Here is a 57671-nt window from a genome sequence, read left to right as displayed (position 1 = left end):
TATTCGCAATTGGTGCATGTGCCACGCTACTTAAAAGCAATTGCGATGCGGATTGATAAATTGCGATCAAACCCTAGTCGTGATGCCCAATGCCAAAAGGATTGGGAATCGGTTGCTCGTCCGTGGCAAAAACTGATGCAAGGTAACAAGGGATCCGCCTCTTATGCGATGGCTGAGGATCAAGCTTTAACGGATTTTCGTTGGCAGTTGGAAGAGTTGAGGGTGGCTTTGTATGCTCAAGAGCTCAAAACCCCAACCCCCATGTCCTTAAAGCGGCTCGAAAAGGTTTTAACAAGCTTGCGCTAGGTCAAATCCAAAGCATATCCACTGGATTTGGAGGCCTATTCAGTCTCCCCAATTGCTTACAATGGAGGGATGTACAAATTTATCAAGATTAGAGGTTTTCGCACAATCGCGGCCTCTGCATTATTGGCACTTCTGCTTGCCAATCAAACCGCTTTTGGACAAACCGCTAGCCCCGTAGCCTCAGCAACCCCTGCAAATCAACCTAAGTTGGCGGTGATTCTGAATTCTGGTTCTGCATCTGTCAGTTTGATCGATATGAACACACGTGAGGTTATTAAAACAATCCCGGTTGGCAAGGAACCTCATCACCTCATGATGACCCCTGATCAAAAATCGCTATTGATTGCCAATGCTGCTGGTAATGATGTTGTATTGATGAATCCAACCACGGGTGAGTTGACTGGCAAGATCCCAAACATTATTGATCCATACCAAATCGGTTACTCCCCAAACCATAAATGGTTTGTAGCCAACGGCAATCGCTTGGACCGAGTGGATATTTATGCTGCCGATAGTGCAAATCTTAAATTAGCTAAGACCGTAAAGCTAGGTAAGACACCTAGTCATATTGCTTTTACATCGGATAGCAAAATTGCATTTATTACTTTGCAAGACTCTAGTGAACTTGCCGCAATTGATCTTGAAACACAAAATGTATTGTGGGTCATGCCCACAGGTAAAGTGCCTGCTGGTTTGTGGATGACGCCTGGCGATCAATACCTCTTAGTGGGCATTACTGGTGAAGACTATGTTCAAGTGATTGACTGGAAAAATCGCAAAGAAGTAAAGCGTATCCCTACAGGTAAGGGTGCTCATAACTTCCGTCCTTTAGGGGACAAGAAGCATGTATTTGTAAGCAACCGTATTGCTTCTACGATCAGCTTGATCAACATGCAAACCTTGGAGAAGGTAGGCGATATTACTGGACTACCAGCTGGCCCAGACGATATGGAAATTACTCCAGATGGTAAAACAATGTGGGTTACTTTCCGCTTTTCCAAAAAAGTTGGGGTAATAGATATCCCAACAATGAAGTTGGTAACAGTGATTCCGGTTGGTAAGTCACCACATGGTGTATTTTTCACTCCAAGGGCTGGATGGGAATAATTAATATCATGAAGTGCCTAAGTCCTAACGCATTCATCCGTATCGCAGCCGTGCTTATGCTCGGCTGTTTTTCATTGGTCGCCAATGCTCAAGTCGCAGAATGTAGCAAGAAGGTCTACCTCACCTTCGATACTGGCAACATGTCTGTAGCTGAAAAAGTAGCTGAGATTCTTAAGCGGCAAAACGTAAAGGCTACTTTTTTCTTGGCCAATGAAAAAACTTACCGCGGCGACTTTGCTTTAGATGATTCTTGGAAACCCTTTTGGCAGCAATTGGTAAAGGAAGGCAATCATTTTGGCAGTCATACATACGACCATGATTACTTTGTGAAGGATGGCCCTAAGGGGCAGGTTTTTGAGAAGCCGCAATTTGGTCCAAAGGCAGGAGAAATTATTCTATATAACGAGGCGGCAATGTGTAAACAGATTCGCCGGGTTGATCAGCGCTTTCAAGAAATGACAAACCAGCCATTACAGAAAATCTGGCGTGCTCCAGGCGGTAAAACTTCCCCAACATTAATACGAATAGGGGATATGTGTGGGTATCAACACATTGGCTGGGCTCCTGCTGGTTTCTTGGGGGATGAGTTAAATTCCGAGAAGCATCCCAATCACCTTCTGTTGGATAAAGCGAGTAGAGATCTAAAGGATGGCGATATCACCATGGCTCACTTGGGCATTTGGTCTAGAAAAGATCCATGGGCACCTGCAGTATTGGAGCAGTTAATTATTAACCTAAAGGGTCGTGGCTTCTGTTTTGGGCTGCTACCCAAAGATTCTATAAATCAGTCAAAATAAAGCATGGACCTCACTATCGTAACCTCCATGATTGCGAATGCTTATGCCAGCGTTCAGGAGTTTCTGTTTGCTAATGTAGTGGGTCCGACTCTGTACCAATTTGATTTAATGTCTTGGGCTGAGGATGTATTTGATGGAATCGATTGGTTCTTATTTGGCTGTGTTCAGCTATTCTTAATCATTGTTTTATTAAGAACATGGGAGCGCCTAGCCCCAGCAGAAAAGCAAGAGCGTTTTTCAAAGTCGAGTAGGGCAGATGTCCTATACACCCTGTTTCATCGCCTGGGAATATTTCATGGCTTGATTTTTATATGCCTGTCTGGATTCTTTTTTGAGATGGATTCCATCCTGCATGATTTCCGTTTTGATCGCCTGAATGTAGAGTCCTGGTGGCCTGGCGTGACATCCATTCCCGTGGTTAGCTTCTTGATCTACCTCATCCTTCTGGACTTCGTAGATTACCTATACCATCGCGCATCACATGCGTTTAATTGGTGGTGGCAATTACATGCCTTGCACCATAGTCAAACAGTGATGACTGCCTGGTCCGATAATCGCAATAACATTCTCGACGACATCATGCGTGCAACCTTCATGGCTTTCTTTGCGCTATTGTTTGGTGCCTCCCCAGGGCAATTCATTATGTTGATTGCGCTGAGCCAATTTATTCAAAGTTGGCAGCACGCCAATATTAAGGTTCACTTAGGGCCTGCTAAATACTTATTGGTATCCCCAATGTTTCACCGTATGCATCATGCCGTGGGCTATGGGCATGAAGCTATAGGTAAACCCGGCGTGTTGGGCGGTTGTAATTTTGGTATTTTGTTTCCGTGGTGGGATATGTTATTCGGAACCGCCATCTTCACCAAAGAGGTCTATCCTACGGGAGTCAGAAATTTAACTGTTTCAGAAAATATCCTCACCCAACAATGGCAAAGCTTGGTGCGTGCCATTAAAGAATTCAAGCCTAAGTAGACTGCAAGTCTGCAGGCAATAGGAGTTGTATGGTCGGATTACCGCAAGTATTTAAATCGTTTGGCATGGCATTAGTTGGAACCATGCATCCGCGAATGTTATGGCTGAGCTTCAGGCCATTTTTGATCGTCTCAGTTTTATGGGGCTGCCTTATTTGGCTCACATGGACTCCAGCATTAGAAACATTAAGCATCTTTCTAACAACTTCTGTCTTTACCAGCTGGATACAAGAGGGTTTGGTTTGGGCGGGTTTTGAAAATGCTAGAGCGTGGATTGCGCCATTATTTTTTGTCATGCTAATCATCCCCCTGATTACGATTAGCTTGTTAGTCTTCATCGCGTTTTCAACGGTACCCTCGATTGTGAAGATCGCCTCTAAGCAATCACAATTTCAGGATCTAGAGTGCAAGAAGGGTGGCGGTTTCTTTGGCAGTTTGATCTATAGCCTATGTTCAGCCCTCATTTGTCTTGCGTTGGTGATGCTCACCCTACCTGTGTGGTGGGTTCCTCCACTGGTGGCTGTCTTGCCTCCATTGTTATGGGGATGGTTAACGATGCGCCTGATGTCATATGACGTTCTAGCAAAGCATGCCAGTTCAGAAGAGCGCGACCTTCTGCTTCAAAAATATCGCTGGCCTTTATTCTGTATGGGTATAGCCTCAGGCATGTTGGGCGCAGTGCCAACTTTCTTCTGGGCTACCTCTGCATTGGCTTTAGTGTTATTTCCAATAGTGAGCTTTATAGCCCTTTGGATTTATTCTCTGATTTTTGTGTTTGCTGCTTTATGGTTTAGCTACTTCTTATTAGATGCGCTCAAGCAATTGAGAGAAGAAGAGTTGGATCAAGCGCTCACAGTGCAATCTCGCGTTGTTGATATGGAACTGCCTTACCATGGTTGATGCAATTAAAAAAGTTGAAATAGAAGTGCCGAGCAAAGCCCAACGTCGCTTTGGGTTAATCGTGATTGGTGATGAGATCTTATCTGGTCGTCGTCAAGATAAGCATATGAGTAAGCTTATCGAGTTGCTCAATGAGCGCGGCCTCAGTCTTGCATGGGCTAAATACGTTGCTGATGATCCCGAGCAAATTACTGCAACACTCAAAGACAGTTTTGCAAGTGGTGATGTTGTGTTTAGTACTGGCGGCATTGGCGCGACACCGGATGATCACACCCGTCAATGCGCGGCACTTGCTCTGGGTACAAAAACTGAGTTACATCCAACTGCGCAAGAATTAATTGCCGGTCGCATTCAGTCGATGGCAGAAGGCGATCCAATCAAGTCGGACTTAAGCACTCCAGAAAATCAGCATCGCTTCAAGATGGGGGAGTTCCCCATAGGTAGTGAAATTATTCCAAACCCATACAACCAAATTCCAGGATTTAGGATTCAGGAGCATCACTTTGTTCCGGGCTTTCCGGTGATGGCCGCACCCATGATGGCTTGGTGTTTAGATACTTATTACAAGGATCTATTCCATCAAGAAAATTGGGCAGAGCAGAGCTTCATTGTTCCTAAGGGAGTTGAATCTACCTTAACCCCCTTAATGGAGCGCATAGAGGCTAATTTTCCGGGGGTGAAGGTCTTTAGTCTCCCTTCTGTCGGTGACGCCTCTAAAGGGGGCGTTTATGCCCAGCGTCATATTGAGCTGGGGATAAAGGGCAATGCCAACCTTCTAGAAAGCGCTTGGATTGCCTTGAGAGCAGGTACCCAAGAGCTGGGTTACGAAATCCACGACATCAGCCAAGCTTAATTGCACTAAAAAGGTGTAAATAGGGGTATTTAAGCTTCTATGAAGGGTATTTCAGCACTTAAATAGTGCAATAATGACTATTCCCGTTTGTTTGCTTCAGTAAATTAGATACATCCAGTAGGCGTGTTTGGTGCCTGGAATGAATAAGGGTGTATGCCTTAAGTTTTGATTCCGAATTTAGTTAATAGAGGAGATTTGCATGACGAAGACCGTCGCTGATGTGATGAAGTTGGTTAAAGAGAAGGAATGTACTTTCGTTGATTTCCGCTTTGTGGATACAAAGGGTAAAGAACAACACACGACAGTGCCTATCTCTGCTTTTGACGAAGATAAATTTGAGAGCGGTCATGCATTTGACGGCTCCTCTATCGCTGGTTGGAAAGGTATTGAAGCTTCAGATATGTTGCTCAAACCAGATCCAACAGCTGCTTACATCGATCCATTCTATGAAGAGCCAACTTTGGTTCTCACATGTGACGTTATCGAGCCAGCTGATGGCAAAGGTTACGATCGCGATCCACGTTCTATCGCTAAGCGCGCTGAAGCGTATTTGAAGAGCACCGGCTTAGGTGACGCTGCTTACTTTGGTCCAGAGCCTGAGTTCTTTATTTTTGACGGCGTTCGTTGGGGTGCCGATATGCAGGGTTGCTTCGTGAAGATTGATTCCGAAGAGGCTCCTTGGTCATCTGGTGCAGAAATCGAAGGTGGAAACACTGGTCACCGTCCAGGTAAAAAAGGCGGTTACTTCCCAGTTGCTCCTGTAGATACATTCCAAGATATGCGTTCTGAAATGTGCTTGATTCTTGAGTCATTGGGCATTCCAGTTGAAGTTCATCACCATGAAGTTGCTGGCCAAGGCCAAAACGAATTGGGCACTAAGTTCAGCACATTGACTCAACGCGCTGACTGGACTATCTGGCAGAAGTACGTTGTTCAGAACGTCGCGCATGCTTATGGCAAGACAGCAACTTTCATGCCTAAGCCAGTAGTTGGCGACAACGGTTCTGGTATGCACGTTCACCAATCCGTTTGGAAAAACGGTGAGAACTTGTTTGCTGGTAACGGTTATGCAGGTTTGTCAGAGTTTGCATTGTTCTACATTGGCGGCATCATCAAGCACGCTAAAGCATTGAATGCAATTACCAATCCAGGTACAAACTCATACAAGCGTTTGGTTCCAGGCTTTGAGGCTCCAGTGAAACTGGCTTACTCAGCACGTAACCGTTCTGCTTCAATCCGTATTCCACACGTTCCAAATCCTAAGGGTCGTCGCATTGAGACACGTTTCCCAGATCCATTGGCCAACCCATACCTCTGTTTCTCAGCATTGCTGATGGCTGGTTTGGATGGCGTGCAGAATAAAATTCATCCAGGCGAAGCTGCTGACAAGAACTTGTATGACTTGCCACCAGAAGAAGATGCAAAGATTCCAACCGTTTGCGCAAGCTTGGAAGAGGCATTGGACGCATTGAAGAAAGATCACGAGTTCTTGACTCGCGGTGGAGTATTTACTGAATCTATGATTGATGCATATATCAATTTGAAAATGGAAGATGTCACACGTTTCCGTATGACTACTCATCCAATCGAATTTGATATGTACTACTCCCTGTAAGCGAAGGAGAGAACTTGAGCGCAGGTCTGTTGCGCAATTCGTTCAAGGGAGCAGCTACGGCTGCTCCTTTTTTTCCGACATTGCTTGATCAGATGCCCAATGCCATCGTGGTATTTGAGGCAGAGAACCAACAATTGGTGTACGTGAATCCGGCTGCTGAGTCAGCCTTGGACCTCTCGCGTAAATCACTTGAGGGTCAATCTGTGCACAACTTATTTGGTGACAACGTAGCATTAAGTGACATGATTTCTGAGGTGAAACAGGGTCATGTATTGGCCCAACGTCAAGAAATGGTTTTGCATTCATTGCCGGGTAGCATTCATCAAGATTCCATTCCAGCGCATGTAGTGGTTGCAGCATTAGAGGATCCTGCGCTGATTATGATGGAGTGGTTTCCAATCGATCAACAGTTGCGTAGTGAGCGCGATGAACGCGTCACACAGCAAGTGGAAGCAAATAAACAATTAATGCGTAATTTAGCGCATGAGATTAAAAACCCATTGGGCGGTATTCGTGGGGCAGCGCAACTATTAGAGTTTGAGTTACCAGACAAAGACTTACGCGAGTACACGCAAGTCATTATTAAAGAGTCAGATCGTCTACAGACCTTGGTTGATCGTCTCTTAGCGCCGCATCGCAAGGCGCATGTGATGGAATCCTTCAATGTGCACGAAGCATTAGAGCGCGTGCGTAGTCTAGTCTTGGCAGAGTTTCCAAAAGGTTTACGAATTATTCGTAACTACGATACAAGTCTGCCCGATGTCTTGGGCGACCGGGAGCAATTGATTCAGGCAACCTTAAATATTGTGCATAACGCTGCACAAGCTCTTTCTGAAGAGATTAGCAGTGGTGTTGCACAAATTGAGCTGAAGACCCGTGTGGCACGTTCAGTCACGATTGCAAAGCATCGCTACAAATTAGCCATGGATCTGCATGTGATTGACAACGGCCCAGGTATTCCTGAAGAAATTATTGAGCGCATCTTCTTCCCACTAGTTTCAGGGAGAGAGGGTGGTAGTGGACTTGGTCTTACCCTGGCGCAAACCTTTGTACAGCAGCACCAGGGGTCTATCGCTTGCAATAGCCGTCCAGGGCGCACCGATTTTCATATTCAAATTCCATACCGTAGGCAGGAGAAAGCATCATGAAACCAATTTGGATCGTTGACGATGATCAATCTATTCGTTGGGTCTTAGAAAAAGCTCTAGCGCGTGAGAATATTCCGCATAAGAGCTTTTCTAATCCAAATGATGTGCTCAATGCCCTCGAAAAGGAATCTCCTCAGGTGCTGATTTCTGATATCCGTATGCCACGTGGTAACGGCTTGGATTTATTGCAGCACGTGAAAGCAAGTCATCCGAATTTACCGGTCATTATCATGACGGCGTATTCTGATTTAGACTCTGCTGTTTCCTCATTTCAAGGTGGCGCCTTTGAATATCTCACCAAACCTTTTGATGTCGAAAAGGCGATTGAATTAATTCATCGTGCGGTAGAGCAGGGCATCCGTAATGACTCTGGTGCGAAAGAGTTAACCGCGTGGAGGCAAGACGCTACTGAGATTATTGGACAAGCACCAGCAATGCAGGAAATTTTCCGTGCCATTGGGCGCTTAGCGCAATCTAACGCCACAGTCCTGATTACTGGTGAGTCTGGTACTGGCAAAGAGTTGGTTGCTCATGCCTTGCATAAGCACAGTCCTTGCGCCAAAGGTCCATTTATCTCATTAAGTACTTCAGCCGTGCCAAAGGATTTACTGGAGTCGGAGTTATTTGGTCATGAGCGCGGCGCTTTCCCTGGTGCTCAGACCTTGCGTCGAGGTCGCTTTGAACAAGCTGACGGCGGTACTCTATTTTTGGGTGAGGTTGGGGATTTACCTTTTGATCTACAAACCCGTTTACTCCGCGTTCTGACTGATGGACATTTTTATCGCATTGGCGGACAAGACCCAATTAAGGCAAATGTTCGAATCATTGCTTCGACCCATCAAAATCTGGATGCTCGAGTAGCCGCTGGCTTCTTCCGCGAAGATTTGTTGCATCGCTTAAATGTGATTCGTTTGCGTATGCCTTCATTGCGTGAGCGTAGTGAAGATATTCCAATGTTAGCTAGACATTTTATGTTGAGCTGCGCGAAGTCTTTGGGCGTTGAACCTAAAAAATTGTCTGATGAAGTCTTAAAAGAAATGAGCGCAATGCCATTTCCGGGAAATGTACGTCAATTAGAGAACTTATGCCACTGGTTAACAGTGATGACGTCTGCAAACGTGATTGGCGTAAGCGATCTTCCGGCTGATATTGTTTCCGAAGCGAATGAACAACCCATCGTTATTCACGGCGAGTCTTCGCCAAGTAATCCCGTTGCTGCCAAAGTTGCTGTAGGTGACTGGGAGAGTGGTTTGGGGCGTCTGGCTGTCAAGATGTTGCAAGATGGTGATAAAGAAGTTTTTGATGCCTTGACCGCACGTTTTGAAAAGGCAGTATTGCAGGCAGCTCTAGAAGTTACTCGTGGCAGAAGAGTGGAGGCTGCTCAGCGTCTAGGTATCGGCCGCAATACGATTACCCGTAAGCTGCAAGAGCTCGGTATTGATGACTGATTCAGTTCGAATAGCTGCGTGGAATGTGAACTCCTTAAAGGTTCGCCTTCCACAAGTGCTTCGTTGGTTGCAAGATCAAGAAAGCAAGAAACAACCGATTGATGCGCTCTGCTTGCAAGAGCTTAAGCTCACGGATGATAAGTACCCCCATAAAGAGCTTGAAGATGCGGGTTACCTCAGTTTGGCTGCTGGTCAAAAGACTTATAACGGCGTTGCGATCATCTTGCGTAAAGCGGCTCTCGCACCTATTGCTTCAGATATAGAAACAGCCTTTCTGAAGCCCACTAGAAACATACCCAACTACGAAGATGAGCAGCAGCGCATCCTCGCGGCGACAGTCTGCTTTGCTGGTACGAAACCGATGAGACTGGTATCGGCCTATTTTCCTAATGGGCAATCGCCCGATAGCGATAAGTTTCAATACAAACTAGGTTGGTTGAAGGCATTACAAACTTGGTTAACAGAAGAGCTCCAACAGAACGAACGCTTAGCACTCTTGGGCGACTTCAATATTGCTCCGGCAGATGAAGATGTTCATGACCCTAAAGCATGGGAAGGGCAAAACCTTGTTTCACCACCAGAACGAGAAGCGTTTCAAGACCTGATTAAGCTTGGTCTCCATGATTCATTCAGAATGTTTGAGCAGGCTCCGAAAACTTTTAGTTGGTGGGATTACCGCATGATGGGTTTCAGAAGAAACGCCGGCATGCGTATTGATCACATCTTGCTGAGTGAGGCGCTCAAGGGAAGATGCAGTGCTAGCACGGTAGATAAAGTACCTAGAGCCTGGGAGCAGCCTTCAGATCACGCTCCGGTGATTGCGCAGATCCAAAAGTCTTAATCCGTAAGCCTAGGGCTTACACTAGCCCAGCATTCTGAATCTTGCTTTATCCTTATGATTAGTATCGATAATTTCCGCCCTTAGACAAGGCAATCAGTTTAAAAATTAAGCACTTGAATGCCATTACCTAGAAACACGATTACTCATGCTCTCATTATTTCCGGCACCTTGATGCTTGCCGGTTGCATGATGGTTGGCCCAGATTTTGCAAGACCCCCTGTTAAGGCAGTGGATCAATATAAATCAACAGCTCAAACTGAATTTACCGAATCTTTGGGTGAAAACTCAAACAAGATTCTGGACCCAGTAGAGTGGTGGAAAAGCTTTAATGACCCGACGCTCAATGCCTTGCTAAAGCAAGCTACTGCGCAAAACCTTACTTTGCAACAAACTGCGCTGCGGATATATCAACTGCAGGCGCAACTGGGTGTGAGTGATGCCGCATTATTGCCATCCGCCAATTTAAGTGCTTCATATTCCAATAGCCGCAATAGCGCAATTCAAGAAGCGATTAATGATTCCAATAATTTGGTCTCTAAAAATGCTTTGGTGCAGGTGAGTTGGGAGCTAGATTTTTGGGGAAAGAATCGCCGTGGAATTCAGAACTCATTAAGTTCCTATTTGTCTGGGGTTGCAGCCTTTTACTCGGCAGATGTGTCTTTAACTGCGGATGTTGCTAATACTTACATCAATATTCGCAACTATGAAGAGCTGATCATGGTTGCTAAAACCAATCTCGCCTTGCAAAAAGAAAGTTTGCGTATTGCAGGTGCGCGCTTTAAATACGGTGCCACCTCGATGTTGGACCTTAGTCAAGCGCAAGCCCAGTATGAGCAAACTAAGGCGCAGATTCCTGCTTTGATTGCGAATTTAAAGAAAAACCAGCATGCCATGAGTATTTTGCTGGGTGAGCCTCCTGAGTACTATGAAAAGACTTACGGAAACACCAAGGGAAGTCTGAAGCCTCCAACTGAGCTTGGAGTTGGTATGCCAAGGGATTTATTACGTCGTCGCCCAGATGTTCTGCAGACCGAATTTGATGCTGCTTCTAAGTCCGCCTTAATTGGCGTAAGCAAGGCGCAATTATTCCCCACTTTTACCTTGGGCGGCCTCTTTGGTTATGCTACCTCAAATTACGGAACCTTATCCTCCGCTAATTTATTTAGTTGGGGCAACAACTCTTCTGGTGTAAATGCCGGACTTTATTTACCACTGTTTTATAGAGGCGCAATTGTGGATCAAGTCCGCGTGCAGGATGCTATTTTCCAGCAGAGTCTCTTGGCCTATCAAAATCAAGTCTTGAATGCTCAGAAGGAAGTTGAAGATTCGCTCATTACTATCTCGACTACTAAAAGTTCAAAAGAAGATTTAACTCGCGGTGTCATTGCAGCGCAAAGCGCTGCAGATTTAGCGCTTGAGCGCTATAAAGCGGGGCAGAATGATTACACCACGGTGATCACTGCACAGCAGAATCTATTAAATATCCAAAACTCCCTAGTTCAAACTTCATCAAACGAACTCATCGGATATGTAGGCGCATTTAAAGCACTTGGTGGCGGTTGGACTGCGGACATGACTCCTCCTAAGCTGCCTGATCAGATGGTTGCTGATATGACCGACCGAACAGATTGGGGTTCTGTTCTCACAAAGACGGGCGATCCCTTAACGGTTAAAGTCGGAAAATTTTTGGTAGACGCTCCAGATCCATCAAAGCCTACTCAAGCTATGCCGCCAACTAAATTAGATACACCCAATACAACGACTCCGCCGACCCAGGGAAGTGCTGCGCCATGAAAGATCTATTAATAAAAGCCAAACTTTTGCTGATGCCCTTGTGGGGCAAGCTTGTGACTCTATGGGGCTCGCTCTTAGGCAAATGGAACGCATTCCTAGTAAAGCTAAGCACGGTTGAGATTCCTATTCTTAAGAAGAAACTTTCACCACGCACAATTGGGGTTTCTTTATTCGTTCTCGTTGCTTTGGTTACGTTGATTTGCTTGAAATCCTGTGGCAAAGAAATTAAGCAGACCCCAATTCCAGTGACAACCGCTCAACCACTGTCTCAAGAGATCCGCAGTTTTGCGACCTTTGATGGTCTGGTGGATCCATACCTCACAGTGAACTTGGATGCGCGCGTTAAGGGCTACCTTACTAAGATTGGTTTTGCTGACGGAGCGATGGTGAAGAAGGGCGATCTTCTATTTGTCATTGAGCAAGACCAATATATACAAGAGGTGAAATTAAAGCAGGCAATTTATACCGAAGCGAAGCTTGAATATGGCCGTCAAAAATCTTTGCTCAAAGAGAATGCAACCTCGCAAGCAGCTGTTGATAAGGCTTTATCGCAATACCAGCAATCGGAGGCTAATTTAACGCTCGCAAAGATTAATTTGGGCTATACCGAAATCAGGGCACCATTTGATGGACTCATGGGAAGACACTTATTGGATGTCGGTACCTATTTAGATTCCACTACAAAGGGTGTGCAACTCTCTACGATTCAGCAGATCTCACCCATTTATGTGTACTTCTCTATTAATGAGAGGGATTACTTAAAGTTTCAAAAGGGTCAAGATGCAAACGCAGAACGCAAGTCTGAAGTAAATGCCTTGCCTATCTATGCCGGTCTTCAAGGTGAAGTTGGATATCCTTTTGAGGGCGTCTTGGATTACGCCGCTAATTTGATTTCCACGGAGACTGGGTCCTTGCAATTGCGGGCAATCTTCAAAAATGAGAAGTACGAGTTAATTCCTGGTTTATATGCTCGAGTTATGGCTCAGTATGGCGCGCCAAGACAGGCTTTGCTGCTGCCCAAGACTGCTGTAATGACGGATCAAGTGGGTGATTATGTTTTTGTTTTGGATAATGCCATGCGAGCACAACGTCAAGACATTAGCTTGGGTCAGCGCTTTGAGAAGTATGTAGAGATCAGCAAAGGCTTGATTCCAGATAGTAAGGTAGTCATCAATGGTTTTATTAATCTGAGTATTAATCAAATTGCTAACCCAACGCAGGTCACGCTTGAGGCAATGCCAGCTCGATAATCATGCTCTCTAAATTTTTTATCGAACGGCCGGTACTGGCCAATGTGATTGCTCTGGTCATGCTATTGATTGGGGCAGTGTCCATTAATAGCTTGCCGATCGCTCAGTACCCAAATATCGTTCCACCCACGATTCAGGTAACAGCACGATATCCAGGTGCAAGCGCCACGCTTGTACAGCAATTAGTAGCGAGTAATATTGAAACTCAGGTGAATGGTGTCGATGGCATGCTCTATATGGAGTCTGCATCCACCAATGACGGAAACTATACTCTTACCGTTACTTTTAAGGTGGGTACGAATCCTGATTTAGCTCAGGTCAATGTGCAAAACCGAGTGGCTATTGCGCTTCCTTCCTTGCCGCAGTCAGTTCAAAAGCAGGGCGTCACAACCAAAACACAATCGACTGCCATTCTGCAGTTCGTTACCCTGACTTCATCCAATCCGGAGCATGACGGCTTATTTTTAAGTAACTTGGCAAACCTCAAGTTACAGCAACGCTTGGCGCGATTACCCGGCGTAGCTGCCGCCAACGTCTTTGGTGTGGGCAATTACAGTATGCGAGTTTGGCTTGACCCAGCCCAGCTCAAGATGCGCAATTTGACGCCTAGTGATGTGATAGCCGTCATTAATCGGCAAAACGTATTGCTCACAGCAGGTCAAATTGGCGCGCCACCCACACCACTGGGGCAAGATTTTCAGCTGACACTTAATGTCACCAGCGCTATGACAACGCCTGAGCAGTTTGGCAGAATTGTTGTCAAGGCTGGCAACAAGGCTGAAATCACGTACTTGCGTGATATCGCCAGAATAGAAATGGGTAGTCAGAACTACGGTCAATTCTTCAAGATTGATGACAAGCCAGCAGGTGGTATAGCTATTTACCAAATGCCGGGTGCCAATGCGATTGCTACTGCACAAGCAGTTCAGGATGAGATGAAGAGTATTGCCAAGACTCTTCCAAAAGAAGTTACTTGGGCTATTCCGTTTGATACCACGATGTTTGTGAAGGCCTCTATTCATGAGGTTTATAAAACGCTTTACGAGGCGGGCATCTTAGTACTGCTCGTGATTATGATTTTCTTGCAGAACTGGCGTGCCACGCTGGTACCTGCTACAACAGTGCCTGTCACGATTATTGGCGCATTTGCTTGTATGGCTGCCTTGGGCTTCTCAATCAACTTACTCACCTTGTTTGCAATCGTTCTGTGTATCGGTATTGTGGTGGATGATGCGATTGTGGTGGTTGAAGCGGTCTCCAAGAAAGTGGAAGAGGGTGAAGATCCTAAGCGGGGTGCAATTGATGCCATGACTGCTTTGATGGGTCCGATTATTGGTATTACCTTAGTCTTGATGGCCGTGTTTATCCCCGCTTCCTTTATTGCTGGCATTACCGGACAAATGTATCGACAGTTTGCTTTAGTGATTGCAGCAACTGCTTTGATTAGCGGTATCAATGCGATTACTCTAAAGCCAACCCAGTCAGCGCAGTATCTCAAGCCGATTGACCCTAACAAGGTTAAAAATAAGCTCTATCAAAAATTTGATTTGTATTTCAATCGCTTGGCCACTTGGTATGGACACAAGATTGAAGGCTTGATGAAAAATCGAGCTAAAGCATCGATGGTGGGGATTGCGATTATTGCTGCTTCTCTCATCGGCTTGATGTTTGTGCCATCTGGTTTTATTCCAAACGAAGACCAAGGCTATTTGGTGGTTTCAACTACCTTGCCTGATGCGGCCTCTTTGCAGCGTACCGAGAGTGGCATGAAAAAAGCAGTTGATGTCATTAAGAAGGTTCCTGGTGTTGATACCGTAGTGGTGATCGGTGGCATTAATTTGCTGAACAACAGTAGCTCCCAATCTAATGCGGGTGGCTTATACGTCATCATGAAGAAATGGGAAGAGCGGGGCAAAGGAGAGGGCCTGCGTGATATTTATAACAATATGAATCAAGGCCTGAAGCAAGTTCAAGAGCTTAAGTCTTTTGTACTCTTGCCGCCAGCCATTCCGGGCTTGGGTCTATCGGGTGGTTTTGAGATGAGGCTGATGCTGACGGATGGCAGTAATAATTTTGCTAAGTTAGATGCTGCCGCTAAGACCTTTATTGCTGAGGCGCAAAAGCATCCAGAGATCATGATGATCTTTACGCCATTCCAAAACAATGTTCCCCAACTCCAACTCACCTTCAATGTAGGTAGGGCTGAAACTTTTGGCGTCGATATAGGGGATGCTTACGATGTATTGCAATCCTATCTTGGATCCTCTTACGTCAATCAATTCTTCAAATACGGTCAAACCTACCAAGTGTATGTTCAGGCTGATGGTAAGTACCGCAACGCTATAGAGCAAGTAAATCGCCTGTATGTAAAAAACAAGAGCGGCAATATGGTTCCGCTTGGATCCTTCATTGATGTCAAAGACACTACTGGACCTGCGTTTGCTTCACAGTTCCAGCTTTATCCTTCTGCTGCTGTTCTAGGTGCTGCCAATGATGGCTATAGCTCTGGACAGGCGATGAAGGTGCTAGCGCAGGTAGCCGCCAAGACTTTGCCAGATGGGGTCGCGTACCAGTGGGCTGGCATGTCTTATCAAGAAGATTTGGTAGGAAACACCGTAATCTTAATCTTTGCGCTATCGATCTTGTTGGTGTACTTAGTGCTCGCAGCGCAATATGAAACTTGGATAGCGCCGCTAGCTGTTTTGACTGCAGTGCCACTTTCTTTATCGGGTACGGTATTGGCCTTATTGCTTACGGGCCTATCAAATAACATTTATGTGCAGATTGGCCTGGTGTTAATGATTGCGCTCTCATGTAAAAACTCTATTTTGATTGTTGAGGTGGCTATTGAGTGCAGACATAAGGGCATGAGTTTTGTTGATGCTGCTTTAGAGGCTTCAAGAGAACGTTTTAGGCCAATTGTGATGACATCGATTGCCTTTATTTTGGGGGTCATGCCCTTGCTTCTATCTACCGGTGCGGGTGCAGCAGCACGTATCTCCTTAGGCATTACCGTATTTAGCGGCATGATTGCCTCTACCTGCCTTGCAGTGGCATTAGTGCCAGTCTTCTACGTTGAAATCGAAACCTTCTTTGAGCGCCGCGCGAACAAGAAAGCGACCAAGGGTCAGTAATATAAACGAAGCAAATAGGATGTATTGCTGCCCACTCGATCTTACTTAATGATATTTTTGGATCCTAACTTACCCATTTAAGCTATGAAAAAAATGACTCCTATTTCCATTTTGATTTTAATGCTCGGCACTGCTTTAAGTATTCTTTCTACTGCCGTATATGCTGATCCACCTGTTCCTTCTTTTTATGATGAGGTTATCAAAATGAGTCCCGATGGTAAGCTCGGACAAATTCTGAAAAAGGAAAAAATTAAGACGTCTGTTAAGGGTGCTCAAGCTTGGAAGATTGCCTACGTCACATCTGATGTTGGCGGGCGTAAGCATCTTGCTACTGGCTTGGTAGTAGCCCCGATTGGCACTCCACCGAAAGAGGGTAGGCCTATCATGGCTTGGGGGCATGGGACTACTGGCGCCGCACAAAATTGCGGCCCTTCACAAGTTCTTAATCCAACAGCACCCCTCAATGAATACTTTTTAGTTGGCGGAAATTCTTGGACGGATTACGGCATCCCTAGTATTGAAGAATTTATCAAAGACGGATATGTAGTAGTTGCAACGGATTACCAAGGCCTGGGTGGTGGAGGCGAGCATCAATATGCTTTAGCGGCAACCAATGCCATGGATATGATTGATTCGGCTAGAGCTGCTAGTGCCTTAAAGGAGGCTGGCGCCGGTAAGAAGACGATTATCTATGGCTGGTCGCAGGGTGGTGGCGCTGTAGTTGCTGCAGCAAGCATGCCAGAATACATCTCCAAAAAGGGAACAATTGCCGATGGCATTGAGCTCGTTGGCGTGGTTGCCTTGGCTCCAGATGATATTGCCATCATGATGCCCAATTCAACAGCAGATGAAGTGAACGCACAAAAATCATTAAGTGGAATCGTTAAGATGTTCACTGACAATGTTTTTGATTTTTCACATATGGCAATGAGTATGTGGGGTGTGAGGGCTGGTAATCCAAATCTAAAACTCACCGATATCTTTACAACTGACGGCGCTAAAGTGCTGGATGAGGTTATCCGAAACAAATGTATGCATGCTGTGGCAGATACACTGAATTTCAATTACAGCAGCCAATACAAAACATTATTAAAAGATCAATTCACCAATTCTCTTGACTGGACAAAAGCCATGGTCAAGGGCAGCGTGAATCCTGAAAAACCTATTGCACCGGTAGTGATCTATTGGGGTAATAAGGACACCACGAATCCCCCAATCATGGGTAAGCTCTATCAGGAGCAGATGTGTAAATTAGGCGGCAATGTTAATAGGGTTGAGCTGCCAGGAGATCAGTCTCATTTCACAACTCCTGGAGCCTCTGCGCCCCTATATCAGGCCTGGATTAAAGATCGGCTAGCAGGTAAGCCGGCACCAAATAATTGTCAGCTAGCAGCCCAGCTCCCGAGTTAATTCAGGAGCTTTCTAATAAAAAACCCATCTATAGCGATGGGTTTTTTATTTGGACCTTTAGGTTTAACTCTTATGCTAACCCGCCATGACGCAATAAGGCATCAATGCTTGGCTCTCTACCTCTAAAGGCTTTAAAAGATTCAGCCGCAGGGCGACTGCCACCAACCTCTAAAATCTCTTCACGATAACGAGCACCTGTTTTCTCATCTAAGACGCTGCCAGTGAGTTTTGCTGCCTCCTCAAAAGCTGAGTAGACATCAGCAGATAACACTTCCGCCCACTTATAGCTGTAATAGCCAGCTGCATAACCACCAGCAAAGATATGGCTAAAGGTATTGATCCAACGAGAGATGGCTGGTTGTGGAATAACGTTGAATTGATCAGCAATCGCTCTGGAAAGGTCTAATACTGCGTGACCTTGAGCATTCTTCGCATCAAAGCTCGCATGTAAGCGCCAGTCGGTGAGAGACATCACGATCTGACGCAAAGTAATATAACCCTTCTGGAAATTCTTGGCAGCGAGGATCTTGTCATATAACTCGCGTGGAAGAGGCTTGCCAGTTTCGGCATGTGCAGTCATCTTTTCTAGCACTTCCCACTCCCAGCAGAAGTTTTCCATAAACTGGCTCGGTAACTCTACCGCATCCCATTCAACACCATTGATACCTGAAACCCCTAAAGCGCTCACTTGAGTAAGAAGGTGGTGCAAACCATGGCCACTCTCATGGAAGAGGGTGATGACATCATCATGAGTAATGGTAGGTTGACGCAACACACCATCGACCTTGACTGGCGGCGCAAAGTTGCAAACCAAATAAGCAACAGGCACTTGGATTTCACCATTGGGTAAAACTCTACGACCGCGGGCATCATCCATCCAAGCCCCGCCACGCTTGCCAGGGCGAGCATAGGGATCTAGATAGAAGTAGGCCACGATATTACCCTTGGCGTTTTTCACTGAAAAGGATTGCACATCGGTATGCCAAGTTGGTAAATCTGCCGCTTCAATCTTGACGCCAAACAGAGTCTGAATGACTTGGAAGAGACCATCTAATACCTTAGGCAGGGGGAAGTATTGCTTAAGCTCATTCTCCGAAAAGGAATAGCGTTCTTGCTTCAATTTTTCGGATGCAAAAGCAACATCCCATGGCTCTAAGCCATCAGCAATAGATAGCTCGGTCTTGGCAAACTCAGATAGCTCTTGCCAATCTTTTAATGCAAATGGTTTTGCTTTTTGCGCGAAGTTAGTCAAAAAGGAGTCGACTTCATCAACACTGCTTGCCATCTTTGGAGCCAAACTCAGTGCGGCATAGTTTTTGAAGTCGAGCATATGAGCTTCCTCATCGCGCAGTCTTAACTGATCGAGCATGTTCTGAGTATTGTCCCAATCCACTTTACCTTTGGCATATTGGGGTGCCAGTTCAGAAGCGCGGGTGACATAAGCTTCATACATCAAGCGACGCAGCGCACGATTCTCTGAGTACTGCATGACGGGGTAGTAAGAGGGGAAGTGCAGCGTGAATGCCCAACCCTGTAAGTTCTTTTGCTGGGCAATATCTGCAGCGGCTGCAATAGCGTCCTCAGGCAAGCCCACCAAATCAGCTTTATCAGTGATCAGATGAACAAAGCCATCGGTAGCATCTAGAACATGATCTGAAAATGCTTTGCCTAAGGTTGCCTGCTCATCCTGAATTTGTGAAAAGCGCGGCTTGTCTACATCACTGAGTTCTGCCCCGCCCAGACGAAAATCTCGTAAGGAGTTTTCAATTACTTTCTTTTGAGCTGCGCTTAATTTTGAAAAATCAGGCGCTTTACTGAGTTCTTTAAACTTTTTGTAGAGCTCTAAATTTTGACCAAGGCTTGAGAAGAAAGCGGTGACCTTGGGTAGCATCTCGCCATAGGCAGCGCGTAACTCCGGGGTATCGGCAACGCTATTGAGATGGGATATCACACCCCAAGACCTGCCAAAAAATTCAGTAGCATCTTCTAGCGGCTCGGCTAAGGCATCCCAAGTGGATGGAGTACTTGAATTGACTGCCACATCCACAGCATTTTGCGCATGCTTGAGCAAATATTCAATTGCTGGTGCAATATGCTCAGGCTTTACTTCTGAGTAGGCGGCAATACCGCGCCCGAAAGTCACTAAGGGGTTATTTTGTAATTCTGCTGGGAGAGTGCTGAAGGGCGATGTAGATGTGGATGTAGTCATCCCTCTAGCTTAATGGACTGGGAGCAATTTTGCCAAAAGTCCCAGTAATTCCTTAGTGCTTAGTGGCTTTTTCAGCGGCTTCCAAGGTATTCATGAGAAGCATAGTGATGGTCATCGGGCCAACACCACCTGGAACCGGGGTAATCCAGCCGGCGATGTATTTAGCTGTATCAAAATCCACGTCTCCACAGAGCTTGCCGTCAGGCAGGCGATTAATGCCCACGTCAATGACAACGGCGCCGTTCTTTACCATATCGCCAGTAACCATTCTGGGTTTACCGGTAGCAACCACCAGAATGTCAGCATCCTTGGTGTGGTGTGCCAAGTCACGAGTCTTGCTATTGCAAATAGTGACCGTTGCACCGGCTTGCAATAGCAGCATCGCCATTGGCTTACCCACAATATTGGAGGCACCAACAATCACGGCCCGAGCACCGCGAATAGGGTAATCAATGCTTTCGAGAATCTTCATGCAACCATAAGGTGTGCAAGGTTTGAATTCTGGTTGACCAACCATCAAGGCGCCAGCATTTGCTACGTGAAAGCCATCCACATCTTTTTCTGGAGCAATCGCTTCTAAAACTCTCTCAGAGGCGATATGTTCTGGTAATGGTAATTGCACCAAGATGCCATGAATCGCCGGATCTGAATTCAGTGTGGCAATACGAGCGAGTAATTCTTCTTCGCCAAGCTCTACAGAATAGCGCTCTAAAAAAGAATGAAAGCCAACTTCTTCACAGGCCTTCACCTTATTGCGAACATATACTGCACTGGCAGGGTTGTCGCCAACCACGATGACTGCTAAACCAGGTCTGGTGCCTTTGGCGGTGACGATTGCACCACGTGCAGCAATTTCCGTACGTAGTTTTTTAGAAAGGATGTTTCCGTCTAATAATTGAGCTGGCATAGAAAACCCCGGTAATTAATTAGGCTGGGGATCAGACAAAGCCAGGCGGAGTAGGTCGGCAACCGTGTTGACGTTGAGCTTTTCCATGATGTTGGCGCGGTGTGCTTCAACAGTTTTAATAGAAATACCCAGGTCATCAGCAATTTGTTTATTCAAACGGCCTGCAACAATGCGTTCTAGAACTTGGCGCTCACGACCAGTTAACTTGCTGAGTAAGCTCTGGGTAATTTTGCGTTGACTAGCTTGTGAATAATCGATGCGCGCTTTAGCAAGCATACGATCTACTAAACCACAAAGATCATTTTCTTTAAAAGGCTTTTCAATGAAATCCACTGCGCCACGCTTCATCGTGGAGACGGCCATCGATACATCGCCATGACCAGTAATGAATGCAACTGGCATTGGTAGGTTTTCGCTTGTTAAGCGCTCTTGCAATTCAAGGCCTGACATACCAGGCATGCGCACATCCAAAATAGCACAAGAGATGGTGGACTTGTCGGTGCTTTGCAAAGACTGTAAGAAACGTTCTGCGCTTGCATGGCAACGAACAACATAACCATTGCTTTCTAAGAGCCAGGTAAGCGAATCTCTTACCGCTTCGTCATCATCCACCACATAGACAACTTCAGCTTGGTTTGGTTTTGCAGTAGCGCTTAAGTTCATATCAGTTCTCGCGAGGTAAATCTTTAAATTCGAAGTTAAACAGTAGCCTTGGATCCAGAGGATTCCAGTGGTAGGAGTATTGTAAAGGTGCAGCCAGCCAGCTTGGTTTGTTCTGAGTCTTGGACATTGGTGGCCCAAAGCCTGCCATGGTGAGATTCAATAATGGAGCGACAAATATTGAGCCCCATACCCATTCCGTCGGACTTCGTGCTGAAAAACGGCTCAAATATGCGCTCCAGGACGTTTTCCGAGATTCCGCCCCCAGCATCGGTAACCTGGATTCTGAGCATGGCCGGGAAGATGCTGGTGTCTAAATCTGCACTAATCCGAACTGGTGGCGCTGACCAACGGGAGGAAAGGGGGTAAGCCTCACGGACGCTATCCAAGGCGTTTTTCAGAAGATTGACCACTACCTGCAAGATTAGGACTGGATCCAGATTAACTACGGGCAGATTTTCGGCAATTTCCGAGCTAATGACTAAGCGATGGCGGTGGGCTTCAATTTCAACCAAGCCAACCGCATCATTAATAATTTCAGTAATGTTCGCTGCTTTACGTTGAGGCTCGCTGCGCTTTACAAAGCCTCGAATGCGCTGAATGATGGTGCCAGCACGATGGGCTTGTTCAGAAGCCTTTTCTAATGCCGGCAAAATCTCTTTAGTTAGAGCAGGGTCAAGATGCCCATCCAGGCGCTTAGCAACACCCATGCAGTAGTTTGATATGGCTGAAAGAGGTTGGTTTAGTTCATGGGCCAAAGAAGATGCCATTTCACCCATTGTGGTGAGACGACTGGTGAACTGCATTCGCTCTTGTTGTTGGAGCGCCAAATCATCTGCTTCTTTACGAGCGGTAATATCCGTGGCAATCAATAACTGTGCAAGATGTCCATCTACCCAAGGGATGTAACGACGTCTAACTTCAAACCATTGATTATTGTCATCGCCTAGCTGAACTTCTTCAGACTCGGACTCTTGATACAAAAATGGCGTTGGAATTCCTGGGGGGGAATCCTCAAGATCCTCTGCGATAGCTCGCATTGTCATGTTGGTTGTATCGCTGCCCGCTAATTGGAAGTGACCTTTAGAGTTGTCTCCAAAGCGCTCCCGATAAAAACGATTAGCAAATAGCAGGGCGTTAGTCTCCAGCGAGACCACTGACACAGCGGCGTCTAGACTTTCTAGAACGGTGGTAAAGCGATCTTGAGAGGCAGCTAATTCTTCACGAATCTTCTTAGGCTCAGAAATATCAATTAATGAGGTCACCCAACCAGTCTGTTTCCCTTTTTCATTAATCAGTGGGGCAATAAAGGTACGGGTCTGTATCAAGGAGCCATCTTTCTTTAAAATCACCCCTTCGATGCCGACCCTCATTACAACGCTGATGTTGGACTTCATCGCCCGATTCATTTTCTCAACAAGCTCATCTCTTCTACTATCTGGCCAGAACGGAAAGGGCGGAGTGAGACCTATTAACTCTTCCGATGTCCAGCCTGTCATTTCGCAAAATGCTCGATTCACATAAGTAATGCGCTTTTGCATATCATGGGCACGAATACCCACGGGAGTGGAGTCTTCCATTGCATTACGAAAACTAGTTTCTTTGCGCAGACTGGCTTCGGCCTCTTGGCGGACTTGCATTTGCTTTAGTACGGACCACAAACTCCAAACCACGAATGCGCTTAATCCAATCACGACACCAATTAACATCCTGAAGGTGAGGTTGGTTGGCGGAGGATAGGTATCGATGCGTAAATTAATGTTGGGGCTTAAGACCCCAATGTCTAAACTTGTCTGATTGCTAAATGCTCTTTTTGGGGTACCTCTATCGGAAGAGATGCCTAAAACTCTTTCATTGTCAGTGAGCAAGGTAAAGCGGTAATGGGATTTGAGGTCACTTGGCAGGGCATCCAGTATTCCTTGAGTCGTATAGAGTGCCGCCAAGAAACCAACCACTTCTCCACCAACAATATTGGGTACCACTTGCCATAGAACAATTTTTCTATCTGTGGCGATCGGTGCGTCACCCGGTAGATTTAAGGAAACAAACTGACTGAAAGCTGCTCGACTAGTTACTCGGCTAAGCTCAATAGTTGAGGCAAGACTAGAATTAATGGGCTGATCATTTTGAGTTTTGCTAATCCAATCCGATTTGTTACTTTCAGCGGGGGCTGCCCATAGTCGCTGATTTTGATTGTTCAACCAGATGATTTTGACGATCTCATGGTTATTTAAAACGAGATCTTCTGCTTGCTCGCGCGCAATTTGTCTGAGTTTGAATTGATCCTCGCTTGCAGCCATTTCTCGATTAATCGTTGTTAATGCATCAAGGTTGCTAGCGAAACGAGATTGAATGCGCTGCTTGGCAAATGACAGCTCTCTAAATAGGGCAGCCTCTTGCTGATTCTTTTCTTGTAAATGCAGCGTTCCCAAAATAATGCCCATGACTGCTGTAAACAGAACAATGGCTAAAAGCGGGGTGTAAACAATCCTAAATCCACGTATTTTGCGGAGCCACCTAATGGGGCTAAGGACTAGGCTGGAAAATGCTGTTTTTCTCATGAATACAAAGCATTTTGCCCTATTTGACTGTGCAAAAAGTCAATTCAGACCTTTTTATAGCTTCTTATTTGCACCGCAATATAATACCACATTATGAGAAATACTATCATTATGTGGAAAATTGCTTGTTTACACCCATATACCTTCCTAGAATGTTGGCTATAGAGTTGATGACAAATTAAGCACTATTTAATGGAGACAAAAATGGCAGCAGTTCCAGATCAAGTATTAGGTAAACAGAATACTCAGGATGCAGATCCTGGCGAGACTCAGGAGTGGTTACAAGCGCTCGATGGCGTGATTCGTAACGAGGGTCCTGAAAGAGCTGCCTATCTCATCGATCAACAAATTTCTCATGCTCGTGTAAACGGAGTGGTACAGCCATTCCATGCTGAGACTCCTTATATCAATACTATCCCTGTTGAAAATCAAGCACGTTTACCTGGCGATCAAAATATAGAACATCGCATTCGTTCATACACGCGGTGGAATGCTATGGCGATGGTGCTGCGTGCGAACAAAGACACGAACGTTGGTGGACACATTTCATCATTTCAGTCAGCGGCTACTTTGTATGACGTTGGCTTCAATCATTTCTGGCACGCACCGTCCCCCGAGAATGGTGGCGACTTAATATTTGTGCAAGGCCACTCTGCTCCGGGTGTCTATGCACGTGCTTATATGTTGGGCCGTCTCGAAGAAGGTCAGCTCAACAACTTCCGCCAAGAAGTTGGCGGTAAAGGCATCTCTAGTTATCCACATCCTTGGTTGATGCCAGACTTCTGGCAGTTCCCAACCGTATCGATGGGCTTGGGCCCGATCATGGCGATTTACCAAGCGCGCTTTATGAAGTACCTAACAGACCGCGGCTTCATTCAAGAGCAAGGCCGTAAAGTTTGGGCATTCTTGGGCGATGGCGAAACCGACGAACCAGAATCCTTGGGTGCGATTGGTATGGCCGGTCGTGAAAAACTCGATAACCTGATTTTCGTAATTAACTGTAACTTGCAGCGTCTAGATGGACCAGTGCGCGGCAACGGCAGCATCATTCAAGAGCTTGAGAGCGAGTTCCGCGGTGCCGGCTGGAATGTGATTAAGGTAGTGTGGGGCGGTCAGTGGGATGCTCTCTTTGCACGAGACAAAAAAGGCATCCTGATGCAACGCTTAGGTGAGATCGTTGATGGCCAGTATCAGACTATGAAGTCTAAGAACGGCAGCTACGTTCGCGAGATCGTTTTCAATACTCCAGAATTAAAGGCGTTAGTAAGTGACTGGAGTGATGATGAAATTTGGCAACTGAATCGCGGTGGTCATGATCCACATAAGGTTTATGCAGCATTCCATGCGGCGGTAAATCACAAGAATCAACCTACAGTGATCCTAGCCCACACCATTAAAGGTTATGGCATGGGTGGCTCAGGTGAGGCGATGAACATTGCCCACCAAGCGAAGAAGATGAACGATGACGACGTGCGTCGCTTCCGTGATCGCTTTGAGATTCCCGTTAAAGATGAAGAGTTGGACGAAATGCCTTTGGTCAAGTTTGCCGAAGGCAGCCCTGAATTGGAATATATGAAGGCGCGTCGTCAAGAGTTGGGTGGTTACTTGCCGCAACGTCGTACTAAAGCGGAGAGCTTGCCAGTCCCTGCTTTAGAAGTATTTGCTCCATTGCTTGAGGCCACTACTGAAGGCCGTGAGATTTCTACTACCATGGCATTTGTACGCATACTCAATACAGTAGTGCGCGATAAGGTCTTGGGTAAGCGGGTAGTGCCGATTGTTCCGGACGAGTCCCGTACCTTTGGTATGGAAGGCATGTTCCGTCAATTAGGAATCTGGAATCAATTAGGCCAACTTTACACACCAGAAGATCATGATCAATTGATGTTCTACAAAGAGGACAAGACAGGTCAAATTCTGCAAGAAGGCATCAATGAAGCCGGCGGTATGTGCGACTGGATCGCTGCTGCGACTTCTTATTCCACCCATGGCGTACCCATGTTGCCTTTCTATATCTTCTATTCCATGTTTGGTTTCCAGCGTATCGGTGATTTAGCCTGGGCCGCAGGAGATATGCGTAGTCGTGGTTTCTTGCTGGGCGGTACGGCTGGTAGAACCACATTGAACGGCGAGGGCTTACAGCACGAAGATGGCCATAGTCATTTGTGGAGTGGTGCGGTTCCAAACTGCATCAGCTATGACCCAACCTTCTCATTTGAATTGGCCGTAGTAATTCAGGATGGTATGCGTCGTATGTTGGAAGTTCAGGAAGACGTGTATTACTACGTTACTTTGATGAATGAAAACTATTCACACCCAGCAATGCCTAAGGGTGCGGAGAAAGACATCATCAAGGGCATGTATAAGCTCAAGTCCGTTGGTGACGACAAAGCAAAGCTACGTGTACAGCTCTTAGGTTCAGGAACGATCTTCCGTGAAGTGATTGAAGCTGCAGAGATTTTGCATAAAGACTGGGGTATTGCTTCAGACTTGTGGGGTTGCCCAAGCTTTACTGAGCTAGGCCGTGATTGGACTGCGGTTCACCGTAGCAATTTATTGAACCCAAGTGCTGCGCCAGCCTTATCTCATGTAGAGAAGTGCCTGAAAGATACTGCAGGCCCAATCGTTGCAGCTACCGACTATGTTCGTCTATTTGCTGAGCAGATTCGTCCAGCAATTCAGCACATGGGTCGCCGTTATGAAGTATTGGGTACTGATGGCTTTGGACGTTCTGATACTCGTGAAAAACTCCGTGACTTCTTTGAAGTGGATCGTCGCTGGGTCGTCCTCACTGCCTTGAGATCTTTGGTTGACTCTGGTCAGCTTGATCGCTCTAAGTTAGTTGAGGCGATTAAGAAGTACAACATTGACGTTACTAAACCAAACCCAATGACGGTTTGATAAGAGATAAATACTATGAGTCAAATAATTGAAATTAAAGTCCCCGATATTGGTGACTATAAAGATGTACCCGTGATCGAGGTCTTGGTCAAGGCGGGTGACAAGATTGAGAAAGAACAATCCATTGTTGTACTGGAGTCTGATAAAGCCACCATGGATGTTCCTTCTTCACACTCTGGGATTGTGAAAGAAGTCAAAGTCAAAGTAGGCGACAACCTGTCTGAGGGATCCCTTGTAATTACCTTGGAAGAGGGCGCGGCATCAGCTCCAGCTCCAGCAGCAGCCTCTGTAGCAAGTGCACCTATGGCAGCGCCTGTAGCAGCAAGTACTAGCGGCGCACCTATTGAAATCAAAGTCCCGGATATCGGCGACTATAAAGAGGTACCAGTGATCGAAGTCTTGGTTAAAGCCGGTGACAAGATTGAGAAAGAACAATCCATTGTTGTGCTGGAATCTGATAAAGCCACCATGGATGTTCCGTCATCACACTCAGGCATCGTCAAAGAAGTTAAGGTAAAGGTGGGCGATAACTTATCGGAAGGATCGGTAGTTGTCATCTTGGAAGGTGGGGCATCTGGCGTATCGACTCCTGTATCCACTCCTGTATCCACTCCTGCAGCTGCACCAGCCGCGCCAGCAATTAAAGCGGTAGAGCCTCCGATTGCGCGCGCACCCGCACCACCTCCTATCAGCAATACTCCCCCGCCAGTCGACGACGCAGTAAGTCATGCAAGTCCATCTGTGCGTAAGTTTGCACGTGAGCTTGGCGTCACCATTACGCAAGTTAAAGGATCTGGCCCTAAAGGTCGCATTACTCAGGAAGACGTCCAAGCATTTGTGAAGGCGGCTATGAGTAGTGGTGCAGGTAGTCCTGCGGCTGCTTCAAGCGGCGGTAGTTTAGGTGGTTTGAATCTGATTCCTTGGCCTAAGGTTGATTTCACGAAGTTTGGTGAGATCGAGCGTCAACCACTCAACCGTATTAAGAAACTTACTGCAGCCAATTTGGGTCGTAACTGGGTGATGATTCCGGCTGTGACTTATCACGAAGATGCTGACATCACTGATTTAGAGGCATTCCGCGTTCTCACCAATAAAGAGAATGAGAAGAAGGGCGTCAAGATCACGATGCTCGCTTTCTTAATGAAGGCTGCAGTAGCTGCATTGAAAAAATATCCAGAGTTCAACAGTTCTTTGGATGGTGATGATCTGATTTTGAAGAAATACTTCAATATTGGATTTGCTGCAGATACTCCAACTGGATTAGTTGTGCCGGTCATTAAAGATGCTGATAAGAAAGGTATCTTTGAATTAGCTAAAGAGACTTCAGATTTAGCAGCCCTTGCCCGTGATGGCAAATTAAAGCCAGATCAAATGCAAGGCGCTAGCTTTACGATCTCATCACTAGGTGGTATCGGTGGAACGTATTTCTCCCCAATCGTGAATGCTCCTGAAGTAGCCATTATGGGCGTGAGTAAAGCGGCTATGAAGCCAGTGTGGGATGGTAAGCAGTTTGTGCCACGCCTCATTTGCCCATTGTCTCTCTCTGCAGATCACCGCGTGATTGATGGTGCTTTAGCTACCCGCTTCAATGTGTACATTGCTCAGCTCTTGGCCGACTTCCGTCGCGCCAGTCTGTAAGGGGGATCTATGGCTAAGCAAATGATCCTTGTCCCGGATATTGGCGATTACTCAGATGTACCCGTCATTGAAGTGCTAATTAAAGTTGGTGATGTTATCGAAAAAGAGCAGGCGCTACTAGTTCTCGAATCCGATAAAGCAACCATGGAAGTTCCAGCCGATGCTGCAGGTACTGTTACTAGTATTGCAGTCAAGCTTGGAGATAAAGTGAGTAAAGGTTCTGTGATTGCGGAGATTGAGGCTAGTGGTGCAGCGCCTGCGCCTCAACCGGCTCCAGCAGCAATATCTACTACATCAACTGCGCCAGCGGCGCCAGCTACACCAACAATGACAGCTGCCCCTGCTCCAGTAGCAGGGCAGTACAGCGGTAAGGTTGATCATGAGTGTGAAGTGTTGGTACTTGGTGCTGGCCCTGGTGGTTACAGCGCGGCGTTTCGTAGCGCCGACTTGGGCATGAATACCGTTTTAGTGGAGCGTTACCCCACTTTAGGCGGGGTTTGCTTAAACGTTGGGTGTATTCCATCCAAAGCATTGCTGCACACCACCTCAGTCATGGATGAAGTCAAAACGATGGCTAAGCACGGCATTACTTTTGGCGCGCCGAAGATTGAGATCGATCAACTCCGTGGTTACAAAGAGTCCGTCATTGCTAAATTGACTGGCGGTCTTGCTGGTATGGCAAAGGCTCGTAAGGTAAAGGTGGTGCGTGGTCTAGGCAAGTTCTTGGATGCAAACCATGTTGAAGTTGAGTTAACGGATGGTATTGGTCAGGATCTCACTGGTCAAAAAGAAGTGGTGCGCTTTCAGAAGGCCATCATCGCTGCGGGCAGTCAGCCAGTGAAACTACCATTCTTACCAGAAGACCCGCGTATTGTAGATAGCACTGGCGCCTTGTTACTTAAGAGTATTCCTAAACGGATGCTCGTTATTGGCGGCGGCATTATTGGCTTAGAGATGGCTACGGTTTACAGCACACTAGGTTCACGTATTGATATCGCCGAGATGATGGATGGCTTGATGGCGGGCGCCGATCGTGATTTAGAAAAGGTCTGGGAGAAGTTCAATGCCGGACGTTTTGAAAAAATTATGCTTAAGACTCGTGCCGCTAAAGCAGAAGTTAAGCCTGACGGAATTCAAGTTTCTTTTGAGGGTGAGAACGCGCCGGCTGAACCACAAACTTATGACTTGGTGTTGGTTGCAGTAGGCCGTACTCCGAACGGCAAAAAGATTGATGCCGGTAAAGCGGGTGTGCAGGTGGATGAGCGCGGCTTTATTCCTGTTGACAAACAGATGCGGACTAATGTCTCTCATATTTTTGCAATTGGCGACTTGGTTGGTCAGCCGATGCTGGCGCACAAGGCAGTACATGAAGGTCACGTTGCTGCGGAAGCTGCTGCTGGCGAAAAATCTTACTTCGATGCCAAGCAAATTCCATCGGTTGCCTACACTGATCCTGAAGTGGCATGGGCTGGCTTGACAGAGGAGCAATGTAAAGCTCAAGGCATTGCTTATGAGAAAGGTTTATTCCCATGGGCAGCTAGTGGACGCGCGATCGCTAATGGACGTGATGAAGGTTTCACAAAACTCATTTTTGATGCTACTACCCATCGCATTATTGGTGGCGGTATTGTGGGAACACACGCTGGCGATTTAATCGGTGAGGTGTGCTTAGCCATTGAAATGGGTGCTGATGCGGTGGATATCGGTAAAACGATTCATCCACACCCAACCTTAGGTGAGTCAGTGGGTCTTGCGGCTGAAGCAGCCCACGGCCATTGCACTGATTTGCCGCCAGTGAAAAAGAAATCTTAAGTAGCGCTTAAGGTGCAAAAGAAAAAGCCCTGAGCGATCGGGGCTTTTGCACTTCAGCATCTATGAAATCAGTTTGGCATTGAGCTCACGAATACGTTCATCCACATAGTAGCCCCCGCATTCGGTATATCGGAGGTATTTAGCTCCACAATGCTTGCATTCAAATACATCAGATTTATTGTATGGATGGAGGGTGGGAGAAATAGGGGCATCCTTAGACCAGATGGTCACTCCCTTAGGGAGACCTTCCTCCCAGCATTCCGGAGCATCTTCGACTCTCAGAGTTCCAACGCACTCCAGGGAATTTGTCAGGAAACCGCCAGGGACGCTTTCCCAGCCTTCGCAGCTCAGCGACAGACAGTCAGGGCATTTATCTTTGGGGTCAAAAGACTTGGCGAGGGACAGCAACTCGTTTCTATTGAGGCTTTTAGTCATTTAAAGAAATTAGTATAAAAGTGCGCTGAGTAAGGTGCGTTTTGGATAAAGAATAAATCAAGCTGTCTAAGCTATAAGAAAAAGCCCCGAGCAATCGGGGCTTTTGTATTCAAGGTGCTTGCTAAGAATTATTTCTTCTTGGTCGCCTTGCTAGCTTTCTCTGCAGTCTTCAATACGGTTTCTGTTGCACCGCTAAGATTGGTTTGTGCAACTTCAACTGCGTGCTTAACTGCTTTTTGACTAGTTTCAAATACATTGTTTGCGGAAGCAATTGCTTGCTTCATTGCTTGCATAGCTGCATCTGATCCAGCCGGTGCATTTTTTGTCCACTCCTCTACTAAAGAGTTAATTTTCTTTTGGCCAGCTTGAAATTCTTTTTCAGCAGATTGTGTAAAGCTGTTTTGTGTCTCATGTGCCAACTCATATAAATGACGGCTATAGGCCATAATTTTTTCTGCCATTGGTTGCACTGCTTCGGCTTGATGGGCTAGCAACTGTTGAATGTCTTTTACTTCCAGCGCTTTCTTAGCGCTATTCATGCTATCGCTCAAGCTTTGTTTCGCAATATGCATATTGAGCTCAACCAACTTTTCAATGCTTTGCAATGCTTGATTGGTCAATCCACTTAAAGTCTCTAAGTTTGCTTTTTGTGCTGCTGCAATTTGTTCTGGAGTTAAGTTCATCTGCATCTCTTTCCGTTTAACTGTTTTGAATATTTTGATCTTCGGCTTTTACCTAATGTACTCTCTTTGCACCATTGTATGGCATAGATGTTGCGTTGCAGCATAAATGGCTTGCTATGTAGATGAAGAGTTCAAATAAGAAAAGAGCCTAAAATTAGGGGTCTCAGTAAAAAATCTTAATAATTTCAGTAAGTTACCCATGAAGCTTTCGCTTGATAACGCCATTGCACCGATCTTTGTCCTCATTTGGAGTACCGGCTTTGTGATTGCGCGTATGGCAATGCCATATGTAGAGCCAGCCACCTTCCTGTTTTGGCGTTTTGTAGGGGTTTTAGCGGCTATGGCAGCGCTCAGCCTTGTGTGGAGAATCACCTGGCCTAGTTGGTCTCAAATCAAGCACATCGCCATTGCAGGGATCTTGCTGCAATTTGGCTATTTGCTCGGCGTTTGGTTTGCTGTGCGTCTGGGAATGACAGCAGGATTAGTGGCCATTATTGTTGGTCTGCAACCCATCGTTACGGCCTGGTTTGCTGCTTGGATTTCTGAGAAGGTCAGCTCACGTCAATGGATAGGTCTAGGCTTCGGGTTTGCGGGTGTTGCGTTGGTGGTTGCCGAGAAGATTGGCTTTAACCACATTCCATTTGTTAGTTATGTTTTGGCATTTATTGCACTTCTATCTATTACCTTTGGCACCCTATATCAGAAGAAATTCTGCCCCGTATTTGATCTGCGTGCTGGATCCTCTATTCAGTTTGGGGTATCGGCAGTGTTGTGTTTCTTTTGTATGTATTTCTTTGAGTCTGGCGTGATGGTTTGGAATCCATCTGTTATTGGCGCCTTACTGTGGGCTATCTTTCCTCTGTCAATTGGTTCGATTAGTTTGCTATTTATGATGATTCGCAAGGGTGCTGCCACTAAAGTCACCAGCTTTCTTTATTTAGTGCCACCAACTACTGCTGCAATGGCTTGGCTCTTATTTGATGAGCCATTTACATTGCTGATGGCGGTAGGTTTGTGTTTGACGATGACTGGCGTGGTGTTAGTGAATGCTCGTCAGACCAATATAGTGGCAACGATTGCCGAGTAGGGCAGTCATTTGGTGGGATAAATTACCTGGATTGGGGCGAATAAAACCGCTTTGTCTTCAGAAATTAATTATCATTCCGTATGTTGAAAGTTTTGGAAGGTATTTTGGGATGCGTTTGAATCGATTTTGGCCCCTAGTTATTGCATTGCTCTTTTCAATGGGAGTGCTGGGTAACGCACCTGTTCAGGCCGCAACAAAAGATAAGCAGAAGCAAGCAAAGTCAACAAAAGTGGTGACTAAGTCACCCAAAAGAGCCAAGACTGTCCGCGTCACTGTTACTAGATCATCTGCACCCGTAGTTGCAGGACCTCCATCATTAGCTACTGCATTAGGTTTGCGTGGTCAGCGCGATGAGCTCAATCTTAAATCTACTGTAGTGATGGTGGTCAACCAAGACACGAAGGAAGTCTATTACGAGAAGAATCCTTCTGTCAGTTTGCCCATTGCCTCCATCACCAAACTCATGACGGCCATGGTTACGCTCGATGCAAAATTGCCGATGGATGAGGTCATCGTTATTAATGCTGAAGACGCACATATTTATCGACATTCTCGTTTGGCTGAAGGCACTTCACTTACCCGAGAAGATGCACTGCATTTGGCTTTGATGTCCTCTGAGAACCGCGCCGCATATACCTTAGCCAGAAATTATCCTGGCGGCTTACCCGCATTTGTTGCTGCTATGAACCGTAAGGCAAAAGATCTCGGTATGGAACACTCTCACTTTGAGGATCCCACTGGACTGACTAGTGAGAATGTTGCTTCGGCAGAAGATCTCACACGTATGCTCAATGCTGCCTATCAGTACAAAACTATTCGTGAGTTCTCAACCTGGCCAGATTTAACTATGGTGATCGCCAATCGCCCGCAAAAGTTTTTGAACACAAACCGTTTGGTACGTTCCGGGGATATGGATATTGGATTGCAGAAGACTGGCTTCATTAACGCTGCAGGTCGATGCTTAGTCATGCAGGCAAGAGTAAACAACACGCCATTGCTATTGGTCTTTTTGGATTCGGTAGGAACGCAATCGCGTTTTGCGGATGCAGTGCGGGTACGTGATTGGTATGAGCGCATGCCATCGGGCGCACAACCCATTCGTCGCTTGATGTAACTGATGATTAAGCTGCTGAGCCTGGCTCGGCAGACTTGGGTTTAAAACCCATGCCTTTGGATATCTGTAGAGCAGTCTCTTGTAGGGCGCGGAGCCAATCTGCTTGTATACGATCCGTTGGGGCGCTTAAAGATAAGCCGGCAACCAATTTTCCAGTGTCATCCAAAATGGCTGCAGCTAAACAGCTCACGCCTAATTCTAGTTCTTCGTCATCGCGAGCATTACCCACCTTACGCACGTGATTGAGTTCGGTTTCGAGTTTGCTCAATTCGGTAATACTGTTACGAGTGTGTCCAGACAAACCGGTGCGGGTGACATAGGCACGTACTTGTCCAGGGTCGTCGCTCGCGAGAAAGAGTTTGCCAACCGAGGTGAGATGCAAAGGTGCACGACCACCAATGGCGCGTACTACCTGCATGCCTGAGCGTTCGCTATATGCGCGATCAACATAGACGATTTCATCGCCTTGACGCACTGATAGGTTAACGGTTTCACCAGTGAGCTTATGGAGTGTACGCATCGGCAGTTGCGCAGCCTCACGCACAGATAAGCGTGCCTTCACTAAATTACCCAGCTCTAAAAGTTTTAAGCCAAGGCGATAGGTTCCGCCATCGCCACGTTCAACCAATCGGCAAGCAACGAGGTCATTCAAAATTCGGTGGGCAGTAGAAGGGTGCAGACCAGTTGTTTCTGCGAGATTCTTCAGGCTGCTGGATTCTTCTTGCTCAGCAAGGGCGTCTAGCAAATTCATCATGCGATCCACTACCTGGATGGCTGTCTTGCCAGCCTCGCCGGTAGATTTAGGAGTTTTGATGGTCTTGCTGGTGGTCATAGGCCTCATTGTAGCGATTTCAGACGAAATTGCATATTATGAAATCCTATTTTACAAAGGCATCTGCTGAAAATATCCCGTTTTATAGGGAAACAGGGGATTAAGGCTCTTTTAGGCTTGCCTTAAAGCAGCGGCACACTCATTGACTAAGTCAGGGCCTCGATAAATCAGGCCGCTATAGAGTTGCACTAAGCTGGCGCCTGCCATGATCTTTTCACGGGCATCTGCGCCACTCATGATGCCGCCCACGCCGATGATGGGTAGTTCATTGCCCAATCTCGCCTTTAAAGCTTTGATGACAATATTAGAAGCATTGCGCACGGGCGCGCCAGATAAGCCGCCAGCCTCTTCACTAAATTCCATTCCCTTGACCGCATCGCGAGAGATGGTTGTATTGGTAGCGATGACAGCATCAATGCCAAACTCGAGCAGGAGATCGGCGATGAGATTAATGTCGCTATGGTCTAGATCGGGTGCAATTTTCAAGAAGAGTGGTTTGCGTACGCCATAACGATCGCTTAAGCGCTTTCTGGCCTCATCAAGACTTCCCAATAATTCGCGGAGCATTTCTTCACCTTGTAAGGCGCGTAGATTTTTGGTATTCGGAGAAGAAATGTTGACGGTGATATAGGTAGAGATTTCATAAACGGCTTCCATCGCCAGGATGTAATCTCGAGAAGCTTCTTCAATTGGGGTGCTGGCGTTCTTGCCAATATTTAAACCAAGTACACCACCACTTTGCCAAAACTGAGAGCGACGCACTCTGGCAACGCAGGCATCAACGCCATCGTTATTAAAGCCCATGCGATTAATAATGCCCTGAGCTTGCGGTAAACGAAACATGCGTGGCTTAGGGTTGCCTGGCTGTGGCCGTGGGGTGACTGTGCCGATTTCTAAAAATCCAAACCCCAATGCAGCGAGTGCATCGATATGCTTGCCATCTTTATCTAAGCCTGCGGCTAATCCAACTGGGTTAGGAAAATCAATGCCACAGAGTGTTTGCGGATCGTTAATGGGCTTGCTTACTAAACGCTCCAATAAACCCCAGCGCTGCGCACGGTCCATATTGCTTAAGGTGAGGTTGTGCGCCTTTTCTGGGTCTATAGAAAACAGCCAAGGGCGGAGGAGGGAGTAACGATCGATCATGGATAGATATTATGACTCAGGGAGCTCTTGCCAGTGATCGTCAATCAAACCTTCCATAGGTTGATATTTCACCTTATACGACATCTTGTCGCTTTCCTTGATGTAGTAGCCAAGGTAAAGGTAAGGCAAACCCAATATGCGAGCTTGTTCAATTTGCCACAGAATGCTATAGCTGCCATAACTGGCCACAGAGCTTGTAGTGTCGTAAAAGGTATAAACAGAAGAGATTCCCTGTTCCAGAATATCGATCATGCTCACCATACGTAATCGACCGGGGTGCGGGTCATGCGGACCATCCCGAAACTCCACAATACGGGAGTTCACTCGGCTTTGTAATAAGAACTGCATATATTGATCTTGATCATCGCTATCCATATCACCACCTGCGTGTCGCTCAGTTTGATAGCGTTGATAGAGTTGGTAATGTTCCTCTTGGTAACCTAGATTGAGGACGGAGGCCTGAAGATCAGAGTGTTTTTTCTGGGCGCGGCGCTGGCTGCGAGAGGGCGTAAATTGATTTACCAAGATACGGGTGGAAATACAGGCCTTGCATTCGTCGCAATATGGTCGATAGGTATACAAACCACTACGTCGAAAGCCTGCGTTGAGTAAATCGTTATACACATCCGCATGAATCAGATGCGATGGTGTAGCTACTTGTGAGCGAGCTGTTTTATTGGGCAGGTAGCTACAAGCATAGGGAGCAGTTGCATAGAACTGCAGGGTGGTTAGGGGTAGTTCTTTAAGCTGAGTCATAACCAGTGATGCAAGATTGCTTTGTCAAAAGTCCAGGATTTCTCAATCTTAGTTTGATTTAAGGATATTTGCAGTTGCTCTAAAAAGACCTGCCTGGATATTGGGGTGGCGCCTAAGGACAATAGGTGAGCCGTTTCTTGCTGGCAGTCGATCATCTGGACTTCATTCATCAGGCACCATGCACTCAGGGCTGCTAAGGCGATTTTTGATGCATTCGTCTTACGGCTGAACATGGATTCACCAAATACCATTCCTCCAAAGGCAACGCAATAGAGTCCGCCAGTAAGCTGGCCATCTTCGATTACGGCAATACTATGAGCATTGCCTGCTTCGTGAAGTGCGGTGTAGGCATCAATGATTTCATGGGTAATCCAAGTGCCATCCTGATCTTTGCGAGTGCTCGTGGCACAGGAGCGTATGACTGCGCCAAAATCGGCATCTACTAATATCTGTGATTGCGTGTTTTGACAAAAGAGTCGAATATTCTTTTGCAAAGATTCACTGCATTTAAAGGCGCTGGGCTTTAACACCATTCTAGGATCGGGCGACCACCAGAGAATAGGTTGGTTATCCGAGTACCAGGGAAAAATACCTTGTTGATAAGCGCGAGCTAGTTGCCCTGGGTATATTTGTTCGCTGACTGCAATGAGTCCGGGGACGCTGGGATCGGGATCAGCTTCAAGCAGTGGATTTGGGAAAGGGTCATTGGGCCCTAGCCAAGCTATCTGACCCATGTCGACTCAAATTCGTTCGGATGGCAAGACATCACGACTGCGCACATGAAATTCCTTACCAGCCTCTAAGTTGCCAGCAGCGCGGTCTGCAAAAAACCATTCAAGGGTTTGCTTGACAGTCGGAAAGGCCAATTCTTCCCATGGAATCTCATGCTCATGAAAAAGGGCTACTTCAAGACTTTCTTCGCCGGCAGAAAATTCTGAATTAGTCATCGTGGCCAAATAGAACAGGTGCACCTGTTCTGCGTGGGGCACATTCAGTAAAGAATAGAGTGGTCCAATCTCCACAGCGGCACCAGCTTCTTCCAGAGTCTCGCGAGCTGCGCCGTGGCTAGTGCTTTCACCTAACTCCATAAAGCCTGCAGGCAAAGTCCAAAAGCCATGACGCGGTTCAATCGCACGACGGCATAAGAGCACTTGCTTGCCGTATACCGGAATGCTTCCCACTACGTTGCGAGGATTTTGATAATGAATGCTGCCGCACGCTTCACAGACATGACGCTCACGAGAGTCATCCGCTGGAATTTTGATGGTTAATACAGAGGCGCAATTAGAGCAATACTTCATACCGACTTTCTAAAAATGGGCTTTGATAGCGCCGCGTAATGCATTGCTAAGCATAATCTCATCTGCCATTGAAACATCATTAATAGTCAGGTTGGCTTCACGGGCATTTAGGGTGGGGTCTGCAAGTAGGGCGGCACGCATTACCCCAGGCAAGAGACCGGCCGATACTGGTGGCGTAAGCCATTCAGAGCTGCCCTGAGGTTTAACAAAAACGCTAGTCCTTCCGCCCTCAGTAACAAACCCTTGTTCATTGACAAATAAGGCATCAAATCCACCTAAGTTCACGGCTTCTTGCCAAGCTTGGTCATAAAGAGATCGATTGCTAATTTTGTGACGCAGTAAAGCATCCCCAGATAACATCGTCACATCACCTTGAAGAATATCTTTAGCCCAGAATATTTTGACTGGTTCATTGATTAAATCCATTGCAGCAGTTGTAACCAATAGTTCACCAGTAGGCGTGAGGTCTAGTCTTAATCGATATGACAAGCTCTTATCAAGCGATGCACAAGTGCTTGAAATCAATTTCTTGGCAGTCTCCAGTTGAAAAGGGATTCTTAAAGCTGCAGCAGATGCAGACAGACGGTGGAAGTGAGCATGCAATCTTTGGGGCTCACTATTTACGACTGCAATGGTTTCAAATAAGCCTGTAGCGCTTGGAAGATCCATCAGGAACGCAGATTTAATGCGGCACTCTTGCCATTCTTGGCCTGCATCTGAGTCATTGGTAATTCCAGCGCCAACCCCTAGGGTGAAGCTTGATGAATGAGAGTCGTGATCTTGTCTAATTTCGACAGTGCGGATGGGAACGCTAAAGGAAAAGTTCCCATTGGGGTCAAGCCAGCCTAAAGCGCCGCAATAGTAGCCGCGATCTTCGGGTTCTAGTTCTTGAATAATTTCCATACTGCGTTTTTTTGGGGCTCCTGTAACAGAGCCACATGGAAATACCGCTTTGAAAATATCGAATAGAGCAACATCAGGTTTGATCTGACCTTGCACGGTAGAAGTCATTTGCAATACATCACCGTGTCTTGCCACTTCAAATAGATTGGGCACTAGTACCGTGCCCGGAAGAGAGATGCGACTGAGATCATTACGTAGCAAGTCCACAATCATGACATTCTCAGCTTGATTCTTTGGGTCATCCGATAAGGTGCTCGCAATAGTAGATAGGGCGCTTGCAGTACCTTTCATTGGCATGGCTTTTATCGTGTCACCATCTCGCGCAATAAATAGTTCAGGCGATTGCGACAGTAAAAAATTGCCATCATGCTCGATAAAAGCACCAAAGCGCCCAGGCTGGCGATCCCTTAAGCGGCTATATAAGGCGAGTGGAGCACCATAAGTCTTGCCCGTGATTCGATAGGTGTGGTTAATCTGGTAGCTATCACCGCTGCGGATGTATTCCTGTATCGCTGCAATATCGGCAGTAAATTGCTCCTCGTTCAAGGATTGCCGAACATCCATTACTCCGGCGCTTGCTTGAGCTAGATCTAGCGAAGCCAGCCTCTGAGCAATGAAACTATCTACATCCTGCTTAGACAGTTTTTTGAATTCTCCAAAAGACCAGGCTTCAATGAGAGGATGGTGATGATCTGAGTGATTGACTCGCTCTGGAAGATGATGAATTTGCCTACCTAACTCGTAAGCAAAGGCAGCAACAATAAATTCGCCCTTAGCAAGCGCGGCAGATATTTCAGTAAGACACTGCTGTGTAGCTGCTAAATCTACCGCATGATCGCCGCTCGGAAGAACGCACCAGTAGTGCAGCGCGTTTTCATATTGGCGACTCGTGGGTAAGGCCGCGGTGCTTTGCGCATCATCGAGCAAAATCATCGCGGCTTACCTGGTAATTTCTACTTACTTCAGAATCGTTGCAGATTCGATGATGACAGTCTTAGTAGGAACATCAGACATTCTGCCCATACGTGGGGCTGGAGCAACCATAGTTGGTACTTTGCGAATGGCATCTATGGTTTGTGTCCCAGAGATCACTTTGCCAAACACGGTATAGCCATTGCCCATCGCATTAGGGTAGTCGAGCGCCGCATTGTCTTTCACGTTAATAAAAAACTGCGAAGTTGCAGAATCTGGATCGGATGTGCGAGCCATCGCAATCGTGTAAGCATTATTCTTCAAGCCATTTTGCGCTTCAGAAACTACTGGGGAATCAGTTGGCTTTTGATTCAAGTCCGGCGTAAACCCGCCACCTTGAATCATGAAGCCATCAATCACACGATGAAAGATGGTGCCGTTATAGAAACCGCTCTTGACGTAATTCAAAAAGTTAGCAGTGCTCTTGGGTGCTTTCACATCATCTAATTCAACAACGAAGTTACCCATCGTAGTTTTAAATTCAACCTTAGGGCCTGCAAATGCTGCTTGACTAGTAAAACAAGAAACAGCAACAACAAGGGCGGCAAATAGCTTACGCATAAGAACTCCTTAAATAAGATAAAAATAGCTTGTATTTGATTGTATTGCCCAAGACCGCCGGAGGGTTAAATGATCCTTTAGGCTAGCCCATTGGGAACATTTCCGGCATAAGCATAGGAAGCCTCATCAAACATGCCGGGTCTTGCAAGGTAATCCAGTGTCCAGTCAATAGTGTCAACACCCCAAAAGCAATGTTGATTCACTATCAGGGCGGGCACTCCAAAGGCGCCATCAGCTTTTGCTTGATTGGTATTAGCGATCAGCTTTGCCTTCACTTCTGGATTTTCAGGTTTAGGTGTATCTGAGGGAAGTCCTAAGTAGCTACAAAATTCTGGCCAAGATAGGTTGGGATCCTTACCTTCCACCCAAACATAATCAAAAGCGCGCTCAACCATAGTCCAATCGGCATTTTGTTCAACGAGAAGACGTTGCGCAGCAACCGTCATAAAGGGATGATGTTCTGGAAAGCGAAACGGAATGCCTAACTTCTCCGCCTGCCACACACAAAACTGATAGGTGTGTGGGCGCTTGGCAGCAACTTCTCCTGGGCCCTTATTTTCAGAAGCTCTGAGTAGGCCGCCCAACAGAATAGGAACAGGTTTAATCTCCAGCTTGCCCTCAAGGCGCTGTCTTTGCTTGATATAGAGATAAGCAAACGGCGAAACAATGTCGTAATAAAAAGTAGCCACAATCTTTGTACTCATATCGCCTTATTTCTTCTTGTACTCTTCATCAAGCTTATTTAAGAACGCTAGCTTTTCTTTGATTTGCGACTCTAGGCCACGCTCCACTGGCTCGTACCAATGTGGCTCCTTCATACCTTCTGGTAGATAAGTTTCACCAGCGGCATAGCCATGCGGCTCATCATGGGCATAGCGATATTCTTTTCCATGTCCAAGCTCTTTCATCAGTTTGGTAGGTGCATTGCGCAAATGATTCGGAACGGGTTTGGATTGATCGTTTGCTACATAAGCGCGAGCAGCATTAAAAGCGTTGTAGCTTGCATTGCTCTTTGAGGCTACAGCCAGATAAACCACTGCTTGCCCAAGAGCCAACTCACCCTCAGGGGATCCTAGTCTTTCATAGGTTTGGGCCGCATCGTTAGCCAATTGCATGGCTCTTGGATCTGCTAGACCAATATCTTCCCAAGCCATCCGAATAATGCGTCTGGCTAAGTAACGGGGATCGGCGCCGCCATCTAGCATGCGGCAAAACCAATATAAGGCCGCATCAGGGTTGGATCCGCGAACGGATTTGTGTAGAGCAGAGATTTGATCGTAAAAGTGATCACCACCTTTATCAAAACGCCGCGCTTGAGCACTCAGTGCATTCTCTATAAATTTCTGATCAACGATTTTTACTTCCGCATTTGGTGTGAGGACCGCATTGCGCACTTGTTCAACTAAATTGAGAAGGCGTCGCGCATCACCATCAGCGTTAGAAATCAGGGTATCGATTGCTGTTGATTCAAATTGCACATCGGGCATCGCATGCTGATGGGCTCGATTAAAGAGTAATTTCAGCTCCTCGGGAGTGAGCGATTTCAAGACATAGACCTGAGCACGCGACAGGAGTGCGGAGTTCACCTCAAAGGATGGGTTCTCGGTAGTGGCGCCAATAAAGGTGAACAAACCTGACTCCACATGGGGTAGCAGGGCATCTTGCTGGCTTTTGTTAAAGCGATGAATCTCGTCAACAAATAAAATGGTTTGCTTGCCGTACTGAGCCATATTTTGTTGGGCTTGCTCAATGGATTCTCGGATTTCTTTAACACCCGCTAGAACTGCAGAGATGGCAATGAACTCACGATCAAATGCTTTGGCGGAGAGACGCGCTAGCGTAGTCTTGCCAACGCCTGGAGGCCCCCACAAAATCATTGAGTGAGGCTTACCGGAGGCAAATGCTAAATTGAGCGGTTTACCGCTTACTAATAAATGCGTTTGTCCAATGACTTCTTCAATCGTTTTTGGGCGCAGTGCCTCTGCTAAGGGTGGAGGCGGCGCGCTATCAAAAAGACTGCTCATTGCATCAGGCTTGAATAAAGAGAATAACTAAGGATGCCCAAGTGAGGCAGGCTGCTGCAACATAGGTCAAACGATTGCGCATGGTCATAAAAGCAGAGCGGGCGGCTTCATCAGCAAAATAATATTGATAGGTGTTCTGATCAATATTGCGCTGAATGATTAGAGTGGAAGCCAAAATCAGTAAGCCTACTGGAATATAAATATGAAGGGCTAACCAAGCCACTAAAGCGGGGATGACACCCCAGATCCATGCATTACGGTCTTCCCAGCGATCACCAGCGGGTGCCTTACCTAGAAGATGTAAATTGGCACCCCAATGCAAAGCCCCCATAAAGGAAGTAATCACGGCACCATAACCCGCTAAAGATTCAGCGCTTAAATAATTTACGGGTGTTGGCGCTAATTGCACCATGAGGGCTAGCCCAATAAATGGAATAAGACCGGCATAGCCAAGTTTGCGAACTAAAGGTGGGATGGGGTTCACGATGGGGATGTCTAGGTTAAGGAGTTGTGAATGAAATTATTTATCGTGGGTGTATACACCGCGACCTGTTTTGCGACCGAGGTATCCAGCAGCAACCATTTCACGAAGTAGTGGGCAAGGGCGGTATTTGGAATCGCTGAAGTTTTCAAAATACACTTCCATTACCGCTAAGCACGTATCTAATCCAATGAGATCTGCTAAGGCTAGTGGGCCAATCGGTTGATTGCAGCCTAACTTCATACCAGCATCAATATCTTCTGGGCTAGCAAGACCTTCCGATAAAACAAAGAAAGCCTCATTAATCATTGGTAGCAAAATGCGATTCACTACAAAGCCAGGTGAATTTTTAACAGTAATCGGCTCTTTGCCAACACGCTTAGCCATCTCAATAATGGCAGCGTGGGTAGCGTCACTAGTTTGCAAGCCACGAATGACTTCCACTAAAGCCATTAAGGGTGGCGGGTTGAAGAAGTGCATGCCAATAAAGCGGGCAGGGTTTGAGTCAAGTGCCGCTAGCTTGGTAATCGATAGGGAGGAGGTGTTGGTGGCAATGATGGTGTCTTTGCTCACGATCTCGTCTACTTGCTTGAGAATCTTTTCTTTAATTGCTTGGTTCTCGGTTGCAGCTTCAATCACCAATCCCAAGCCTTTGAAGTCAGCATAAGAAGTACTTCCTTTAATACGTTTGAGAGCAGATTCCTTTGCCTCAACAGTTAACGTTTCTTTTTTGACAAGACGATCCAAGCTCTTGCTGATTTGTTCAAGACCGCGTTGCACTGCTGCCTCATTAATATCAACCATCACGACATCCAGACCGGCCACTGCACATACTTGTGCAATCCCATTGCCCATAGTGCCTGCACCAATGACGCCTACTGATTGAATACTCATCTTATTTCCTCTTTTGATACTGGGTGGAACCAAATAACTGCTCTCTAGCCTTGTCATCGTGCAAGGGTTTGCGTAATGCGGTTAATACTTCGCAGCCACGCTTCACTGCTGGTCGTGCCCCAATCTTTTCAAACCACTTTTTGAAATGCGGGTAATCATTAATTTCAATGCCTTGATTTTTCCAATTACGAGTCCATGGATAAATCGCAATATCAGCAATGGAATAGGTTTTGCCTGCAATATAGGGATTATCTTTCAGTTGACCATCCAATACACCATAGATGCGTTTAGCTTCATTGGTGTAACGATTAATGGCATATTCAATTTTCTCTGGTGCGTAGAGCCTGAAGTGGTGGTTTTGCCCAAGCATGGGGCCAAGGCCACCCATTTGGAACATCAGCCATTGCAGCACCTCGTACTTACCGCGGGTACTTTGGGGCAAGAATTTGCCCGTCTTGCCGGCTAAATAGAGAAGGATGGCGCCAGACTCAAATACATTGATTGGTTTTCCGTCCGGCCCATTAGGGTCAAGGATTGCTGGAATCTTATTATTAGGGCTAATCTTGAGAAATTCAGGCGCAAATTGATCGCCGGCACCAATATCAATCGGATGAGCAATCCAGTCGCGACCTAGGCGGTAGCCGCATTCTTCGAGCATGATGTGCACCTTATGGCCATTTGGGGTTGGCCAGCTGTAAACATCAATCACTTCTTTTGATTTTGGGGTTGCCATTTTTTCCTCTATAAATTTTGTAAGCGCTGTAAGGCATTGGCGAGAGTTTGCTCTTGCTTTGCAAAACAAAAACGAATGACGCCAGACTCGGTAGGTTGATCATAAAAAGCAGAAACTGGAATAGCAGCTACCCCAACTTCACTAGTAAGCCATTTGCAAAAATCAGCCTCATTCAATTTAGCCTGAGGGATTCCTAGTGGGGAGTAATCAGCGCATTGAAAATAACTTCCGGGACTAGGAAGCAATCTAAATTTGGTTTTACTTAAGCCAGCCCTAAAAAAATCTCGCTTAGCTTGATAAAAGGCGGGAAGATTTAAATAATGTTTTTCATCTGCAAGATAAGTGGCTAAGCCATATTGCATGGGGGTATTGACGGCAAATACATTGAACTGGTGCACCTTGCGGAACTCTTTTGTTAGCGAAGATGGCGCAGCTACATAACCCACTTTCCAACCGGTGACGTGATAGGTCTTGCCAAAGCTAGAAACTAGAAAGCTCCTAGCTGCTAACTCTGGATGAGAGGAGATGCTATGGTGCTTGGCGCCGTCATAGACCATATGCTCATAAACTTCGTCACTCAGAATCAAGGCAGAAGTATCGCGAACTAAGGCTGCTAGGTGATCAAGATCTGATTTATCCCACACCATACCAGTCGGATTATGTGGAGTGTTAATCAAAATGAGTCGCGTTTTAGGGTTGATAGCATTTGCTAATACATCCCACGGAATTTGATAGGAAGCCACTTGTCCTGATTCATCACGTACGACCTGCAATGAAACGGCAATCGTTTTTCCTCCAGCTAAATCTATTGCAGGTCGGTAGCAGTCAAAGGCGGGTTCGATGATGATGACTTCATCGCCAGGACCAACGCAAGACAGTATGGCTGTAAATATGGCCTGTGTGCCACCCGCAGTAATTGTGATTTCAGTATCAGCATCGTAGTGGTGACTATATAAACGGCTGATCTTCTGACTAATGCCATGACGAAGTTCTGCAACTCCAGCCATAGGTGGGTATTGATTGTGATCTGCCAACATGGCGGCATTCACATCAGCAATGAGTTTTCTGTCGCATGGAAAGTCCGGAAAACCTTGCCCAAGATTAATCGCCTGATGCTCTGCCGCTAGAGCGGACATCACTGTAAAGATGGTGGTTCCAACTTTTGGTAGGCGACTTGGAAAAGAGGGTGTCTCTAGCGGTTTCATGAGGGCAGGGGTAATGATCGGTCTTTTACAGCGGATATATCCGGTAGTCGCTAGAATGGTAAAAATACATAAACAAATTGTGCCATGCTGATCGTTCTTTCACCTGCTAAATCCTTGGATTACAAGACCCCCGCCAAGGTCAAGGCACCGACTTTGCCCGAGTTTGTCTCGGAATCAGCCAAGCTCATTGCTGATCTCAAGAAGCTAGCACCGCAAGACATTGCCAAATTGATGGGTTTATCCGATCAGTTGGCCATTCTGAATGTCGGTCGCTACCGGGATTGGTCCAAGAAATTGACCGCAGAAAATAGTAAGCCGGCGATCTATGCCTTTGATGGCGATGTCTATGATGGTTTTGACGTTAAAACCCTGAATGCCAAAGCGGTAGAGTTTGCCCAAGATCACATCCGAATTTTGTCCGGCCTTTATGGTGCGCTGAAGCCTCTGGATTTGATGCAGCCTTATCGCTTAGAAATGGGCACCTCATTCAAAAACGCCAGAGGTAAGGATCTTTATGCATTCTGGGGGAGTCGCGTAACCGATTCCATCAAAAAGGTTTTAGAAAAGCAAAAGAAGCCAGTACTACTGAACCTGGCTTCAGAGGAGTATTTCAAGGTACTCCAACCTAAAGAATTGGATTGCCAGGTCATTTCCCCGGTATTTCAGGACGCCAAGGATGGTAAGTACAAGATCATTTCTTTTTATGCCAAGCGAGCTCGAGGCTTGATGGCTCGCTATGTGGTTGAGAATCGCATTACTGATCCCGCTGATTTAAAGGGCTTTAATTTGGATGGCTACAAGTACTATGCCGCCGAATCAAAAGTAGATAAGCCTGTATTTAGAAGGGCAGAAAGAAAATAATGGCCGTGCATCGCACTAAAGCATCGCAACGGAATTCTCCAGAAGTGGAGAAGATGGTAGCTGACGCTATTTCTTTGGCCGCATCTGGCAGTCAGATCGAGGATCGCTTTTGGGAAGAACGTCTGAACGTGCGCTTAATGCGCTTGCTCAAAAGTCAAAATCAAAACGTGATTGATGCCGCTCTAGATCAAACCTTTCGTATTAATACGGTAGCCTTTGAAGTGCTTGCCGATATTGCCGAAACCTTGGCTGAGTCATTGAGGGTTGAGCATGAAGGGCAGGAGTGGGATGTGTTGTTACTAGCAATGCCTATTGTTGCCCATACTCGTTATCAGATTCCATCTGGGCCATTGCCTGTCAATATTATTGAGTCAACTGCTCAGGCCCTGCATAGTGCTATCGCTTCAACTGACACGCGCATAGCCATTGTTCCTTGGCTTTACAGCATTGATCAAATGCCGCATTCCCATTGTCAAACGCGCGTGCTGACTGAAGCATTAGCAACCGCGGCAATTTCCGGAAAAGATGTCAAGCTTGAGTTGCGCAATATGTCGGAAACCATTGCCGTATTAGCGGATCCGCGTTTTATTATTGCCGCCTTAAGTGCACCGAGCGGCTCCCCCATTTTCCGTTGGCAGGCTGAGCCACCAGCTCGCCAAGAACGGGGCGTGAGTTTGATTGGTTGGCAAACTGCTATGCAGGAGCCGATAGCATCTCTACTTCCTGGTTGTGAGTTCGAGCTACTCTTGCCAGAGGCGTATTTCACAAACTGCCGTTTGGCTGATAAGCATGTACGACCTTTGAGTATTCGCGCAGCAGTCAATTTCTTAGAGAGCACCCTCGGGATACTGCCAGCCGGCCTATCTTGTGTGGTCGGCGCCTTTGGAGAAGAGCAGGCAGATGAGTATCGAATATCGTTCAGTGTAAAAGGTTCATCCGATGTAATGTATGGGGTGATCTGGCCACTGTATGACAGAGAAAGCGTGGCAAACGACGCTTTAAACGACCTGTCAGATGATGAGAGTCCCATTAAGAAGATTTGTGATGCCTTGCATGACGCAGGAGTAGAGGATGTATTCCGACATGCAATGCTGTTTGATCCAGAGCTATGTGATGACTGTGGTGCACCTTTATTCCCAGATCGCTCAGGCGAGGCAGTCCATGCTGAAATGCCGGACGATGCACCATCACAGCAACCTTTGTTTCACTAAATAAAACAAAGAAGCTAAACAAAGAAGCAAAAGAAAAATATATCAATGAAGCAAAAGAAAAATATATCAATGAAGCAAAAGAAACGCTAAGCAATAAAAAAGCCGAGATGTCTCGGCTTGTTTATTTGATGCAGTGTGAGAAATTAATTCTGCACAAAAGGTTCCGCGCCAGCAAACAAGTGTGGCAACTTACCAGATTTCATATCTGCTGTTTGGCAAAAATCGGCAAGACGCACACCCGCTTTAATGTTGAATAACATTGCTTTGTTACCCAACACCACTAGGTCGAAACCAGAGTTGGTATTTTTGTAGCGAAGACTGCCCGGCAATGAAGTTTGGCGATCCAAATCATACGTTTTGGATTCCCAAGTTAAGCGGATCTTTTCAGTTGAGCCAGCAGTTTTGAACTGCTTGCTTTCTTGACAGGTCCAAGTAAATACTTCTTCATCAGCGAATGCATTTGCAGCGCCTAAAGCGCTAGCAAGCACAAGGCTAATGGCGAGAAGGTTTTTCTTCATCTAGTTTTCCTTATGAGAGCAAGTGCTTAACGCCAGCCTGCTCTTCGAGTAATTCATTCAGGGTGTGGGTCATGCGCTCACGGGAGAATGCATCGATCTCTAAACCTTCGATCATTTTGTATTCGCCGTTTTCGCAAACCACTGGGAAGCCATAAATCACTTCAGCAGGAATATCGTATTCGCCTTTAGAAGGAATGCCCATCGTTACCCACTTACCGTTAGTGCCGAGAACCCAATCATGAATGTGATCAATCGCCGCATTGGCTGCAGAAGCTGCAGAAGACAGGCCACGCGCTTCAATGATGGCTGCACCACGCTTACCAACCGTAGGAATAAATACATCTTTATTCCATGCTGCATCGTTGATAGAGTCTTTGACTGACTTGCCATCAATAGTTGCAAAGCGATAGTCTGGGTACATTGTTGGGCTGTGGTTGCCCCATACAACTAATTTCTCAATATCAGCTACTGGCTTATTCAACTTGCTAGCCAATTGTGAGAGGGCGCGGTTGTGATCAAGGCGCAACATGGCTGTGAAATTCTTCGCAGGAATATCTGGGGCAGATTTCATGGCGATGTACGCATTGGTATTTGCTGGATTACCAACAACCAATACTTTGACAGTCTTCTTAGCAACTGCATTTAATGCCTTGCCTTGAGCTGTGAAAATTTGTGCGTTAGCGGAGAGCAGGTCTTTACGCTCCATGCCAGGACCGCGTGGACGTGCGCCAACTAAAAGGGCAACGTGGATATCTTTAAAAGCGGTCATTGGGTCAGAGTGTGCTGACATACCTGCCAATAGCGGGAATGCGCAGTCTTCCAACTCCATCATGACGCCAGTTAAGGCTTTTTGAGCTTTTTCATCAGGAATCTCAAGCAATTGCAGGATGACGGGCTGATCTTTGCCCAACAGGTCGCCATTGGCGATGCGGAATAGAAGGGAATATCCGATTTGACCGGCTGCACCGGTTACAGCGACACGCATTGGGGCTTTTGCCATTACTGAGAACTCCAAAGGAAGGTTAATTGGGTTAAATAAAGAAAACTTTTCTATTATCCATTCAAGTGTAGGGACTTTAGCTTTACACTGTCAATGATGTCTTATATAAGACTAGAATTACCCTGAATTTTATCCAATTGACACGGCCTGGAGTTAATTTGTCTGATGTGAATTTGCCTGTTGCCTCATTTAGCCCTCTGTACGAACAGATCAAGGCGATGATTTTGGCTAGTTTGCAAGCCTCGGAATGGCTTCCGGGGATGGCTATTCCCAGTGAAATGGAGCTAGCAGCCCGTTATGCCGTGAGCCAAGGCACTGTCCGCAAAGCCATTGATGAGCTGGCCGCCCAGAATTTACTGGTTCGCCGCCAAGGGAAGGGCACCTTTGTCGCCACCCATCAAGAAGACGACTGGCAATATCGTTTTTTACGCTTAGCCCCAGATTCTGGTGAGAAATTTCACCTAACTAACCAGTTTTTGACCTGCGAAAAGATTAAGGCTACGGCTTACGTGGCTAATTTGCTCAAATTAAAGGCAGGTGACCCGATTATTCATATCGACCGGGTTCAGAGTTTTGCAGGAAAGCCCATTGTTTTTGAAGAGATTTTTCTACCTGGAGCTCGTTTTAAGGGCTTAGATCTTGAGGCGCTGAATGCATGGCATGGTCCTGTATACGCATTCTATGAGGGGCACTACGCCACCCATATGGTGCGCGCAGAAGAAAAAATTAAGGCTGTAGCTGCTGATGAAATGCTGGCAAAACATCTGCATCTGGAAGAGGGCGCGCCACTCCTTTCTGTAGAGCGGGTGGCTTTCACCTACGGGAATAAACCAGTAGAAATTCGTCACGCTAGATACGACACTTCAGAGCAGCATTACGAAAACAAATTGAACTAAGTGCGTTGATGAACATATCCGTTAAAACCCCTATTAAACCCCTATAAACCCGTAAAAATCCCCACCAGCCCTAAGGTTTCCAATAGAATATGTTGCGATACAACAAAACCACAATGAACCTCCACCTAAAGATAGAGATTACCCATGGTTGATTCACAGCAAAACGTAAAAAAAGATAGACCTGTTTACCGAAATATTGGTCTTGCCCAGTTGATTAAATACCGCCTTCCTTGGGCCGGTAAAGTGTCAATTCTTCACCGCATTAGCGGGGCAGCAATGTTCCTCTTGTTGCCATTTATTTTGTATCTCTTCGATCAGAGTCTTGCATCTGAGCTGAGCTACCAAAAATTCCAAGCTTTCACTGGCAATATTTTGGTCAAGATTATTTGCCTCGGCTTGATTTGGTGTTTCTTGCACCACTTCTGTACTGGTATCCGTTACCTCTTACTCGATTTAGAAATCGGCGTTGAGAAGTCTGAAGCAAATCGTTCAGCCATTTTTGTTTTGTTCCTCGGCTTGGCTTTGACTGCTGTAGTGGGTCTCAAATTATTCGGCGTGTACTAAGCGCGCATCATTTAAGGAAATTTCATGCCTATTTATCAAATTGGACCAAAGCGCTTAGTTGTAGGCGCGCACTACGGCCTTAAAGAATGGATCATTCAGCGCGTTACTGCGATAGTGATGGTGGTATTTACGATTGTTTTGTTGGTGGACTATTGCATTACTGGCAGCGCTACTTATGAAGGTTGGTCTGCTTTGTTCAGCAACCAATTCATGAAGTTGTTGACGCTCTTGGCGTTCATTAGTCTGTTCTATCACGCCTGGATTGGTATCCGTGATATCTGGATGGATTACATCAAGCCCGTCAGTATTCGTTTAACACTCCAAGTGTTAACTGTTTTGTATCTCGTAGCCTGTGCGGCCTATGCCGTGCAAATTTTGTGGAAAGTGTAATTCGATGACTGCAATTAAAAAATCATTGCCACGCCGCCGTTTTGATGCGGTGATTATTGGGGCAGGTGGTTCCGGTATGCGCGCATCATTGCAGTTGGCTGAAGCCGGCTTGAATGTTGCTGTACTAACTAAGGTATTCCCAACACGTTCACATACAGTTGCTGCCCAGGGTGGTATCGGTGCTTCATTAGGCAATATGAGTGAAGACAATTGGCACTATCACTTCTATGACACCATCAAGGGGTCTGACTGGTTGGGTGACCAAGACGTGATCGAGTTCATGTGTCGCGAAGCTCCAAAAGTTGTTTATGAGTTAGAGCACTTTGGTATGCCGTTTGACCGTAACCCAGATGGCACGATTTATCAGCGTCCATTCGGTGGCCACACAGCAAACTATGGCGAGAAGCCTGTGCAACGTGCTTGTGCTGCTGCTGACCGTACTGGCCATGCCATGTTGCATACCTTGTATCAACGCAACGTGCGCGCTAAAACAAACTTCTTTGTTGAGTGGTTGGCGCTCGATTTGATTCGTGATGATGCAGGTGATGTTGTTGGTGTTACTGCACTCGAAATGGAAACAGGCCAAGTCTATATTTTGGAAGCCAAGATTGTGATGTTGGCAACCGGTGGTGCGGGCCGTATTTGGGATGCATCAACAAACGCGTTTATTAATACCGGCGACGGTATGGGCCTAGCAGCCCGCGCAGGTATTCCATTGGAAGATATGGAGTTCTGGCAATTCCACCCAACTGGCGTAGCTGGTGCAGGCGTGTTGTTGACAGAGGGTTGCCGCGGTGAAGGCGGTATTTTGCGTAATAAAGATGGCGAGCGTTTCATGGAACGTTATGCGCCAACCTATAAAGATTTAGCCCCACGCGATTTCGTATCCCGCTGTATGGACCAAGAAATCAAAGAAGGGCGCGGTTGCGGTCCTAACGGTGACTATGTTGTGCTCGATCTGACACACATTGGCGCCGAGACCATCATGAAGCGTTTGCCTTCTGTTTATGAGATCGGTATTAACTTTGCGAACGTTGATGTCACTAAAGAACCAATTCCAGTAGTGCCTACGATTCACTATCAGATGGGTGGTATTCCAACAAACATTAATGGTCAAGTGGTTGTTCCAGCAAATGGCATCCACAATGAAATCGTCAATGGTTTGTATGCGATCGGTGAGTGTTCATGTGTATCCGTACACGGTGCAAACCGCTTAGGCACTAACTCATTGCTCGACCTCTTGGTATTCGGTCGTGCAGCCGGTAATCACATTGTTGGCCTAGATCTAAAAAATCGCGAGTTCAAGCCGTTACCTGCGAATGCTGGTGAGCAAACATTGGAGCGTATTGCAAAGTTGGATAACTCAACTTCAGGCGAGTATGCCCAAGACGTTGCAAACGATATTCGTAAGTGCATGCAGAAATATGCTGGCGTGTTCCGTAATCAAGAGTTGATGGATGAAGGTGTTCGTCAAATGGCTAAATTGACAGAGCGCGCTAAACACTTATGGGTTAAAGACAAATCCGAGATTTTCAATACAGCACGTATTGAGGCTTTGGAAGTGGCTAACTTAGTCGAGACTGCAAATGCAACTATGATTTCTGCTGCAGCTCGTAAAGAGAGTCGTGGTGCACATTCGCATGATGACCACCAAGAGCGCGATGATGAGAATTGGATGAAGCACACCCTTTGGTACAGCGAGGGAAATAAGCTTTCTTACAAGCCAGTTGTCTTGAAGCCTCTTACTGTTGAGTCCTTCCCTCCTAAAGAACGTACTTTCTAAGCAAAAGAGATAGAAGATGAGTGATATCCGTATATTCGAAATTTACCGCTACGATCCAGATGTCGATGCTGCTCCACGCATGCAACGTTATGAGTTAGAACTCACTGGTGAGCGTATGTTGTTGGACGCTTTGATTTCTTTGAAGAAGCAAGATGAGTCGATTTCTTATCGTCGCTCATGCCGTGAAGGCGTGTGCGGTTCAGATGCCATGAACATCAACGGTAAAAATGGTTTGGCTTGTCTGACCAATATGTTGACTTTGCCTAAGGTCATCACATTGCGCCCATTGCCTGGCTTGCCAGTAGTGCGTGATTTGATCGTCGACATGACTTTGTTCTTCAAGCAGTATTTGTCAATCAAGCCTTACTTGGTAAATGACAATCCTCCTCCTGAAAAAGAGCGTCTCCAGAGTCCTGAAGAGCGTGAAGAGTTGAATGGCTTGTATGAGTGCATCTTGTGCGCATCATGCTCAACTTCATGCCCATCTTTCTGGTGGAATCCAGACAAGTTCGTTGGCCCAGCTGGTTTATTGCAGGCTTATCGCTTTATTGCGGATAGCCGTGATGAAGATACCAATCAGCGCTTGGATAATTTGGAAGACCCATACCGCTTGTTCCGTTGCCACACCATCATGAATTGCGTGGACGTATGTCCTAAGCACTTGAATCCAACGAAGGCAATTGGCAAGATCAAGGAGTTGATGGTTCGTAGGGCAGTATGACCCTCGGCAATGCAGAGTTATATCGTTTAAAGAGTGATGCTCGTAGGGGCTTGCTAGAGAACGATTTAATTCTGCAGCGTTTCTTTGAGCGTTACGGCACTCAATTAAGCGTAGAAGACGGAAAAGTTTTAAGCCAGTTATTAGCTTTAGATGACAACGACTTGATGGATTTATTGATTGGTCGTAAAGATTCTGTGGCCAGCCTGGAGAAAGAGATGCAAACAGACTCTTTCAAGATGGTTTTACAAAGGCTGAGAGAGAAGTAATTCAGTATTTTGGTGCAGTAGTTGTACAGGTGCATGAGCGAATAGTGTATTAATCATATTTTTGAATGACTAAGGATTAGAAATGATTGAATCGGACATCAAAGCAAAACTCTCGTTTTCGGATGGAACACCAGATATTGATCTGCCAATTTATAAAGGGACAGTGGGTCCTGATGTAATCGACATTCGTAAGCTCTATGGTCAGACTGGTAAGTTCACTTACGACTCAGGCTTCTTATCTACTGCGTCATGTAATAGCAAAATTACTTACATCGATGGCGATAAGGGTGAGTTGCTCTATCGCGGCTACCCAATTGAAGATTTAGCTAATAACTGTGACTTCTTGGAAGTTTGCTACCTCTTGATCAATGGCGACTTGCCTAATGCCACTGAGAAAAAAGACTTTGAAGAAATGGTCATGCACCACACGATGGTTCATGAGCAAATGCAATTCTTCTTGCGTGGTTTCCGTCGCGATGCGCATCCAATGTCGGTATTAACAGGCTTGGTTGGTGCAATGGCTGCGTTCTACCATGATGCGATTGACTACAGCCAGCCTAAGGCGCGTGAAGTAGCGCAGATTCGTTTGATTGCGAAGATGCCAACTTTGGTTGCGATGGCTTATAAATATTCTGTAGGACAGCCATTTATCTATCCAGATAACTCTTTGTCATACACCGCTAACTTTATGCGCATGATGTTTGCAACACCATGTGAAGAATACAAAGTAAACCCAGTATTGGTGCGCGCTTTGGATCGCATCTTCACATTGCATGCTGATCATGAGCAAAACGCTTCTACTTCTACAGTGCGTTTGTGCGGCTCTTCTGGCACAAATCCATTTGCAGCGATTTCCGCTGGTATTGCTTGCCTCTGGGGCCCAGCTCACGGTGGCGCAAACGAAGCCTGCTTGCAGATGTTGAATGAAATCCAGGCAAACGGTGGCGTAGACAAGATTCATGAATTCATCGCTCAAGTAAAAGATAAGAACTCTAGCGTTCGCTTGATGGGCTTTGGACACCGCGTTTATAAAAACTTTGACCCACGTGCAAAGTTGATGCGTGAAACTTGCTACGAAGTGTTGAATGAGCTTGGCCTCCAAGACGACCCATTGTTTAAGCTTGCAATGACTCTCGAAAAGATTGCCTTGGAAGATGACTACTTTGTTAGCCGTAAGCTCTATCCAAACGTAGACTTCTACTCAGGCATCGTTCAACGTGCTTTAGGTATCCCAACAGAAATGTTCACCTGTATTTTTGCCTTGGCAAGAACAGTGGGTTGGATTGCTCAGTGGGAAGAAATGATCACTGATCCTGAGTACAAAATTGGACGTCCACGTCAGTTGTACGTGGGTGAAACAGCGCGCAAGGTTCCGAACATCTCGGTTCGTAAATAAGGTATTTAAGGTCTCTCATGTCTCGTACGCTTTATGACAAATTGTGGGACGACCACGTTGTTTACTCTGAAGAAGATGGCACAGCCACGATTTATATCGATCGTCAGTTGCTTCATGAGGTAACCAGTCCCCAGGCATTTGAGGGTTTGAATTTGGCTGGCCGTCCAGTTTGGCGTATCTCCGCTAATTTGGCGGTTTCTGATCACAACGTACCAACAACTGATCGCTCCGAAGGAATTACTGATCCGATATCCAAGTTGCAAGTAGATACTTTGGATCAAAACTGCGATGCCTTTGGAATTACCCAATACAAGATGAACGACACCCGCCAAGGGATTGTTCATGTCATCGGGCCAGAGCAGGGCGCAACTTTGCCTGGCATGACCGTAGTTTGCGGCGACTCTCATACCAGCACCCATGGCGCCTTTGGTGCTTTGGCGTTTGGTATTGGCACTTCGGAAGTCGAGCACGTATTAGCAACCCAAACTTTGCTCATGAAGAAGAGCAAAAACATGTTGGTACGCGTTGATGGTCGCTTACAACCGGGCTCTACTGCTAAGGATATTGTTCTTGCAGTGATTGGCAAGATTGGTACTGCAGGTGGTACGGGTTACACCATTGAGTTTGCTGGTGAAGCCATTCGCAACCTTTCTATGGAAGGTCGTATGACTATCTGCAATATGGCGATTGAAGCTGGTGCTCGTGCCGGTTTAGTTGCTGTAGATGAAACTACGATTGAATATATTCAGGGTCGTCCATATGCGCCTAAGGGCCCAGCGATGTTGCAGGCATTGCAATATTGGAGAACCTTGCATTCAGATCCTGATGCAAAGTTTGATGCCGTAGTCGAATTGCGTGCAGAAGAAATCGCTCCACAGGTTACCTGGGGAACTTCACCAGAAATGGTGCTGCCGATTAGTGAGCGTGTTCCTGATCCAGAAAAAGAGCGTGATCCAAACAAGCGTTCAGCAATGGAGCGTGCTTTGGAGTACATGAACCTTACACCAAACACTCCTCTAAGCAGTATCTCTATAGATAAAGTATTTATCGGCTCATGCACTAACAGTCGCATTGAAGATATGCGTGCTGCTGCTAAGGTTGTAGATCGCTTAGGTAAAAAAGTTGCTGCCAATGTGAAGTTGGCATTAGTTGTTCCTGGTTCTGGTTTGGTAAAAGCCCAAGCAGAGCGTGAAGGCTTGGATCGTATATTCAAGGCTGCTGGCTTTGAATGGCGTGAACCTGGTTGCTCTATGTGCTTGGCCATGAATGCTGATCGCTTGGAGCCGGGAGAGCGTTGCGCCTCAACATCGAATCGCAACTTCGAAGGTCGTCAAGGTAATGGTGGTCGCACGCATTTGGTTAGCCCTGCAATGGCAGCCGCTGCAGCAATTGAAGGCCACTTTGTTGACGTTCGTAAGATTTCATAAGGAAACTGATTAATGAAATTTTCTTCACTCTCTTTAATTTCTAGACTCGCAATGATTGGCATCGCTGGAATCATTATTTCTGCATGTAGCAGCACCATGGAAGGTGTTGGTAAAGACTTGCAAAACATGGGAACTTCCATGGGCGGATCTGGCAACACGCAAAACAATCAATCTCAAACCAAGGGTAAGGATGTTGTTGTTACCCCTGTGAAGTAAACATTTAGAGTAAATAGAGCAAAAGTCGAATCATGGAAAAATTTACGGTATACAAAGGTTTAGTTGCTCCGCTTAATCGCGAGAACGTGGATACCGATGCCATTATTCCGAAGCAGTTTCTAAAATCAATCAAGAAGACTGGCTTTGGTCAAAATCTGTTTGATGAATGGCGCTACCTCGATCATGGTGAACCTGGTCAAGATTGCAGTACGCGTCCCATCAATCCAGACTTTGTGCTTAATCAAGCACGCTATAAAGGCGCCGGCATCTTGCTTGCACGCAAAAACTTTGGTTGCGGTAGTTCTCGTGAACATGCTCCTTGGGCCTTAGATCAATTTGGCTTTAGAGCGGTGATTGCACCTAGTTTTGCAGATATCTTCTACAACAACTGCTTCAAAAACGGTGTTTTGCCGATTGTTTTGACTGAAATGCAGGTTGACCATCTTTTTAACGAAACCCAAGCGTTTAACGGCTATCAATTAACCATCGATCTAGCAGCACAGCAGGTTATTGCCCCCGATGGCACTGCTTATAGCTTTGAAGTGGCCCCATTTAGAAAGTATTGCCTTCTTAACGGCTTAGACGATATTGGCCTAACCCTGCAACATGCAGATAAAATTAAGGCTTATGAAGCCGAGCGCATTCTAAAAATGCCTTGGCTTGCGACACAATTGCCGTAATTTCGTTGATTTAAAGGCCTTTCATGAAAATTGCAGTTCTACCGGGCGATGGTATCGGCCCGGAAATCGTTGCTCAAGCCGTTCGAGTGCTCCAAGCGCTTGGCCCAAAGTTTGATTTAGAAGAAGCCCCCGTAGGCGGAGCAGCTTATGACGTCGCTGGACATCCTTTGCCACCAGCCACCCTAGAGCTTGCTAAAAAAGCGGATGCTATTTTGTTTGGTGCGGTAGGTGATTGGAAGTACGACACGCTTGCACGCGAACTGCGCCCCGAACAAGCCATCTTGGGTTTGCGTAAACACCTCGAGTTGTTTGCTAATTTCAGACCAGCAATTTGCTATCCAGAACTTACA

General features: G+C 46.3%; 52 protein-coding genes (2 of these 52 cut by a window edge). 32 read left to right on the top strand and 20 right to left on the bottom strand.

All coding sequences use genetic code 11. The features are described from left to right. The 14 genes from hrpA to VC188_RS05710 form a co-directional block, all read left to right on the top strand. On the top strand, positions 1-306 hold the final stretch of the coding sequence (gene hrpA / locus VC188_RS05775; RefSeq protein WP_323483323.1) for an ATP-dependent RNA helicase HrpA. Its footprint begins 3729 nt before the window's first position; the window shows 306 of its 4035 coding nt (coding positions 3730-4035); its start codon lies off the left edge, out of view; the stop codon is at positions 304-306. Positions 307-375: 69 nt separating this feature from the next. Further along, positions 376-1413 carry a cytochrome D1 domain-containing protein gene (locus tag VC188_RS05770; protein WP_323483322.1) on the top strand — a complete coding sequence of 346 codons (1038 nt, stop codon included), beginning with the start codon at positions 376-378 and terminating at the stop codon, positions 1411-1413. Next, a complete protein-coding gene (locus tag VC188_RS05765) occupies positions 1404-2210 on the top strand; it encodes a polysaccharide deacetylase family protein (RefSeq protein WP_323483321.1) in 807 nt (268 codons plus the stop codon). Before VC188_RS05770 ends, VC188_RS05765 begins: the two co-directional genes overlap by 10 nt. Positions 2211-2213: 3 nt before the next feature. Further along, positions 2214-3185, top strand: coding sequence for a sterol desaturase family protein (locus VC188_RS05760; RefSeq protein WP_323483320.1), 972 nt, complete (start codon positions 2214-2216; stop codon positions 3183-3185). 29 nt (positions 3186-3214) lie between these two features. After that, a complete protein-coding gene (locus tag VC188_RS05755) occupies positions 3215-4084 on the top strand; it encodes an EI24 domain-containing protein (RefSeq protein ID WP_323483319.1) in 870 nt (289 codons plus the stop codon). Then, complete coding sequence (locus VC188_RS05750; RefSeq protein WP_216243572.1) at positions 4077-4937, top strand: competence/damage-inducible protein A; 861 nt, start codon at positions 4077-4079, stop codon at positions 4935-4937. Before VC188_RS05755 ends, VC188_RS05750 begins: the two co-directional genes overlap by 8 nt. Before the next feature lie 199 nt (positions 4938-5136). Continuing rightward, a complete protein-coding gene (glnA, locus tag VC188_RS05745) occupies positions 5137-6552 on the top strand; it encodes a type I glutamate--ammonia ligase (RefSeq protein WP_072582200.1) in 1416 nt (471 codons plus the stop codon). A gap of 14 nt (positions 6553-6566) precedes the next feature. Further along, positions 6567-7700, top strand: coding sequence for a nitrogen regulation protein NR(II) (gene glnL, locus VC188_RS05740; RefSeq protein ID WP_323483318.1), 1134 nt, complete (start codon positions 6567-6569; stop codon positions 7698-7700). Further along, entirely contained in the window at positions 7697-9148 is a 1452-nt protein-coding gene (ntrC, locus tag VC188_RS05735; RefSeq protein WP_323483317.1) for a nitrogen regulation protein NR(I), read from the top strand. The genes glnL and ntrC overlap by 4 nt, the downstream gene beginning before the upstream one ends. After that, a complete protein-coding gene (gene xth, locus VC188_RS05730) occupies positions 9141-9989 on the top strand; it encodes an exodeoxyribonuclease III (RefSeq protein ID WP_215363197.1) in 849 nt (282 codons plus the stop codon). The genes ntrC and xth overlap by 8 nt, the downstream gene beginning before the upstream one ends. Positions 9990-10106: 117 nt before the next feature. Continuing rightward, entirely contained in the window at positions 10107-11783 is a 1677-nt protein-coding gene (locus tag VC188_RS05725) for an efflux transporter outer membrane subunit (RefSeq protein ID WP_323483316.1), read from the top strand. Then, on the top strand, positions 11780-13033 hold the full coding sequence (locus VC188_RS05720) for an efflux RND transporter periplasmic adaptor subunit (protein ID WP_323483315.1): 1254 nt from the start codon (positions 11780-11782) through the stop codon (positions 13031-13033). Before VC188_RS05725 ends, VC188_RS05720 begins: the two co-directional genes overlap by 4 nt. Before the next feature lie 2 nt (positions 13034-13035). After that, entirely contained in the window at positions 13036-16167 is a 3132-nt protein-coding gene (locus VC188_RS05715) for an efflux RND transporter permease subunit (RefSeq protein ID WP_323483314.1), read from the top strand. Between the two features lie 93 nt (positions 16168-16260). Then, the gene (locus VC188_RS05710) at positions 16261-17577 is read left to right on the top strand and encodes an alpha/beta fold hydrolase (protein WP_323483313.1); all 1317 of its coding nucleotides are present in this window, start codon (positions 16261-16263) and stop codon (positions 17575-17577) included. A 70-nt stretch (positions 17578-17647) separates the two neighbouring features. Here the strand turns inward: VC188_RS05710 and VC188_RS05705 are convergent, their stop codons facing one another. The 4 genes from VC188_RS05705 to VC188_RS05690 are packed head-to-tail and all read right to left on the bottom strand — an operon-like array spanning position 17648 to position 23914. Then, positions 17648-19786: a M3 family metallopeptidase gene (locus VC188_RS05705; RefSeq protein WP_323483312.1), complete on the bottom strand. Its 2139-nt coding sequence runs from the start codon at positions 19784-19786 to the stop codon at positions 17648-17650. A gap of 52 nt (positions 19787-19838) precedes the next feature. Next, the gene (folD, locus tag VC188_RS05700) at positions 19839-20693 is read right to left on the bottom strand and encodes a bifunctional methylenetetrahydrofolate dehydrogenase/methenyltetrahydrofolate cyclohydrolase FolD (RefSeq protein WP_323483311.1); all 855 of its coding nucleotides are present in this window, start codon (positions 20691-20693) and stop codon (positions 19839-19841) included. Positions 20694-20708: 15 nt separating this feature from the next. Further along, the gene (locus tag VC188_RS05695; RefSeq protein ID WP_072582210.1) at positions 20709-21356 is read right to left on the bottom strand and encodes a response regulator transcription factor; all 648 of its coding nucleotides are present in this window, start codon (positions 21354-21356) and stop codon (positions 20709-20711) included. A gap of 35 nt (positions 21357-21391) precedes the next feature. After that, positions 21392-23914 (bottom strand): PAS domain S-box protein, encoded by a 2523-nt coding sequence (locus VC188_RS05690; RefSeq protein ID WP_323483310.1) that lies wholly within the window; start codon positions 23912-23914, stop codon positions 21392-21394. A 204-nt stretch (positions 23915-24118) separates the two neighbouring features. On the opposite strand from VC188_RS05690, the gene aceE reads away from it, so the two are divergent. Genes aceE through lpdA form a run of 3 tightly spaced genes read left to right on the top strand, consistent with a single transcriptional unit; the run spans position 24119 to position 30265 of the window. Next, complete coding sequence (aceE, locus tag VC188_RS05685; RefSeq protein ID WP_323483309.1) at positions 24119-26815, top strand: pyruvate dehydrogenase (acetyl-transferring), homodimeric type; 2697 nt, start codon at positions 24119-24121, stop codon at positions 26813-26815. Positions 26816-26830: 15 nt separating this feature from the next. Continuing rightward, the gene (gene aceF, locus VC188_RS05680; RefSeq protein WP_323483308.1) at positions 26831-28453 is read left to right on the top strand and encodes a dihydrolipoyllysine-residue acetyltransferase; all 1623 of its coding nucleotides are present in this window, start codon (positions 26831-26833) and stop codon (positions 28451-28453) included. 9 nt (positions 28454-28462) lie between these two features. Next, positions 28463-30265, top strand: coding sequence for a dihydrolipoyl dehydrogenase (lpdA, locus tag VC188_RS05675; RefSeq protein ID WP_323483307.1), 1803 nt, complete (start codon positions 28463-28465; stop codon positions 30263-30265). Between the two features lie 563 nt (positions 30266-30828). On the opposite strand, the gene VC188_RS05670 is transcribed toward lpdA, so the two are convergent. Further along, positions 30829-31383, bottom strand: a complete 555-nt coding sequence (locus VC188_RS05670; protein WP_323483306.1) for a phasin family protein — start codon at positions 31381-31383, stop codon at positions 30829-30831. Between the two features lie 199 nt (positions 31384-31582). Between VC188_RS05670 and VC188_RS05665 the strand changes: the two genes are divergently transcribed. Together VC188_RS05665 and VC188_RS05660 are read left to right on the top strand one after the other, a co-directional pair. Further along, on the top strand, positions 31583-32470 hold the full coding sequence (locus VC188_RS05665) for a DMT family transporter (protein ID WP_323483305.1): 888 nt from the start codon (positions 31583-31585) through the stop codon (positions 32468-32470). A 109-nt stretch (positions 32471-32579) separates the two neighbouring features. Then, complete coding sequence (locus tag VC188_RS05660; protein WP_323483304.1) at positions 32580-33584, top strand: serine hydrolase; 1005 nt, start codon at positions 32580-32582, stop codon at positions 33582-33584. Positions 33585-33591: 7 nt separating this feature from the next. Here the strand turns inward: VC188_RS05660 and VC188_RS05655 are convergent, their stop codons facing one another. The 13 genes from VC188_RS05655 to VC188_RS05595 form a co-directional block, all read right to left on the bottom strand. Then, the gene (locus tag VC188_RS05655) at positions 33592-34425 is read right to left on the bottom strand and encodes an IclR family transcriptional regulator (RefSeq protein ID WP_323483303.1); all 834 of its coding nucleotides are present in this window, start codon (positions 34423-34425) and stop codon (positions 33592-33594) included. 102 nt (positions 34426-34527) lie between these two features. Continuing rightward, entirely contained in the window at positions 34528-35562 is a 1035-nt protein-coding gene (locus VC188_RS05650; RefSeq protein WP_323483302.1) for a quinone-dependent dihydroorotate dehydrogenase, read from the bottom strand. 9 nt (positions 35563-35571) lie between these two features. Beyond that, positions 35572-36318 carry an arginyltransferase gene (locus VC188_RS05645; RefSeq protein WP_215359918.1) on the bottom strand — a complete coding sequence of 249 codons (747 nt, stop codon included), beginning with the start codon at positions 36316-36318 and terminating at the stop codon, positions 35572-35574. Continuing rightward, positions 36315-37052 (bottom strand): leucyl/phenylalanyl-tRNA--protein transferase, encoded by a 738-nt coding sequence (gene aat, locus VC188_RS05640; RefSeq protein WP_323483301.1) that lies wholly within the window; start codon positions 37050-37052, stop codon positions 36315-36317. Before aat ends, VC188_RS05645 begins: the two co-directional genes overlap by 4 nt. A gap of 6 nt (positions 37053-37058) precedes the next feature. Continuing rightward, entirely contained in the window at positions 37059-37619 is a 561-nt protein-coding gene (locus VC188_RS05635; protein ID WP_323483300.1) for an NUDIX hydrolase, read from the bottom strand. A gap of 9 nt (positions 37620-37628) precedes the next feature. Continuing rightward, on the bottom strand, positions 37629-39455 hold the full coding sequence (locus tag VC188_RS05630; protein ID WP_323483299.1) for a bifunctional anthranilate synthase component I family protein/class IV aminotransferase: 1827 nt from the start codon (positions 39453-39455) through the stop codon (positions 37629-37631). A 24-nt stretch (positions 39456-39479) separates the two neighbouring features. Further along, complete coding sequence (locus tag VC188_RS05625) at positions 39480-40055, bottom strand: peptidylprolyl isomerase (protein ID WP_323483298.1); 576 nt, start codon at positions 40053-40055, stop codon at positions 39480-39482. 77 nt (positions 40056-40132) lie between these two features. Further along, entirely contained in the window at positions 40133-40759 is a 627-nt protein-coding gene (locus VC188_RS05620) for a 2-hydroxychromene-2-carboxylate isomerase (protein WP_323483297.1), read from the bottom strand. 6 nt (positions 40760-40765) lie between these two features. Continuing rightward, on the bottom strand, positions 40766-42079 hold the full coding sequence (locus tag VC188_RS05615) for a replication-associated recombination protein A (protein ID WP_323483296.1): 1314 nt from the start codon (positions 42077-42079) through the stop codon (positions 40766-40768). A gap of 4 nt (positions 42080-42083) precedes the next feature. After that, positions 42084-42563: a DUF3429 domain-containing protein gene (locus VC188_RS05610; RefSeq protein ID WP_251367797.1), complete on the bottom strand. Its 480-nt coding sequence runs from the start codon at positions 42561-42563 to the stop codon at positions 42084-42086. Positions 42564-42599: 36 nt separating this feature from the next. After that, positions 42600-43454, bottom strand: coding sequence for a 3-hydroxybutyryl-CoA dehydrogenase (locus tag VC188_RS05605; protein WP_323483295.1), 855 nt, complete (start codon positions 43452-43454; stop codon positions 42600-42602). Between the two features lies 1 nt (position 43455). Further along, complete coding sequence (locus tag VC188_RS05600; protein WP_323483326.1) at positions 43456-44163, bottom strand: glutathione binding-like protein; 708 nt, start codon at positions 44161-44163, stop codon at positions 43456-43458. Positions 44164-44195: 32 nt separating this feature from the next. Further along, the gene (locus VC188_RS05595) at positions 44196-45392 is read right to left on the bottom strand and encodes a pyridoxal phosphate-dependent aminotransferase (protein ID WP_323483294.1); all 1197 of its coding nucleotides are present in this window, start codon (positions 45390-45392) and stop codon (positions 44196-44198) included. An 84-nt stretch (positions 45393-45476) separates the two neighbouring features. Here VC188_RS05595 and yaaA point away from each other — a divergent pair, with 84 nt between their 5' ends. Both yaaA and VC188_RS05585 read left to right on the top strand, forming a co-directional pair. After that, a complete protein-coding gene (gene yaaA, locus VC188_RS05590) occupies positions 45477-46253 on the top strand; it encodes a peroxide stress protein YaaA (protein ID WP_323483293.1) in 777 nt (258 codons plus the stop codon). Next, positions 46253-47464: a DUF2863 family protein gene (locus VC188_RS05585; protein ID WP_323483292.1), complete on the top strand. Its 1212-nt coding sequence runs from the start codon at positions 46253-46255 to the stop codon at positions 47462-47464. Before yaaA ends, VC188_RS05585 begins: the two co-directional genes overlap by 1 nt. A 143-nt stretch (positions 47465-47607) precedes the next feature. Here the strand turns inward: VC188_RS05585 and VC188_RS05580 are convergent, their stop codons facing one another. Both VC188_RS05580 and VC188_RS05575 read right to left on the bottom strand, forming a co-directional pair. Beyond that, a complete protein-coding gene (locus VC188_RS05580) occupies positions 47608-47982 on the bottom strand; it encodes a hypothetical protein (protein WP_323483291.1) in 375 nt (124 codons plus the stop codon). A gap of 10 nt (positions 47983-47992) precedes the next feature. Next, on the bottom strand, positions 47993-48982 hold the full coding sequence (locus tag VC188_RS05575) for a malate dehydrogenase (RefSeq protein WP_323483290.1): 990 nt from the start codon (positions 48980-48982) through the stop codon (positions 47993-47995). Between the two features lie 167 nt (positions 48983-49149). On the opposite strand from VC188_RS05575, the gene VC188_RS05570 reads away from it, so the two are divergent. The 11 genes from VC188_RS05570 to leuB all read left to right on the top strand — a co-directional run. After that, entirely contained in the window at positions 49150-49878 is a 729-nt protein-coding gene (locus VC188_RS05570; RefSeq protein ID WP_251367815.1) for a GntR family transcriptional regulator, read from the top strand. 144 nt (positions 49879-50022) lie between these two features. After that, positions 50023-50442, top strand: coding sequence for a succinate dehydrogenase, cytochrome b556 subunit (gene sdhC / locus VC188_RS05565; protein ID WP_323483289.1), 420 nt, complete (start codon positions 50023-50025; stop codon positions 50440-50442). 24 nt (positions 50443-50466) lie between these two features. Further along, on the top strand, positions 50467-50832 hold the full coding sequence (sdhD, locus tag VC188_RS05560; RefSeq protein WP_072582237.1) for a succinate dehydrogenase, hydrophobic membrane anchor protein: 366 nt from the start codon (positions 50467-50469) through the stop codon (positions 50830-50832). Positions 50833-50836: 4 nt separating this feature from the next. Further along, positions 50837-52615, top strand: a complete 1779-nt coding sequence (gene sdhA, locus VC188_RS05555; protein WP_072582238.1) for a succinate dehydrogenase flavoprotein subunit — start codon at positions 50837-50839, stop codon at positions 52613-52615. 16 nt (positions 52616-52631) lie between these two features. After that, positions 52632-53336, top strand: coding sequence for a succinate dehydrogenase iron-sulfur subunit (locus tag VC188_RS05550; RefSeq protein WP_072582239.1), 705 nt, complete (start codon positions 52632-52634; stop codon positions 53334-53336). Then, positions 53333-53602 (top strand): succinate dehydrogenase assembly factor 2, encoded by a 270-nt coding sequence (locus VC188_RS05545; RefSeq protein ID WP_072582240.1) that lies wholly within the window; start codon positions 53333-53335, stop codon positions 53600-53602. The genes VC188_RS05550 and VC188_RS05545 overlap by 4 nt, the downstream gene beginning before the upstream one ends. A gap of 82 nt (positions 53603-53684) precedes the next feature. Then, positions 53685-54998, top strand: coding sequence for a citrate synthase (gene gltA, locus VC188_RS05540; RefSeq protein ID WP_216122349.1), 1314 nt, complete (start codon positions 53685-53687; stop codon positions 54996-54998). 17 nt (positions 54999-55015) lie between these two features. Then, positions 55016-56425 (top strand): 3-isopropylmalate dehydratase large subunit, encoded by a 1410-nt coding sequence (leuC, locus tag VC188_RS05535; RefSeq protein ID WP_215359946.1) that lies wholly within the window; start codon positions 55016-55018, stop codon positions 56423-56425. Positions 56426-56437: 12 nt separating this feature from the next. Next, complete coding sequence (locus VC188_RS05530) at positions 56438-56641, top strand: hypothetical protein (RefSeq protein WP_323483288.1); 204 nt, start codon at positions 56438-56440, stop codon at positions 56639-56641. A 32-nt stretch (positions 56642-56673) separates the two neighbouring features. After that, positions 56674-57321, top strand: a complete 648-nt coding sequence (leuD, locus tag VC188_RS05525) for a 3-isopropylmalate dehydratase small subunit (RefSeq protein WP_323483287.1) — start codon at positions 56674-56676, stop codon at positions 57319-57321. Positions 57322-57344: 23 nt separating this feature from the next. Continuing rightward, positions 57345-57671: the beginning of a 3-isopropylmalate dehydrogenase gene (gene leuB, locus VC188_RS05520; RefSeq protein ID WP_216263034.1), read on the top strand. It continues 744 nt past the right edge of the window; 327 of the gene's 1071 nt are visible here — the first part of the coding sequence; its start codon is at positions 57345-57347; the stop codon falls past the right edge of the window.

It is taken from the genome of Polynucleobacter sp. MG-28-Ekke-A2 (genome assembly GCF_035012985.1).
GTDB lineage: Bacteria > Pseudomonadota > Gammaproteobacteria > Burkholderiales > Burkholderiaceae > Polynucleobacter.
This window is presented reverse-complemented; position numbering and strand designations above follow the sequence as displayed.

Coding starts and splice junctions, on each gene's coding strand:
- folD (WP_323483311.1), bottom strand. CDS start 20,693: ATGCCAGCTCAATTATTAGACGGAAACATCCTTTCTAAAAAACTACGT.
- VC188_RS05665 (WP_323483305.1), top strand. CDS start 31,583: ATGAAGCTTTCGCTTGATAACGCCATTGCACCGATCTTTGTCCTCATT.
- VC188_RS05615 (WP_323483296.1), bottom strand. CDS start 42,079: ATGAGCAGTCTTTTTGATAGCGCGCCGCCTCCACCCTTAGCAGAGGCA.
- sdhD (WP_072582237.1), top strand. CDS start 50,467: ATGCCTATTTATCAAATTGGACCAAAGCGCTTAGTTGTAGGCGCGCAC.
- VC188_RS05690 (WP_323483310.1), bottom strand. CDS start 23,914: ATGAGAAAAACAGCATTTTCCAGCCTAGTCCTTAGCCCCATTAGGTGG.
- VC188_RS05765 (WP_323483321.1), top strand. CDS start 1,404: ATGGGAATAATTAATATCATGAAGTGCCTAAGTCCTAACGCATTCATC.
- VC188_RS05670 (WP_323483306.1), bottom strand. CDS start 31,383: ATGAACTTAACTCCAGAACAAATTGCAGCAGCACAAAAAGCAAACTTA.
- VC188_RS05720 (WP_323483315.1), top strand. CDS start 11,780: ATGAAAGATCTATTAATAAAAGCCAAACTTTTGCTGATGCCCTTGTGG.
- VC188_RS05760 (WP_323483320.1), top strand. CDS start 2,214: ATGGACCTCACTATCGTAACCTCCATGATTGCGAATGCTTATGCCAGC.
- VC188_RS05625 (WP_323483298.1), bottom strand. CDS start 40,055: ATGCGTAAGCTATTTGCCGCCCTTGTTGTTGCTGTTTCTTGTTTTACT.
- VC188_RS05635 (WP_323483300.1), bottom strand. CDS start 37,619: ATGAAGTATTGCTCTAATTGCGCCTCTGTATTAACCATCAAAATTCCA.
- VC188_RS05575 (WP_323483290.1), bottom strand. CDS start 48,982: ATGGCAAAAGCCCCAATGCGTGTCGCTGTAACCGGTGCAGCCGGTCAA.
- leuD (WP_323483287.1), top strand. CDS start 56,674: ATGGAAAAATTTACGGTATACAAAGGTTTAGTTGCTCCGCTTAATCGC.
- gltA (WP_216122349.1), top strand. CDS start 53,685: ATGATTGAATCGGACATCAAAGCAAAACTCTCGTTTTCGGATGGAACA.
- VC188_RS05750 (WP_216243572.1), top strand. CDS start 4,077: ATGGTTGATGCAATTAAAAAAGTTGAAATAGAAGTGCCGAGCAAAGCC.
- aat (WP_323483301.1), bottom strand. CDS start 37,052: ATGGGTCAGATAGCTTGGCTAGGGCCCAATGACCCTTTCCCAAATCCA.
- VC188_RS05650 (WP_323483302.1), bottom strand. CDS start 35,562: ATGATCGATCGTTACTCCCTCCTCCGCCCTTGGCTGTTTTCTATAGAC.
- VC188_RS05530 (WP_323483288.1), top strand. CDS start 56,438: ATGAAATTTTCTTCACTCTCTTTAATTTCTAGACTCGCAATGATTGGC.
- VC188_RS05705 (WP_323483312.1), bottom strand. CDS start 19,786: ATGACTACATCCACATCTACATCGCCCTTCAGCACTCTCCCAGCAGAA.
- yaaA (WP_323483293.1), top strand. CDS start 45,477: ATGCTGATCGTTCTTTCACCTGCTAAATCCTTGGATTACAAGACCCCC.
- VC188_RS05660 (WP_323483304.1), top strand. CDS start 32,580: ATGCGTTTGAATCGATTTTGGCCCCTAGTTATTGCATTGCTCTTTTCA.
- VC188_RS05725 (WP_323483316.1), top strand. CDS start 10,107: ATGCCATTACCTAGAAACACGATTACTCATGCTCTCATTATTTCCGGC.
- VC188_RS05585 (WP_323483292.1), top strand. CDS start 46,253: ATGGCCGTGCATCGCACTAAAGCATCGCAACGGAATTCTCCAGAAGTG.
- glnA (WP_072582200.1), top strand. CDS start 5,137: ATGACGAAGACCGTCGCTGATGTGATGAAGTTGGTTAAAGAGAAGGAA.
- sdhC (WP_323483289.1), top strand. CDS start 50,023: ATGGTTGATTCACAGCAAAACGTAAAAAAAGATAGACCTGTTTACCGA.
- VC188_RS05620 (WP_323483297.1), bottom strand. CDS start 40,759: ATGAGTACAAAGATTGTGGCTACTTTTTATTACGACATTGTTTCGCCG.
- sdhA (WP_072582238.1), top strand. CDS start 50,837: ATGACTGCAATTAAAAAATCATTGCCACGCCGCCGTTTTGATGCGGTG.
- xth (WP_215363197.1), top strand. CDS start 9,141: ATGACTGATTCAGTTCGAATAGCTGCGTGGAATGTGAACTCCTTAAAG.
- VC188_RS05605 (WP_323483295.1), bottom strand. CDS start 43,454: ATGAGTATTCAATCAGTAGGCGTCATTGGTGCAGGCACTATGGGCAAT.
- ntrC (WP_323483317.1), top strand. CDS start 7,697: ATGAAACCAATTTGGATCGTTGACGATGATCAATCTATTCGTTGGGTC.
- aceE (WP_323483309.1), top strand. CDS start 24,119: ATGGCAGCAGTTCCAGATCAAGTATTAGGTAAACAGAATACTCAGGAT.
- VC188_RS05695 (WP_072582210.1), bottom strand. CDS start 21,356: ATGAACTTAAGCGCTACTGCAAAACCAAACCAAGCTGAAGTTGTCTAT.
- VC188_RS05550 (WP_072582239.1), top strand. CDS start 52,632: ATGAGTGATATCCGTATATTCGAAATTTACCGCTACGATCCAGATGTC.
- leuC (WP_215359946.1), top strand. CDS start 55,016: ATGTCTCGTACGCTTTATGACAAATTGTGGGACGACCACGTTGTTTAC.
- VC188_RS05655 (WP_323483303.1), bottom strand. CDS start 34,425: ATGAGGCCTATGACCACCAGCAAGACCATCAAAACTCCTAAATCTACC.
- VC188_RS05580 (WP_323483291.1), bottom strand. CDS start 47,982: ATGAAGAAAAACCTTCTCGCCATTAGCCTTGTGCTTGCTAGCGCTTTA.
- VC188_RS05645 (WP_215359918.1), bottom strand. CDS start 36,318: ATGACTCAGCTTAAAGAACTACCCCTAACCACCCTGCAGTTCTATGCA.
- VC188_RS05715 (WP_323483314.1), top strand. CDS start 13,036: ATGCTCTCTAAATTTTTTATCGAACGGCCGGTACTGGCCAATGTGATT.
- VC188_RS05595 (WP_323483294.1), bottom strand. CDS start 45,392: ATGAAACCGCTAGAGACACCCTCTTTTCCAAGTCGCCTACCAAAAGTT.
- aceF (WP_323483308.1), top strand. CDS start 26,831: ATGAGTCAAATAATTGAAATTAAAGTCCCCGATATTGGTGACTATAAA.
- VC188_RS05755 (WP_323483319.1), top strand. CDS start 3,215: ATGGTCGGATTACCGCAAGTATTTAAATCGTTTGGCATGGCATTAGTT.
- VC188_RS05770 (WP_323483322.1), top strand. CDS start 376: ATGTACAAATTTATCAAGATTAGAGGTTTTCGCACAATCGCGGCCTCT.
- VC188_RS05710 (WP_323483313.1), top strand. CDS start 16,261: ATGACTCCTATTTCCATTTTGATTTTAATGCTCGGCACTGCTTTAAGT.
- VC188_RS05630 (WP_323483299.1), bottom strand. CDS start 39,455: ATGATTTTGCTCGATGATGCGCAAAGCACCGCGGCCTTACCCACGAGT.
- VC188_RS05545 (WP_072582240.1), top strand. CDS start 53,333: ATGACCCTCGGCAATGCAGAGTTATATCGTTTAAAGAGTGATGCTCGT.
- lpdA (WP_323483307.1), top strand. CDS start 28,463: ATGGCTAAGCAAATGATCCTTGTCCCGGATATTGGCGATTACTCAGAT.